Consider the following 53,534-nt stretch of genomic DNA (forward strand, 5'->3'; position numbering starts at 1 on the left):
GACGGGTACCCCGAACGCCTCGGCGAGCACCGGGATGCGGCGCAGGTTGCTGTCGGCGGGCGGCGCCGGGTACGAGGCGGTGCAGGCCAGCAGCACGATCCCACCGGCACCACCGTCGCGGGCGGTGCGGACGGCGGCGTCGATCTCGGCCAGTGTGGCCATCCCGGTGGAGATGACCATCGGCTTGCCGGTGGCCGCGACGAGCCGGATCAGCGGCAGGTCGACCAGCTCCGACGAGGCGATCTTGTACGCGGGCGCGTCCAACTCCTCCAGCAGCTCCACGGCCGAGGCGTCGAAGGGGGAGGAGAAGACGGTCAGGCCGTGCTCGCGCGCCCGGTCGAAGATCGGCCGGTGCCACTCGTACGGGGTGTGTGCCTGCTCGTAGAGCCGGTAGAGGTTCTGCCCGCCCCACAGCTCGTGCCCGCCGGAGATGCGGAACGCCGGGGTGTCGACGTCGATGGTGATCGTGTCGGGTCGGTACGTCTGGAGCTTGAGCGCGTGTGCGCCGGCCGCCGCGACGGCGTCCACGATGGACAGTGCCCGGCCCAGGTCACCGTTGTGGTTGCCGGACATCTCGGCCACCACGAAGGGGCGCTCTCCGGCGCCGACCAGGTGCGGGCCGATCTTCAAGGTGGTCATCGTGATCCGTTCTGGCGAGTCCGCACCAACGGGCGGGGCGACGTGGGGTCCGGAGTGCCGTCGGGCGGGGCCGGGGACGCGGCGGACACCGCGGCGGTCGAGGTCGATGCGGCGGGCGCGGTCGGGGCGGCGGGCGTCGCAGCACGCAACCGGGTGGCCATTCGGTGGGCCCGGCGCAGCGCGGCGTACGCCAGGTAGCTGTCCCGGCCGACGAGGCGGTGCTTGAACCCGACCACCCCGCCGGGCCGGGGATACCCGCGCTCCGGCAGGTACCGGCGGTAGTGCTCGGCGACGCGCCGGAAGAAGTCGCGCCGCAGGTGCGGGTGCAGTCGGTCGTCGTTGCCCACCACCACCAGGAAATGGTTCACCATCAGGTCGAACAGTTCGCTGTGCCAGCGCCCGTCCGGGTACCGCTCGTGCCGCCAGGCGAAGAGGCGATCGTACTGGTCGAAGGCGTCGAAGTGTCGGCCGCTGCGGGTCGAGGTGATGGCGCCCTGCCGCCCCTGGCGGTACAGGTAGCAGACCCGGTCCAGCACCGAGATGCGCTCCGCGCCGATCAGCAGCGGGTGGCTGAACGGGATGTCCTCGTACCAGCCGGGGTGGAAACGCAAGCCCAGCTCGGCCAGGAACTCCCGGCGGACCACCTTGTTCCAGGCGGTGTGCTGCACCCGCAGCAGCCGGGGCCGGTCGGCCAGCCGCAGCACGCCGGGAGTGTCCCGCAGCAACCGGCTGCTGGGGTCCTCCTCCTGGCGACCGCAGTCGTGCACCCGCAGATGGTCGATCATCATCACGTCGGGGCGGTCGGCCCGCAGCCGGTTCAGCACCGCCGGGATCGTGCCCGGCGGCAGCCAGTCGTCGCTGTCGACGAACCACACGTACCGGCCGGTGGCCACGTCCAGCCCGGCGTTACGCGCCGGGCCGAGGCCGACGTTGGTGTCCAGGTGCCGCACGCGTACGCCCGGGCGCTCGGCCGCGTACGCGCGCAGCAGCTCTCCGCACCCGTCCGGCGAGGCGTCGTCCACCGCGACCAGCTCCACCTCGGCGGCCCGGTCGGCCGGGACGTCGCCGCGGATCGAGTCGAGGCACTGTTCCAGGTACGCCTCGACGCCGTAGACGGGTACCACGATGCTCAACAGCGGCGCGTGCGTCGGCGCAATGACCACGCGGCAACCATCGACCGCCCGGGTGGACGGTCCTGGAACCTGACGTGGCCGTCGGTGGTGAAGTGCTTGAACAGCCGGGCTGTGCCGGGTTAACGGTTGAGCATGCGGCGCACCGAGCCGGGGACCGCCTTCTTGATCCGGGTGCGGATCCGCTCCGGCCGAGCCGTCTTCGGCGGTGCCTGCTCGCGGAGTGCGGCCTCCTGGTCGCGCAGCCACTCGATGCGCTTGACCAGCACCTCGGGCGAGGTGGCCAACGCCGGGCGGACGGCCGGCGGGAAGGCGGTCGCCTGCCGGGTGGCGTCGAACGCCGCCGCGCTGTCGGCGTCGTTGAAGGAGTTGCCCAGGTCGTGCTTGTTCAGGAACTGGATCATCGTCTCGTACCGCTGCTTGTGGCCGTTGACCATGCCCGAGTAGTCGGCCTCGTCGTAGAGCTGGGCCGCGTCCACGTCGGCCGGCACGTCACGCATCACGCGGTGCGGGATCTCGAAGTAGCGGGCCAGTTCCAGGGTGCGCGAGTCGTGCGCGAAGAGGAAGCCCGGCGTACCGGCGAGCAGCGAGACGATGGTGCCGTGGATGCGGGTGCCGAAGTTGAAGTCGAACCCGGAGAGGTAGTCGATCCAGGTCCACGGGTCCACGAACATCCGCACCTTGTCCTCGGTGAACAGCGGGTGCGTGGTGTGGATCGGGATCTCGCTGCTCTTGCCACGGTCCTCGGGGGAGTCGCCGAAGAGCAGGGTGCCCAGCGTCTTGAGGTCCTGCGGGATGTAGCGCAGGTTCTCGTAGCGCTGGTGGTGCGTCTTGATGATCTGCGCCATCGACTTGACGTACGGCGAGACGGTCAACGCGATCCGGTCGTACGGCCCGATGAACGTCTTGCGCTTGTCCACCGGCAGGGTGTCGCCGTGCAGGAACATCGACGGGCAACCGATCACGTCGACGTTGGAGAAGCCGATCGTCCGCAGGTAGTCGGCGGTGATCTCACCCCGGACGCCGATGCTCGGTGAGCGGTCGAGGACGGCCCGGCAGAAGCGGCTGACCTGATCGTCGATCGGCCGCAGGTACTCCCGGTCACCGTCGACGTTCGTCTGCACACCGACCCCGAGCACCACGACCGGGATCTTGAGCCGCTCGATCAGCCGGCTCATCGCGTCGAGCCGGTGGGCGTAGCTGCGCCGGAACGCGTTCGCCAGCGGGACCACGAAGACGTCGTACTCCTCGTTGATCCGGTCACTGTCGCGCATGTTGACCGTGAAGCCGTTGGGCGTGATGGTGGCCGCACGGGTGGCCAGCAGCTTGTTCGCGGCGTGACTGAAGACCAGGTTGCCGGCGTTCTCACCGATAAGGTTCCGCTCGAACGTCTCCTCGGGCGAGTTGACGTCGAAGGGACCCTTCCGGGCCCGCATCAGGATCCGCTGGTGCATCGCTGACTCTGCCTCTCGTCGGTGCCGCCCCCCGCCTCGGCATGCCCAGCGCACCACCGGGCCGGATGGCGGGGTGGGTGCTCATCCAAGTCCCGGGAATAGTAGGCCACCGGGGGACCGGTTGACACCTGAGCCACATCCGCCCCATTGCGCCGGCCTCCCCGCCCGGTTCGAGGGGGAGTGCCCGCACCGGTATGGTGCCCGGAATGACCAGCACCACCGTCGTCGATAGGCCGCCCTCCACCACCCGACGCGGTGACGCCAGTCGATTGCCCTCGTTGACCGGACTGCGCTGGATCGCCGCGCTGCTGGTCTTCGGTTTCCACGCCGGCACCATGCGCATCATCGCCGAGCCCGGTCACCAGGCGGTGGTCGGCGAGATCTTCACCTTGGGCCTGTCCGGCGTGCAGTTCTTCTTCATCCTCAGCGGCTTCGTGCTGGTCTGGTCGGCCCGGGTCGGTGACTCCCGCCGCCGGTTCTGGCGTCGCCGGCTCGCCAAGATCTATCCGAACCACCTGGTGATGTGGGCGCTGGCCATGCTCGCGGCGCTCTGGTTCGCCGACCCGATCAACCCGGTGGCCGCGCTGGAGAACCTGTTCCTGCTCCAGGCGTGGGACCCGCGACCGGGCTACTTCTACAGCGTCAACAACGTGAGCTGGTCGCTCTCCTGCGAGCTGTTCTTCTATCTCTGCCTGCCGCTGGCGTTGCCGCTGGTCCGCCGGGCCAGGCCGTGGATGCTGTGGGCCGTGGTGATCGCCATGCCGCTGCTGATCCTGGCGCTCTGGCCCGGTCAGTTGCTGGTGCCGGAGCAGAGCCGGTGGTGGTTCGCCCAGATCTTCCCGCTGGTGCGGTCGCTGGAGTTCTGGATGGGCGTGGCCGCCGCCGAGCTGATGCTGCGCGGTCGCTGGCGCGGGCCCCGGCTGCCGCTGGCCACCGTGATCTTCGTCGCGACCTGGGTGGCGGCCTCGCAGTGGATCCGGGCCGAGCTCTGGGCGGCCCTGCTGTCGGTGGCGTACGTCCTGGTGATCGCGGCGGCGGCGGACGCCGACGTGCACGGCCGCCGGTCGCCGCTGCGCTCCCGGCTGATGGTCTGGCTGGGCGAGGTCTCGTTCGCCTTCTACCTGGTGCACGTCTTCGCGATCATGACGATCCTGCGGCTCACCGGAGACTGGGGCACCGGCCTGCCCGGCTGGTGGGGAGTGCCGGCGGTGATCGGGTTCCTGCTGCTCACCCTGGCGCTGGCCGCGTTGCTGCACCGCTACGTGGAGCAACCGATGATGCGGCGACTCGCCCCGAGCCGCGCCGCTTCCGCCCCGCCACCCGCCGCCGGGGCCGCCGGGCCGCCCACCCAGCCGCCCGCAGAAGCGGGCGCGGAGCCGCCTGCGGGCTCGCCCGTGCAGCCACGTACCGGGTCGCCCGCCGGGCTGCCGAGGCAGCGGGTGGCGGGTGACGAGCCGAGCACCGCCGGTCGGCGCGACCCGCACCGCTGAGTCCATGGTGGATCGTCCTCCTCGGCCGTCCGACCTGCTGTTTCGTGTGTCATCGGCGGCGCGTCGCCGACGCGACACGCCCGTCGCCGATGCGATTCGACGGTGGTGGCGGTAGCGTGACGATGTGCTTCCCGTCGCGTCCGCCCGTCCCCTGTGGTGGCTGGCGCGCTGGGCGACGCGGCTGCTGACCGGGTTCGCGGTCGCCGCCGCGTTCACCCTCGGCGCCTGGGCGATGCCCGCCCAGAGCGGCCCCGCCGGGCACCCCGCCGTCGACCGGGTCGCGTCGTCCGTCCTGCTCGCGCAGTCGCCCCACGCAGGCTGGCAACCCACGTCCTCCGGCACGCTGGTCGCAGTGGCCGCCACCGGGGTCGTCGACCGTGTCGACCCGGTGGGCGTACCCGGACTGCTGCCGGAGGCGCGCCCGGAGGCGCAGCGGCCCGCCGCGACGGCGGTCGCGGGTCCGGCGACATCCGTCCCGACGACGGTCGCACCGGCCGCTCACGGTGCCCGCGCCCCACCCGGCGCCTGACCTGACGCCTCGCTGCGGCCCGCCGACCGGACTCCGCCGCAGCCCGTCCCGCAACGCCCGGGACCTCTGCCCGCGATGCACCCCGTCACCGCCCGCCCGGTCCCGTGGCGCCGCCACCGGACGACCGGATGCCGGCGCGGTCCGCTGTCAGCGCACCACTGCCCACGAGGTACCGCCATGGAGAAGACCGTCCTCTACCAGTTCCTGATCGAGGTGCCCCGAGCCGCCGCTATCTGGTCGGTGCTGCTCCTGCTCGCGCTGGGCATGCTCACCGCCCTGGTCGCCCGGCCCGAACCGGACTCGTCCGGCGCCGACGAGACCACCGGCCCGGCCGACGACCCCGCCGAGGCCGAGGCGGCCGATCTGCGCCGCTACGCCGGTGAGGTGGCCGTGGCCGCCGCCGGGGCCGCGCAGAACGCCGCCCGGCGGCAGGAGGCGTGGCGTACCGCTCAGACCGCTCTCGACCGGGCCTGGGCCGGATTCGACGAGGCGGAGAGCCGGGCCCGGCGGCTCGCCGGGGCCACCGCACTGCCGGCTCCCCGCACCCCGCGCACCGCCAGCGAGTACGCCGCCCGGGAGCGCTGGCTGCACCATGCGGCGATGCAGGCGCACTGGCGCGGTGACCTGTCGGCGCGGCAGCTCACCGACGTGCTGGCGCGTCGGGCCGGCTGGGATCCCCGACTGCACCCGGCCGAACAGGAGGTGGTCCTGGCCCGGATCGTCCGCGACAACCACCGGGCCGCATACCGGGCCGCCGCCGAGCGGGAACGGGCCGCCTGGAGGGAGGCCGAGCTGGCCACCGACGCGGCCCGGGTGCTCTCCGCCGAGGCGTACGCCGCCGCGCAGCGCGTGCGGCCGAACCTGCTCCCGGCGCCCGCCGTCACCGCCGTCGCACGTCCGGCCGCAGCGGTCCTGCGGTGGCGCCCGGCGCGCGTGGGGTGACCCGGCTCGGCGACCGGATAGTCCGGCCGGATTGGGTGAGCCCGGTCACATCCATCGCCGGAACGGACGCCGGGGCGGGATCCGCCCGAGACGTGACGCGATGCCCGGAGACATTGTCTGCGGGTGGTCCACCTGTCACCGCCTGTTGCGTCGATCGCCGTCGGTCCCGTTGCGCGACGTCGCTGACCGAACGCCCGAAAATCATCGACCTGGATCATGTTTACGCAGGTCAGAGCGGGTTGGCAGGGCAATGGCCGGCCAGTAGTGTCGGCCCGTCCGATGCGGTACCCGATCGCAGGAGGCGACGCCGCATCGACCCGCCTAATCGTGGTCTCACGAACCGGGGACCCACCGCACCACTGGGGTGAATCCGCGAGCCTCGGCTCACGGTAGGGCCGTCTTCCCGCCCGAACCCGTCAGCTAACCCGGTCGGCGGTGTCGGAAGGAGCTTTTCCTCTCGTGCATCCCCTCGTCGTACCCCTTGAGTTCCCGCACCTCCACGGCACCGCGGTGCCCGCGCTCGTCGGGCCGTCGGCCACGAGCTGACTGCGACCACCGCCCCGCCCGGTATCCGGGCGTCGCCCCTCGCACGGCCGTCCCCGTACTCGGGTGGTCCTCGACAGGTCCTGTCGAGCTGACCGCCGGAGCGGTTCGCCGTGCCTCCCTGAGCCCCGTGGAGGACTCCGTGAAGCAGACCGTCACGCGCCAGCTACGCCGGCTGGCCACCGAACGCCCCTACCAGGTCGTCGCCGCCTCGGCCGCCGCGCTGGCGCTGGCCACCGGTGCCGGTGCCGTACTCGTCGGCACCGAGGACACCCCGGCCACCGCGCACACCACGACCGCCGTCGCCGAGTTGCGCGGCGACACCGCGGTCTCCCGCGCCGAGGCCCGGGTGGAGCCGACCCCGTCGACCCCGCCGGGCAGCGCGGCCCCGAGCAGCGCCGCGCCGTCGCCGTCGCCCTCGCCGAAGGCCACCTCGGCGGCTCCCTCGCCGGTGGCCACCAGTGCGAAGGCCGCCCCGAAGGCGCCGGCGCGGAAGGTCCTGGACTACGACTTCCAGGCGCAGACCACCGGCTACTACTGCGGCCCGGCCGCGGTACGCAACGCGCTCAGCGCCGCCGGTGTCGACCGTGACCAGGACACCCTGGCCGTCCAGCTCGGCACCACGTACGCCGGCACCAACTCGGCCCAGGACACCACCCGGGTGCTCAACGCCACGGTCAAGGGCGAGCCGTACTCGACCACGATGTTGCCGGGCGGCTCGGCCAGCCCGGCGCAGATGGACCAGCTCCAGGCCGACGTGGTCGAGGCGATCACCGACGGGCGCGGTGTCGTGGTGAACGTGGCCGGCAGCGCCACCGACACCGGCGGCGGCTGGCACTCCTTCCCCGGTGGTCACTACGTCGCCGTGGTGGGCTACGAGGACGACGGTCGACTGGTCAAGATCGCCGACTCGGCCGACGCCTCGTACTACTCGTACTGGATGACCACCATCGATCTCGCCCACTGGGCCGCCACCCGCGGCTACTCCTCCTGAGATGTAAGGAAGGGTCCCCTGCTAACGCCTCGTGCATAGCAGGGGACCCTTCCTTCCCTCCAAGTGGCAGACTTCGCGCATGAGCGAGGAGTCGGGCGACCGGGCGGTGCTGGTGCTGCTGCACGGGATGGGTGGCACCGGCGACGTGTGGCTGCCCTGGGCGCCGCTGTTGCAGGAGCGGTGGCCGGGCCGGTGGTCGGCCCCGGATCTGGCCGGTCACGGCGCCGCGCCGCCGCTGCCGGAGTACTCGTTCACCGCTCTCGCCGACCGGGTCGCGGGGAGTCTCGCCCCCGGTGACCGGATCGTCGTACTCGGACACTCGCTCGGCGGGGTGGTCGGCCTGGCGCTGGCCGCCGCCGACCGGGGCGTGGCGGTCGACGCGGTGGTGGGCCTCGGCATCAAGGCGGTCTGGTCCCCGGCGGAGCTGGCCCGCGCCGCCGACCTGGCCGCCCGGCCGGTCACCTGGTTCGGCACCCGCGAGGAGGCGGCCCGGCGGTACCTGCGGGTGGCCGGCCTGACCGGGTTGCTCGGCCCGGAGCAACCGGCGGTGGACGCCGGGCTGCGGCAGGTGGACGGGCGGTGGCGGCTGGCCATGGACCCGGCCGCCTTCGCCGTCGGCGAACCCGACCTGGCCGCGCTGCTGGCGACGATCGACGTGCCGGTCCTGCTGGCCCGAGGCGAACACGACACGATGGTCACCGACGACCAGCTCCGGGCGTACGGCGTACCCGTGGTCACGTTGCCCGGTCTCGGTCACCACGCCCACGTCGAGGACCCGGCGGCGGTGCTGGCCCTGCTCGACCCCTGGCGCTGAGACCGCTCAGGTGGCGCTGGGCAGCGCGGCGTCGGTCGTGGCCCGGGGTGCCGGGGCGGTCCAGGTCGGGTCCAGCTCCCGCCGGGCGGCGCCCAGGAACGCCTCGGCGTACGACTCGGCCGGGAAGTCGCCCAGGTAGCGCCGACGGGTCGCCCAGCGCGCCTCGGCGAGCGGATCGGTGTCGAGCAGCCGGGTCAGCACGTCGTCCAGGTCGGACATGTCCCGGCGCAGCACGTAGCCGGTGGCGGCGAGGGGGAACCGCTCGACGAACCGGTCACCGTCGACACCGGTGTCGGTGACCACGTAGGGCTTGCCCGAGTACAGCCAGTCGGAGACCACCCCGGAGACGTCGGAGACCAGGGCGTCCGCCCGGTTCACCGACTCGGCCAGGGTGAGCCGCCCGGCGGCGGCGCCGAACACGTGCTGACGGCCGGTGCGGGAGCGGTCGGCGGCGAGCAGTTCGTGCAGCCGGGCCAGGCGTCGGGCCGAGGCCGGATGCTGGTTGGTGTACGGGTGGGCGCGCAGGATCACCGTGGCGCCCCGGTCGAGCAGCCGCCGCAGCAGCGTCTCTGCCATCGGCAGCGAGCAGTAGTCGGCGTCGGCGTGGTGGCCGGTCCAGGTGGGGGTGTAGAGGACGGTGGGGTTCGTCAGCCCCCGCGTCGGCTGGTGGCGTACCTCGATCGCCTCGACCTGCGGGCGGCCCACCACCACGAACTTCTCCGCCGGGATCTCCACCCCGGCGCGGGCGTACCGGTCGATGGCCGCCTCGCCGGCCACGAAGATCCGGTCGAAGATCGCCGACACCGGGTTGGCGCTGGGCGCCTTGTCGCTGTCGCCGTGGTGCAGTTGGACGTGGGTGAGCTGGGTGAACCGGATGCAGTGGCTGTTCTTCGCGCCGTGGTTGACGTAGAACGCCACCCGCAGGCTCGGCACCAGCACCTCGTCCATGGTGCGCAGGGTGGGGCAGTAGACCACCGGGGCGGTGGTGGCCGCCGCGATGGCGGGCAGGAACTCCGGCTCCCGCAGCATCACCACGAACGGCCGACCGATCCGTTCCAGGTACGGCAGCCACATGGTGACCTGGTACTCCGACCCGGGCGGGGCGGAGAAGTGGAGCACGAACTCCGGCTGGTGCCGGCGCAGTGCCCGGGTGACCGCCGACCCGCCGGCCGCCGGCCGGAACCGGCGGCGGGCCAGGTCGAGGGTGACCGCCCCGGCGGCGGCGCCGACCGGCAGGCAGAGCAGCAGGGCGACCACGGCGGGCAGGCCGGCCAGGGCGGCCACGGCCAGCGCGGCGAGCAGCCCCGCCACCGCGTCGTCTCCCCGGGCGGCGACCTGCGGCACCCAGGTGCGTACCGGCAGGTTGGCGGCGCGGATCTCCAGGTTGCCGGCGGTCCGCAGCGGCCCGGTGACCAGCACCAGCCCGAGCAGCACCAGGGCGGTGACCACCAGGATCGGGTCGAAGCCGCCGTCGAGCTGTCGGGCGTAGCCGACCAGGATCCCGGCGGCGAGCAGGGCGGTCTCCGCGACGCTGTCGGCGCCGGGTCGCACCCGGCGCTCCCAGACCGTGGCGGCGAGCGCGGCCACCGCCAGCCCGAGTCCCCAGGTGGTCGCGCCGGTGAGCGCGAGCACCAGGAACGCCAGGACCGCACCGCCGGTGCTCAGGCCCCGGGCGGCCAACTTCGTGACCAGGTCACCACGCATCTCGGCGCTGCCTTCGTGCTCGGCGTCGGCGGGTCAGCCGACGCGGGTGCCGCTGCTGGCGTCGGCCTGGGTGGGTACCGGGGCGGGAGCCGGCGTCTCGCCGGGCGGCCGGCGTACGTCGATCACCTGGCCGGTGAGTTCCGAGATCAGCACGTCCAGCGAGGCCTGGGCGACGGTCTCGGCGGCGAGCAGGGTGTGCTCGGGCTCCGCGCCGAACGCCTTGGTCCGCATCGGGGTGGCCGTCCGCTCCGGGTTGATGATGTTGACCCGTACGCCGAACTCGGCCCACTCGTCGGAGAGCGCCTGGGTCAGGTTGACCAGCGCCGCCTTGGTGGCCGAGTAGAGCGCGTAGTCGGCCCGTCCCCGGGTGTAGGAGCTGGAGGTGTAGAGCAGGAGCTGGCCCTTGGTCTGCTGGAGGTAGGGCAGGGACTGGCGGGCGACGGTCACCGGGCCGACGAAGTTGACCTGGAGCACCCGGTCGATGGTCTCCTGGTCCATCTCGGCCAGCGCGCCCTTCTCCAGGATCCCGGCGGTGACCACGACGTGGTCGATCCGTCCGGTGGCCTCGAAGGCGGTCCGCAGCGCGGCTTCGACGTCCTCCGGCCGCTCCACGTGCGTGCCGGTGCTGGAGCGGCTGAACGGGAAGACCTGGGCGCCGTGGCGGCGGGCCAGCTCGGTCAGGTCGTGGCCGATGCCGTAGCTGCCGCCGAAGATGACGATCGTGCGGCCGGTGACCTCTTCGCTGTACGCCCGGTGGTCGGTCAGCCGGGGCACCTTGGCGGCGGCGAGCTGGAACAGCTTGTCGGCCAGGTGCACGTCGACCGGGTGGGTGACCTTGATGTTCTCGTCCGAGCCGTCGATCACCTTGATGGGCACCTGGGGCAGGTAACGCAGGACCACGCCGCAGTCGTCGGTGGCGGCGAAGTTCGGGTCACCCTCGGCCTGCCGGTACGCCTCCCGGATGGTGCTCGACCGGAACGCCTGCGGCGTCTGGCCCCGGCGCAGCGTGGCGCGGACCGGGATGTCGGTGATGCACTCGTCCTCGTCGACCTGGATGATCGTGTCGGCCGACGGGATGGCCACGTCGACCGCCGCGTACGTCCAGAGGGCGTTCACGCACTCCCGGACGATCCGGCCGCTGAGCAGGGGCCGTACCGCGTCGTGGAAGAGGATGTTGCAGTCCGCCTCGCCGACGGCGTCCAGCGCGATCCGGGTGGTGGCGTTGCGGGTGTCGCCGCCCTCGATCACCTTGGTGACCTTGCGGAAGCCGGCCTTGTCGACGATCCGCTGCGCCTCGTCGACGTGACCGGTGGCCATCAGCACGATGATTTCGTCGATCTCCGGCGCGGCCTCGAAGACGGCCAGGGTGTGCTCGATGATCGGCTTACCGGCGATCTTGAGGAGCTGCTTGGGGATGCCGAGGCCCAGTCGCGTGCCGGTGCCGCCGGCCAGCACCACGGCCACCGTCCGCGAGGGTCGCCACGGTGCCGGGTCGTCCGGCTGGCTGCCCGGGTCGGTGGTCAGGTCCTGCGTCATCGCGGGTCCTCGCTCTCGGGGTACATGGCTCGCGGGGAGTGTCAACGTGGGGGGTGTCGCCGCCGCTGGCGACGGGATGAACCTTAACGCGCGGACCGCGCCACCCCAACGGGCCGACGCGGTCCGCGCGACGTCGTCGAGACGCCGGACGTTCGCCTGGACTCTACTTGCCGTTGGTGAACGCCTCGTACGCCTTCAATACCTCGGCGGTCGGTCCGTCCATCCGAATCAGGCCCGATTCCAGCCAGATTGTCCGTTCGCAGGTGTCCCGGACCGAGGAGAGCTGGTGGCTGACCAGGAACACCGTGCCGGCGCTCTCCCGCAGCTCGCGTACCCGCTTCTCGCTGCGCTTGCGAAACGCCTTGTCGCCGGTGGCCAGCGCCTCGTCGATCAGCAGCACGTCGTGCTGCTTGGCCGCCGCGATGGAGAAGCGCAGCCGGGCCGACATGCCGGAGGAGTACGTCCGCATCGGCAGGGAGGCGAAGTCGCCTCGCTGGTTGATCCCGGAGAACTCGATGATCTCGGGGACCTTGCGTTGCACCTCGGCCGGGTGCATGCCCATGGCCAGGCAGCCGAGCGTGACGTTGCGCTCGCCGGGCAGGTCGTTGAGCAGCGCCGCGTTCACCCCGAGCAGCGACGGCTGCCCCTGGGTGTAGATCGCGCCACGCTCCACCGGCAGCAGGCCGGCGATGGCCCGCAGCAGGGTGGACTTGCCGGAGCCGTTGGTGCCGATCAGCCCGACCGCCTCACCCCGGTACGCGGTGAAGGTGACCCCGCGCACCGCGTGCACCTCGCGCACGTTCGGCGCCGAGGTGCGGCTCACCATCCGCTTGAACGCGGCCACCGGGCTGGTGTTGCCGGCGGCGCCCTTGTGTACCCGATAGACGATGTGCGCGTCGTCCACCACCACGGTCGGGATGCGTTCCTGGATCCGGGGCAGGGTGACCGTCACGTCGTTGGACATCGCCAGGTGATCAACCACGACCGTACTCCTGTTCGCCGCGCCAGAAGAACAAGTAGCCGCCGATGCCCATCACGACCGCCCAGCCGGCCGCGATCAGCCAGGTCAGCAGCAGGGAGTCGTTGAGCAACGGGGCCTGCTCCAGCAGGGCGGTCCGGGCCAACTCGATATAGACCAGCATCGGGTTGAACTGCACGATCCCGACGGCCCAGCCGGGCAGGTTGTTGGAGAAGAGCTCGACGCTGTAGAGCACCCCGGAGCCGTACATCCAGGCCCGCAGCACGAACGGCATGACCTGCTTGAGGTCGCTGGCCTTGGCGCCCAGCCGGGCCATCGCCATGGTCAGCCCGGCGTTGAAGACCGTCTGGAGCAGCACCGCCGGCACCAGCATCAGCCACATCAGGGTGATCGGCTCGCCGGTGACCACCACGATGCCGACCAGCACCAACAGCGAGCCCAGGAGCTGCTGGAACTGGGTGGCGGTGATCGCCAGCGGCAGGCAGGCCCGGGGGAAGTGCAGGGCCCGGATCAGGCCGAGGTTGCCGCTGATCGCCTGGGTGCCCTGCTGCACCGTGGTCTGGGTGAAGTTGAAGATGAACAGACCGGTGGTGAGGTAGGCGATGAAGTTCGGGATGTCCCGGTTCTGCTCCAGCACCACGCCGAAGATCAGGTAGTAGACCGCCGCGTTGCTCAGCGGAGTGAGCACCTGCCAGAGCTGCCCGAGTCGGGCGTTGCTGAACGAGGCGGTCAACTTGGCGTTGGCGTACGCGGCGACGAAGTGCCGGTAACGCCACAGCTCACCGCTGTAGCGGCGGAGTGAGGGCCGCTCTCCGGCCACGCGCAGGCCGTGGCGGGCGGCCACCTGCGCGGGAGTGAGGCCGGAGTCGGGGTCGGCCAGCGTGGTGTTGGCCATGGGGATGGGCGCTCCGATCTGTCGTGCGGCGGATACGTTCGCGACGATGGAATCTAGCGTGGAGCGCCGCCTCGCCGCTGCGTGGACAGTAGTCCGAAAGACGTCGGGACGCAACCGTACCGTCGTTGCGCTACATTGTTGTTCGTGACAGTGGAGAAGAGTCCCAGGTGACGACCGAGAAGAGGCGCGCGCCGGCCGGTGCCGCGGTGCTCCGTGGAGAGATCACCGCGGCCATCCGGCGGGCCCTGATGCACGAACTGGCGGCGGTCGGCTACGGCCGGCTCTCGATCGAGGCGGTGGCCCGGCGGGCGGGGGTCAGCAAGACCGCGATCTATCGCCGGTGGAACTCGAAGCTCGACCTCGTGCTGGACGTGGTCTCGGCCGTCGCCAGCCGGAAGCTGCCGATGCTGGACACCGGCACCCTCGACGGGGACGTGCGCTTGCTGCTGCTGGTCGTGACCGGTGCGTTGGGTCACCCGATGGCGACACAGATCATCCCCGATCTGCTCGCCGAGGCGGCGCGCAACCCGCAGATCGCCGGCACGTTGCAGAGCACCCTGAACGACTACCAGGACCGCATCGGCGAGATCGTCATCGGACGGGCGATCGAGCGGGGGGAGTTGCCCCCCGGTGCGGATCCGCGCGCGGCGGCCGACCTGATCGTCGGGCCGGTCTACTGGCGGCTGGCCATCGCCCGGGTGCCGCTGGAGCCCTCCGAGTTGGCCCGGATGGCGGAGGCGGCCGTGGCCGCACTGCGCGTCGTCTGCGCGAGCCCGCGGGAGGAGGTGCCGTGAGCTGCGCGGACATCCGTCCGCTGAATGAAGCGTGAACGCGGACCGGACGCCACGTGAGTGCCATTCCCGACTCCCGCTCCAAACGGACTAGTATCGCACCCCGAACTCGCGAACAAGTCTTGTGACACGGGAGGACCTTCATGACTGGCCAGCGTCCGGACTTCATACCGCCAGCCCGGCCGATCATCGGCGAGGCCGAGATCGAGGCGGCGGTCAGGGTGCTGCGCAGCGGCATGGTGGTGCAGGGGCCCGAGGTAGCGGCCTTCGAGCAGGAGTTCGGCGAGGTGGTCGCCGGTCGGCACTGTGTCGCCGTCAACTCCGGTACCTCGGCCCTCCAGTTGACCCTGCTGGCGCTCGGCGTCGGCCCGGGCGACGAGGTGATCGTGCCGTCCTTCTCCTTCGCCGCCAGCGCCAACGCGGTCCGGCTGGTCGGTGCCGAGGTGGTCTTCGCCGACATCGAGCGGGACAGCTTCTGCCTCGACCCGGATGCGGTCGCCGCCGCGGTCACCCCGCGGACCGTCGCCGTCATGCCGGTGCACCTGTACGGCCACCCGGCCGCGATGGACAAGATCATGGCGGTGGCCGAGCGGCACGGTCTGGCCGTCGTCGAGGACGCGGCCCAGGCCCACGGTGCCGGCCTGCACGGCACGCCGGTCGGTGCGTTCGGCATCGCCGGTTGCTTCAGCTTCTATCCCACGAAGAACATGCACTCCCTGGAGGGAGGCATGATCAGCACCGCGGACGCCGGGTTCGCCCGCACCCTGCGGCTGCTGCGCAACCAGGGCATGGAGCAGCGGTACGCCAACGAGATCGTCGGCGCCAACATGCGGATGACCGACGTGGCAGCGGCGATCGGCCGGGTGCAGTTGACGCAGTTGGCCGAGTGGACCGCACAGCGCCAGGCGAACGCGAAGTACCTCGACTCGAAGATCACCAACATGATCACCCCGCCGGTGGCGGACGCCGCCCGGCACGTGTACCACCAGTACACCGTCCGCGTCCGAGGCGATCGGGACGCCGCCCAGGAGCGCCTGACCGAGCAGGGCATCGGCAACGCCGTCTACTACCCGACCCCGATCCACCGGCTCAAGCCGTACCTGGGTGCGGACGGCCGGCCCGGCCCGTGGGAACTGCCGGAGACCGACCGGGCCGCGGCCGAGGTCATCTCGCTGCCGGTGCACCCCACGCTGGAGCAGAGCGACCTCGAGCGGATCGCGGACGCCGCCAACCTCGCCGGCGGTGCCCAGTGAGCAAGCGGCAGAGCGACAAGCTGCGGGCCGGTCTGATCGGTCTGGGCGCGATGGGGCGCAATCACGCCCGGGTGCTCTCCGGTCTGGACGGCGTCGATCTGGTCGGCATCGTCGACCCCGTCGGTGACCCGAGCGGGCAGCTCCGGGCGCCGGTGCTGCCCGACCTGGGCGAGCTGCTGGCCCGCGACATCGACTACGCCGTGGTCGCCTGCCCGACCGCGCTGCACGAGCAGATCGGGCTCGAACTCGCCGCGCACGGTGTGTCCGCGTTGATCGAGAAGCCGCTCGCGCAGTCCGTCGAGGCGGCGACCCGGATCGTGGAGGCGTTCGAGAGCCGCGGACTGGTGGCCGGCGTCGGTCACATCGAGCGGTACAACCCCGCCCTGCAGAACCTGCGGACCCGCCTGGAAGCGGGCGAGCTGGGCGAGGTCTACCAGGTGGTGACCCGGCGGCAGGGCCCCTTCCCGCACCGGATCGCCGACGTCGGCGTGGTGATGGACCTGGCCACCCACGACATCGACCTGACCAGCTGGGTGACCGGCCAGGAGTACGTCTCGGTGTCGGCCCGGACGGTCTCCCGCAGCGGCCGGCTGCACGAGGACATGGTGGCGGTCATCGGTACGCTCACCGACGGCACGATGGTCAATCACCTGGTGAACTGGCTCAGCCCGCTCAAGGAACGGTCCACTGTGATCACCGGCGAACGGGGCTGCTTCGTCGCCGACACCCTCACGGCCGACCTCACCTTCTATGCCAACGGCGCCATCGGCACCGAGTGGGAGGCGTTGCGGGCCTTCCGCGGCGTCGCGGAGGGCGACATGATCCGTTACGCCGCTCCGAAGCGGGAACCCCTGCTGGTCGAACACGAGCGCTTCCGGGACGCCGTGGAGGGCAAGCAGAGCGACATCGTCACCCTTCGGCAGGGCCTGCGGACGGTGCAGGTCGCCGCAGGGCTGTTGGAGGCGGCCGACGCGGGCAAGGTCGTCACGGTGGCACCGAACCACGACACCGAGCTTGCCACCACCCGCTAGCTGAGACCGGATCCAGGGGAGAATCGGCACGATGGGTTCCAAGAGCACGAAGCGTTACCGGGGTCGGGTGGTCATGCTCGTCGACAACGGTGTGCACGGCGACTCCCGGGTGCAGAAGGCCGCCCGCTCGGCGGCCGACGCGGGCTGGGAGGTCTTTCTCCTCGGCATTCGCAACACCCACTCCGCATCGGACAACTGGCGGATCGGCGACGCCGAGGTGCGGCTGTTGCGGGTGCCGAAGCCGCTGAACCGCCAGCCCCGGGAGAACACCCGGTCGCTGTGGCGGCCGCTGTCGTACGCGTCGCCGACCAAGGCGGCGTACCGGACCCAGAAGGTGCAGGCCTGGCAGGCCGACCTCTATGAGCGTCGGGTCCGGGCGAAGGCACTCGGCGGCGTGGTTCCTGCCACCGTGGGTAGCGCGGTGCAGTTGCCGTCCCGTGCGATGGCCTCGCTGATGAGCCGCTGGGTGCGGTTGCGCAGCGCGGAGACCCGCCGGATGCGCCAAGCGCAGGCGGATCCGCAGGCGCTGTTAAACCGCCTGCCCATCCGTGGTTGGCAGATGCTCCGGGGCAGCCGCAGCTGGCGTCGTCTGGACCCGGGACTGTGGGACTTCGAACTGGCGTTCCGCAAGGAGATCGACGCCCTCAAGCCCGACATCATCCATGCCAATGACTTCCGCATGCTCGGGGTCGGTTCGCGGGCCATGCTGCGGGCCCGGGCGGCGGGTCGCAGGACCAAGCTGGTCTGGGACGCGCACGAGTTCGTCAGCGGCATCACCGGCCGGGCGGAGAACCCGCGCTGGCTGCCGGCGCAGATCGCCTACACCGCCGAGTACGCCGCCTATCCGGACGCGGTGGTGACCGTCTCCGACACCCTCGCCGAGTTGTTGCAGAAGACCCACGACCTGCCGGCGCGGCCGGCCGTGGTGTTGAACGCGCCGATGGCGCCAGCGGTCGACGCCGACGGTGAGGTGCCGGACCTGCGGGCCCGGTGCGGGGTGGACGAGCGGACGCCACTGCTGGTCTACTCCGGCGCGGTGAACCCGAGCCGGGGCTGCCAGATCATGGTGGAGGCGCTGCCACATCTGCCCGAGGTCCACGTCGCGTTCGTGACCGTCAATCCGAACGGGAGCAACCGGTTCTCCGAGGAGCTGCACGAGCGGGCTGTCGAGCTCGGCGTCGCCGACCGCGTGCACCTGCTGCCGTACGTCCAGCACTGGCAGGTGGTGCCGTTCCTCTCGGCTGCGGACATCGGGGTCATCCCGATTCACCACAAGGTCAACCATGAGCTGGCGTTGATCACCAAGTTCCTGGAGTACTCACACGCCCGGCTGCCGATCGTGGTCAGCGACGTCCGGACGATGGCACAGACCGCCCGCGCCACCGGCCAGGGCGAGGTGTTCGAGGCCGAGAACCTGGCCGACTACGTTCGCGCGGTCCGCGCCGTGCTCGCGGACCCGGGCCGCTACCGGGCCGCGTACGACGAGCCGGGCCTGCTGGAGGGCTGGACCTGGGAGTCCCAGGCACAGTTGCTCGACGAGGTCTACAGCTCGGTGCTGGGCGTGCCGGCCAGGGCGCCACAGGTGGCGGACGACCGGGAGCTGACCCCCGCGGGGCACTGAAGCAGCACCGTCGACGGCCCGGCCGGCCCGCCTCAGGCGGGCCGGCCGGGCCGGTTTTCGCTACCGCGTCGACGCCGCGACCGCGGCCGGAAGAACGCCGCGAGGACCGTTCCGCGTTGTCGGGACGGCCCTCGCGTGGTGCGCCGGTCGGTTCAGCCGGTACCCGTCGGCGGCTCCAGCATCAACCGGTCGAAGTCCTTGTGGGTGACCGACCAGTCCCAGGTGTTCAACACGTGTGAAGCCGCCGCCCGGCCCGCCTCGCGCCAGGTCTCTTCGGACGCGGTGACGTCCAGGATCCGCTCCGCCGCCTCCTGGGGAGTGGACACCACCCAGTCGTTGGGGAACAGGGTGCGGGCGCTGTGCGCTCGACCGGCGAAGAACGGCCAGTCCCGCACGACCGGGACGGCACCGCTGGCCGCGCCCTCGACCAGGCCACAGTGGAAGCTCTCCCGCACCGACGTGCTGAGAATGACCCCGACGTCGGTCAGGGCACCCGGCACGTCCTCGGTCCGTCCGGTCCGTACGACGGCACCGGACGGCTCCAGTTCGGCCAGTTCGGCCGCGAGCGTCGCCGCGTACGTCCGCACCGCCGGGCCGAGCGCGGTCCGCAGCTCGTCACCGACGAGCTTCAGGCGGTACCGTTCGTCGCGGCGACGCAGCTCGCGCAGCACCTCCAACGCCCAGAGCGGATCCTTGGCGACTGCGCTGAGCCCGACCAGGCCGAGCGTGAAGCGGCTCTCCGCCGACTGCTTCGGCAGTACGTACCGGTGAAGGTCCATGGCATTGGCGATGACGTGGGTCCGTGGCCCGTGCGGCGCGCGCAGTTGGGGCACCGCCGCCAGGGCCAGGTCACGCAGGTGCTCGGAGACGAAGATGAGGTCGTCCACCCGTGACCAGTCGGTCAGGTGCGGCCACCAGGTGAACGCTTCGAAGCTGTGCAACCGGACGATCACCCGGGCCGAACCCGGGTCGATCATCGTGAGCATGGCGGCGGGCAGGTTGCACCAGTCGACGAAGACGGTGTCCGCCCACTCGACCTGGGCACCCCACGCCTGCTGGACCTGCTCGACGTGCGTCCGTGTGCCGGCGAGCCGGTGCTGCAGCAGATGCATCCGCCCGTTGCTGAGGACCGGACGGATCGACTCCTCCACCAGGTTCAGTCGGCGGACCTCCACCCCGGGCGTCGCCTCGTAGCGGGAGAGGATCGGACCGACGAAATTGTCGTTGATCCCGGTGAAGAAGAGCATCCGGTGCGGGCGGTCGGCCGGCGGGAACTCGGCCGGCGTCCGGCGGCCGCGCGGTGTCGCCAGCGCCTTACCGGCCTCGCTGTCGTGCAGCGGGGCGAGGAAGCCGTCCGGGTCCGCAGCCAACGGCGAGGTGAGCCCGTCGAAGTGCACGTTCCGGTGGAACATCAGGCTGAAGGCGCGCACCACGTGCTCTGCGGCCTGGCTCGGCTTCCGCTTCTTGAGGAGGGCGTCCGCCGCTTGGAACTGCCCCTCGACCACCGTCATCAGGTGTTCGGGCAACCCGCCCCGGTCGAGTTCCGCCTCGACCATCGGAGCTAGTAGCTGGCTCCTCGTCGCGGCGCTGCGCAACCGACGCTGGGCGGCCAGCGCCAACTGGTTGGCGCTGCTCCGGTGACCGGCCCGGCGCATGCTCCGGTTGACCCGCTGCGCGGCCACTCCGCGTAGGCGCTCCGGTATGCCGGGGGCGGTGACCGCCTGGTGCCAGAGCCAGCGCACCGGGGCGAGCTTCATGGCCCGCTTACCGGTGCTCACCTGGAACACCCGCTTGGCGAGCTCGACGGTCTGATTGCGGGTGGCACTGGTCAGGAGCACCGGGGAGGGACCGACGGTGCTCAGGCGCGGCCGGCGGTACTTCGCGGGGTCGGCCAACCGCTTCCGCACCGCCTGCAGCGTCGGGGTGATGCCGTGGACCGCATCGGCCCGTCGGTGCCGCTGGGCCAGTTGCCAGACCGTGTGCAGGGCCTTCGCGTCCAGGGCGACCAGCACGTCGGCACGCTTCGCGTGCCGACGGACCCACGGGTCGCGCTGGGCCCGCAGCCACGGGCGACGGGCCGGTGCGGTCCGCTTGTAGGCCCGACCGAAACGTCGCCCCAGTTCCTCGACCGTGGGCAGCTGGTGCACCTCGGCCAGCTCGGCGACCGCCGGGATCTTCTCCACCGGATCGAAGGTGGTGGCGAATCGCACGATGGCGCCCAGGGCCTGGAGCTGCTCCACCGCGTCGGTCAGCACCGCCACCCGGCCGGGTACGGCTCCCAGCACTACCAGTACCTCGATCATGACTCACCTTCTTTGGCGAGAACGTGCGCTCCGGCGGGGAGACCGGGCGCGGTGCCGGCCGGCCCGGCGGTGCCCAACACCAACTCGGTGACCTCCCGGACGGCAGGGATGAGCTGCTCCTCACGGGCGTACTGCCGTGCCTCGGCCCGAGCCTTCTCGCGCTCGGCCGCGTCGGCGTTTCGCGCCATCGCGGCGGCCCGCCGGAACGCCTCGGTCAGCTCGACCGGATCGAGGCCGACCGCCCCGGTCCAGAGGGGGTACGTGGACAGCAGCGTGGAGGCGTCGTGCACCGGCTCGTGGGCGGAGACCACCGGAAGCCCGGTGGCCATGTATTCGTAGACCTTGCCGGACGTCATGTACCGGCCGCCGGTCACCATCAGCACCACGGCGTCCCACCGGGAGTACAGGTCGATCACTTCGGCCTTGGGTACCGAGCCGCCGACCAGCACTCCGTCAGCGGCGGCCGCCTTGAGTAGCTCGGCATGGTAGTTGTCGCCCCGGGCCCACCCGGAGCCGATGTGCCCGCGTACCTCGAAACGGGCGTCGGCCAGCGCCGGGTCTGTCGCGCGTGCCGTCCGCCACCCCTCGAGTACCGCCTCCAGCAGTGGCACCGGCAGATTCAGCGCACCGAGGTAGCCGAAGGTCAGCGGCCGGTCGGCCGGGGCGGGAAGCGACTCGACCGGGATGCTCACCGCGTCGTAGCCGTTGCGCACGATCCGCATCTTGTGGGCCAGATCCGGATACCGCTCCCGGTACCACCGGGAGATCGGCTCGTTGACGTTCCAGATGGCCACGGCGTCGGTGAGCAGCTTGGTCTCCCACCGACCGGAGACCGACTCCTTGGTGAACGCCTCCCCGCCGTTGATCACGTCGACGGACCAGCCGTCCCGGAAGTCCACCACGTAGGGGACCCGGTGGGCCTTCCAGAGCTTCCACGTGGCGGCCAGGTTGACGTACGGCACGCAGGTGGTCACCAGCAACTCCGCCGGCCGCTCCCGGTGGATCTGGAGCAGCGCCTTCTCCAGCGCGGGACGCCAGCCACCGAACACCGGCTCGGGGAAGACCTTGAGGTGCTGTTCGCGCAACTGCGCCAGGTAGTCGCGGTGGGCCAGGGCACGCTGCTCGGTGTACGACCGGACGTCCGTTTCCAGGTCCTCCCGGAACAGCGGCAGCTTCACCACCCGGATACGGGGATCGACGCCCTCGGTGAGGGAGTGGTCGAGCCCGTAGTCGAGCTCCCACGCCTCGTCCATGATGGTGACCACGGTCACGTCCCAGCCCTCGGCGGCGAACTGGTTGGCGGTCGCCCGCATCCGGTAGGTGGAACTCTTGGCCGCCGGAGGAAAACCGATCGCGAGGTAGATCATGTGTGGCCGGGAACCGGGCTGGCGTGTCCGGGGGGTTTTCCACGAGTCCCAGAGGGTTCGCCACTTGTTCATCGATTCCGATCCTGGGGGTGTGTGAAGATCCGGCGCTGGCACCGGAACGGCCCCTCTTCGCTACCCGGTCGAGGGGCGGCAGCCGCAGGACATCTGCGGAGCGGGACCATGCCGGGCGGGACCTTTCATCAGCGGTACGCCGTACCTCGTCGGTCGGCCTGACGCGGTGCCTGCTCCGCGACGGCCGTGCACGGCCCGCGGTCAGGTGCTGACCCTACAATAACGCCGGCCCGAGCGTCAGCCGTCCTGGCCGCCGGCCGATCCCCCGAAGGCCGCCCCGGTATCCGTGAGAGGTATCGCCCACCATGACCACTCCCGACACTCGCCACCGCGCGCCCGCCCCCACCGGGAGTGCCGAGGTGACGGAGGACGCGCCCCGCCCGGTGCCGGACGCCGACCCGGCGTCCGGCACCGCTCGTGGGGTCGCCCGACGCTGGCCGGTCGACGTGTGTGTCGCCCTGGTCTTTCTGGCCGGCGCCGGCTGGGTCACCGCCCGCGGGTGGCTCGACCCGTACGGTCGTCTGCTCGGCAGCCGCCCCGACGACCAGGGTTTCAACGAGTGGATGTTGGCGTACGCGGCCCACGCGGTCAGCAACCTGGAGAATCCGTTCTTCACCACGCTGCAGAACGCTCCGGACGGCGTCAACCTGGTGGCCAATGTCGGGTTGCAACTGCCCGGACTGCTACTCAGTCCGGTGACCCTGTTGTTCGGTGCGCCGGTCGCGTACCTGCTGTTCATCACCCTGAACCTGGCCGGCACCGGTTACGCCTGGTACCACGTGCTCTCCCGGCACATGGTGGACTCCCGGGCGGCGGCCTTCCTGGGTGGTCTGTTCTGCGCGTTCGCCCCGGCGCTGGTCTCGCACAGCAACGGCCACCCGCACATGACGGCCCAGTGGCTGGTGCCGTTCATCGTCTGGCGGGTGGTCGCACTGTCCCGGGGCGGGCAGGTGGTCCGCGACGGCCTGGTGTTGGGCGCGCTGGTGATCGCGCAGTTCTTCGTCAGCCTGGAGATCCTCTTCCTCACCGCACTGGGCTGTCTGATGCTGGCCCTGGCCTACCTCGCCGTCCGGCCGCAGGACGCGGTGCGGCGCGGGCGGGCACTGCTGCTGGGCCTGGCGATCACCGCCGGGCTGGTGGCGGTCGCGGCCGCCTACCCGCTGTGGATGTACTTCGCCGGCCCACAGCACCGGACCGGTCATCCCGGCACACCGGACATGTACGCCCTGAAGCTCGGCTCGTTCGTCCGGTACGCCACTGAGTCGGTCGCCGGCGGTCCGACGAGCGCGGTGGGCTGGGCGCCGAACACCACCGAGCAGGCGAGTTTCTACGGCTGGCCCCTGCTGCTGCTCGTCCTCGGTGTGCTCTGCTGGCTGCGCCGTGAGGCCGTCGTGCAGGTACTCGGCATCGTCGGCCTGGTGACGGCCCTGTTCTCGATCGGCACCACCTGGACGGTCGGTACCCGCCGTACCGATGTCCCGGCCCCGTTCGCGCTCGTGCAGCACCTGCCGGTCTTCGACTCCGTGGTGGTGGCCCGGTTCGCCCTGATCACGACCGTGGCGCTCGGGGTGCTCCTGGCGGTCGCCGTCGACCGTTTCGTGTCCCGCCAGGGCCGACCGGTCAACCGACTGGCCCTCGGTGCCGGTGCCGTGGCCGTGGCCGTCGCGCTCGTGCCCATCATGCCGACGCCGCTGCCGGCGCGGGGTCGTGCCCCGGTGCCGGACTTCGTGACCAGCGGCGCCTGGCGTGATCACGTGGCGCCCGGCCGCACCCTGGTGCCCGTGCCGGTCACCCGGATGACGTCGGTCTACTGGGGTTCCGCCGCACTGGCCGGATTCGCGGTGCCGGAGGGCTACTTCCTCGGACCGGTCTCGGCGACCGACGCCACCGGTCGCTGGGGGGTCGAGCCGCAGCCGACGGCGAAACTGATCACTGCGGTGTCCGAAGGAAAGCGGGACACCACGGTCGGCCCGGCCGACATCGACCAGGCGCGGGCCGACGTCCGCCACTGGAAGGCCGACGCGGTGGTGCTGCCCGACCGGGGCGCCCGACGGCACGACGCGCTGAAGACCGTGCTCGACAGCCTCTACGGTCCGGGACAGCGGGTGGATGACGTCTGGCTGTGGGACGTCCGCCCGTTGACCGGGTGACCGTCCGCCCCGGTCATCCGGTCAGGGTGACCGCTTCCAGATCAGCAGTAGGTAGCCGCCGAAATAGGTGGCGAACGCGGTCATCGCCAGCAGCACGGTGACGGCCCGCGCCCACCCGGCGCGGGCCAACGCCACGGCGGCGGGCAGCAGCAGCGGGAAGGCCGGCAGCAGGAAGCGGGCTTTGGAGTGGTAGTAGCCGGCCGCGCCCAACGTGGTGACCAGCAGGAGCCCGCTGTAGAGCAGCAACTGCCAGGGCTGCCGGTCGATCACGCTCAGCACGAAGAACATCAGCGCCAGCAGGAGCACCACGCTCACCACGAACAGTTGCGCCGCGGTCGGGTTCGCCAGCACCTCTCGGCTGCGGCGCACCGTGTCGGCACCGAGGTCGAAGGTGCTGCCCCAGCCGGCGGACTGGATGTGGAACCAGCCGTCCGGTCGTCCGACCTCACTGCCCACCCAGGCCAGGTAGCCCAGCCAGCCGGCAGGGGCGAGCAGTGCGGCGGCCCAGGGACGCCAGCCGTCCCGGCGTCGGACGATCGCCACCAGCGCGGCCAGCCCCACCACCGGGATCAACGAGGAGGCGGTCGGCCGGGTCAGGCCGGCGAAGAGGCAGACCACGCCGGCGGTGAGCCAGTGGCCGCGTAGCAGCGCATAGAGCGTCCAGGCGGCAAGGGCGGTGAACAGGGTCTCGCTGTACGCCATCGACTGGACGATGGCGTGCGGCAGGGCGGCCCAGAGTGCGGCGAGCAGCACGCCGGTGCGCCGGTCGTGCAGGTGCGCGCCGATCGCGAACAGCCCCCAGGCGGCGGCCAGGCCGGCCAACCAGGCCACGATCAGCGCCGCGACTTCGGTACTGAGCGGGGACATCCGGTCCAGGGCGGCGGTGAGCCCGGGGTAGAGGGGGAAGAAGGCCATGTTGCTCTGCGTCTTCTCGTACCCGTCATACCCGTGCTGAGCGAGTGCGAGGTACCAGTGCCCGTCCGATTTCATCAGGGACTCGTCAAGGGGGACGCCGACGTTGCCGCCCCAGAAGTGGACGACCACCACGCCGACCATCCGGATCACCGCATAGGCGGCGAGACCCGGCATGGCGTAGCGGGCGGCGGCACGCAGTCGCCGAAGCCTCCCGGGCCGGCTCGGCCCGCCATCTCCCGGCGGTACTCCCTGGTCGTCCACCACATTCACCCCGGCTGTCCCGTGCGTGCCGACTCGGCATGATGCGGCAGCAGCCCGCGGTGCGGCCAGACTGGCGCGCCACCGACCCGGGACGCCCACCGGCCGTCGAACAGCATGGAGGTTAGCAATCGACACTCGCGCGTCGCGGACGGCCGACGGCGGCGGCCTTTCCGACCTGAATCCTTGTCGTAGACTCGCTCGGGTCCCGCGGACGGCGGCACCGGTTACGACGGAAACGGGCGGGGATGGGATCTGACGGCACGACCGCAGCGGTGGACTTCCGGAGACGCGTCGACAGTGGTTCCCGGCTACTGCCGGGGCCGGCTGGGCTGCTCACGGACACGGCTCTGACCTCGGCGGAGTTGGCCGGATGACCGCGCCCGACGTGACCGTCGTCGTCGCGGTCTACAACACCATGCCGTACCTCACCGAGTGCCTGGACTCGCTCGTCGGGCAGAGCATCGGCCTGGACCGGCTCGAGGTGGTCGCGGTCGACGACGGCTCGACCGACGGCAGCGGTGAGGAGCTCGACCGCTACGCCAAGCGGTACCCGGGCACGGTCACGGTGTTGCACCAGCCGAACTCGGGCGGTCCGGCGGCACCGAGCAACCGCGCGCTGGAGGTCGCCCAGGGGCGGTACGTCTTCTTCATCGGCTCCGACGACCACCTGGGGCCGGAGGCGTTGGAGCGGCTGGTGGACGCCGCCGACCGGTGGGGTTCGGACGTGGTGCTCGGCCGGATGGTCGGCACCAACAACCGCTACGTCCACCAGGCCATCTATGCCAGCACCTCGGAGCAGGTCGACCTCTTCGACAGCGAGCTGCCCTGGTCGCTGTCGAACACCAAGCTGTTCCGGCGGGACCTGATCGAGCGGCACGGCCTGCGGTTCCGCGAGGACATGCGGATGGGCAGCGACCAGCCCTTCACGCTGGAGGCCTGCGTACGCGCCGGGCGGATCTCGGTCCTCGCCGACTACGTCTACTACTACGCGGTCAAACGGGACAACGCGCAGAACATCACCTACGCCAGTCGGTTCGAGGAGCGACTGCGCTGCGCCGAGGAGTTGGTCGAGTTCGTCGCCGGGCTGATCGAGCCCGGGCCCCGGCGTGACGCGATCCTCCTGCGGAACTTCAGCTGGGAGGTGGCCAAGCTGCTCCAGGCCGACTTCCTCGACCTCGAACCGGCTCGACAGGAGCAGGCCCACCAGCGGATCCGCCGGCTCGTCGAGAATTACCTCACCGACGGCATCCGCGAGCGACTCGCTCCCGCCGTCCGGTTGCGCCTGCTGGCCGCCGGGCACGGGGACCTGGAGCGGCTGCTCCAGCTGATCCGCCAGCAGAAGGACGGCGCGCTGCCCGAGGTGACCGTCGTCGGCGACCGCGGCTACGCCCACTACTTCGGTTTCCGCGACCCGGAGCTGGGCTTTCCTGACGAGTGGTACGACGTCACCGAGCGGGCCGCCAAGCAGGCGATCAAGGTCACCGCGACCGAGTTGGCATGGGAACGCGACGAGACCGGCGCGCAGACGCTCGTGCTCACGGCGCACAGCCCCTGGGCGCAGTTGGCGGGGTTCCCGCCGCAGGCGGTCCAGGTGAGCCTCGGCGGGCTGGCGGCCGCCGTCACGCTGCGTCCGGGTGGGCCGGGTACCGTCGTACGGGCGCAATGGCCGCTGCACCAGCTGCTCGGCATCGGGGTTGCGGGCGCGGAGCCGCGCAAGGTCGAGGCCAAGCTCAGCGTGCTGGGTGGGGCGGCCACGACCGCGCTGCGGGCAGAGGGACGCCCTGCCGCGCCACGTCGGGCGGCCCGGCGCGGGTTCCGTCTGTACCTGGTCACGCCGCACACGGATCGCAAGCACCGGGTGATCCTGATGATCACGTCTGTCACGTCGCGCCGGATAGTCGCCCGTTTGACCACCAAGTGGTCGTCGAGAGGAAAGTAGTTCCATGAACATCTGCGTCGTCGCCCTCGGGAAGATCGGCCTGCCATTGGCCGTACAGTTCGCCTCGAAGGGACACCGGGTGATCGGTGCCGACGTCTCCGAGCGGGTCGTCCAGCTGGTCAACGACGGGGCCGTGCCTTTCCCCGGCGAGACGGACCTGGACGTCAAGCTGAAGGAGGCGGTGGCCGCCGGGCTGCTGTCGGCGACCACCGACACCACTGCGGCGGTGGCCGAGTCCGAGGCGGTCGTGGTGGTCGTGCCCCTGTTCGTCGACGCCGAGGGCGTGCCGGACTTCGGCTGGATGGACGACGCGACCCGGGCGATCGCCGCCGGCCTCAAGCCGGGCACCCTGGTCAGCTACGAGACCACCCTGCCGGTCGGCACCACCCGCGACCGGTGGGCCCCGATGCTCCAGGAGGGCTCCGGGCTCACCGCCGGCAAGGACTTCCACCTGGTCTTCAGTCCGGAGCGGGTGCTCACCGGCCGGGTCTTCGCCGACCTGCGCCGCTACCCGAAGCTGGTCGGCGGCGTCGACGAGGCGTCGGGCGAGCACGGCGTGCGCTTCTACGAGGCGGTGCTGGACTTCGACGAGCGGCCCGACCTGGACCGTCCGAACGGCGTCTGGGACCTGGGCTCGGCCGAGGCCTCCGAGCTGGCCAAGCTCGCCGAGACGACCTACCGGGACGTGAACATCGGCCTGGCGAACCAGTTCGCCCGCTTCGCTGACACGGTGGGTGTCGACGTCACCAAGGTGATCGAGGCCTGCAACACGCAGCCGTACAGCCACATCCACTCGCCGGGTATCGCCGTCGGTGGGCACTGCATCCCGGTCTATCCCCGGATGTACCTGTGGAACGACCCGGCGGCCACCGTGGTGCGGTCGGCCCGGGAGGCCAACGTGGCCATGCCGGAGTACGCCGTCGACCTCCTGGCCGCCGCCTACGGTGACCTGACCGGCGTCGGTGTGCTGGTGCTCGGCGCCGCCTACCGGGGCGGGGTCAAGGAGACGGCCTTCTCCGGTGTCTTCCCGACCGTGGAGGCGCTGCGCCGCCGGGGCGCGACGCCGTACGTCACCGACCCGATGTACACCAACGAGGAACTCGTGGCGCACGGCCTGCCGGGCTACGCCGGAGAGCCGGTCGGTGCCGCCGTCGTCCAGGCCGACCACGCCGAGTACCGGACGCTCGCTCCCGCCGACCTGCCCGGCGTGACGGTGCTGGTGGACGGCCGGCGGGTCACCGACCCGGACCGTTGGACGGGTGTGCGCCGAGTGGTCATCGGCGGCTGAACGAAAGGTGACGGGCCCGGCGACCGCGTCGCCGGGCCCGTGCCGTTGTCCGGGTCAGCCGCGCTGCGGCGGGTTGTCCACGTCGCGCGAGACGACCTCGCCGCGCTCGTCGACCCAACCCTTCGGCCGCGCCGGGTTGCCCGCCACGAGTTGGTACGGCGCGACGTCCCGGGTGACCACCGAACCGGCGGCGATCATCGCGTACTCGCCGACCTCGATGCCACAGACCAGCGTGGCGTTCGCACCGATCGAGGCGCCCCGGCGTACCACGGTGGGGGTGATCTTCCAGTCCGGGTTCTGCGCGCGGGGGCGGAAATCGTTGGTGAAGACCGCGCACGGGCCCACGAACACCTCGTCCTCCAGGGTCACCCCCTGGTAGACGGAGACGTTGTTCTGGATCTTCACGAGGTCGCCGACCGTGACACCCGCGTCGACGTACACGTTGCGTCCGATCACGCAGCCGGCACCGACCTGCGCGGACGACCGGACGTGGGCCAGGTGCCACACCTTGGTCCCGTCGCCGACCTGGGCGCCCTGCTCGACGTCAGCGGTCGGGTGCACGAAGACGGTGGAGGCGCTCTCGTCAGTCAACCTTGGATCCCATCGGGTCACGGGGGCATCGAACGTCGCGTAGCATACCCACCTCCGGTCGGACCCTTCGAAAGCCACGGTCGTCCACGTCCGGGCCCCGGCGAGCCAGGTCCTCACGTCGCTCCGACTCGGCATACCCTCGGTGCCGTTCATCCAGCACGATGCCCACTCACGCCGGCCGTCGACGCCGGGCCGGGCAGCCCTGCGCCTACCACGAAGGACCCCTGTCGATGACCGACCAGACCGTCGCCGCCACCGTCCCGACAGCGGTCGACGGACCGACCGCACCGGGCCGCCTGCGGTCGGTCGGGCACCGGGTCGGTGCCGTGACCGCCGTGCTGCCCGCCGTTCTCACCGACGGTGCCGTACTGGCCTTCGCGCTCTGGACGCTGCTGTACCACGCGGCCCTTCCGCTCGGTCTCGCCCCGTCCTCGACGTTCCGGATCTGGTTGGTCTCCTGTGTGGTGGTGGTCCTGCTCGCGCCACCGCTGCGATGGTGGTGGCGTCGGCGCGACGGCCGGGCCGCCCCGGACAGCGGGACGCCGCAGGCGGCCGACACGGATCGGGGAACCGGCACGGAGCCGGGGGGCGAACCGCCCGGCCGGACGCCGGGGGCCCCGCGTCGGTGGACCGTGCCGGTCCTGTTCTTCGGCGTTGTCGCGGCGATCACCGCCGGCCTGGCCGGAACGCCGGCCGGCGACGGTCTGTCCTGGTGGGTGCCGGCCTCGGCCGGGGCGGTGGCCGCCGTCGGCGCGGTGCTGCTGACCCGGCGGACCTGGCGGGTCACCCCGGCGACCCGGCCACCCACGCCGGCACCGACCGCCGCGCAGTCGGCGTACGCGCTGCTGGTCTCCGGTCTGGTCGCGGTGGCCTCGCTGCTCATCGCCCGGAACACCCCCGACGACGTCTACTACGTGGGCCGGTCGGTGTGGGTGGCGCAACGGGACGTCGTCCCGCTCAACGACTTCCTGTTCAGCGAGAACGTGCTCCCGGCGATGGCCTCGCTGCCGCCGACCGCCAGCATCGAGGTCTTCGCCGGTGCGCTCGGTCGGTTCCTCGACATCCACGCCGCCTCGGCGACCTGGTACGTGCTGCTGCCGGTGCTGGCCGTGCTGGCCGTGCTGGCCCTCTGGCGGGTGGTGCAGCAGTGGGCCCCCCGACGTCCGGTGCTCGCGTTCACCGTGGCGATCGCCTTCCTCGGGCTGGTCGCCGGCCCGGACGCCGCCCTGGGCACCTTCCACCTGCCCCGGCTCTACGAGGGCAAGGGCATGTTCGTCTCCGCCGTCGTGCCGCTGATGTGGTATTACCTGACCCGCTGGTTCGACGACCGGTCCCCGCGCATCCTGGTGCTGATCGTCGCGCTGTCGGTCACCGCGATCGGGCTCAGCACCACCGCGGCGATCATCCTGCCGATGCTGGTCGGTGGCGCCGCACTGATGATGACGTTGGTCGGCCGCTGGAAGGCGGCGCTGGTCGCCGGTGTGGCCGCCGTGGCGTACCCGGTCGGCGCGGTGGTCGTGACGCAGCTGGTCCTCGGGCAGGGCACCGCGACCGGGGCGGACGCGATCGTCTACGACGCCGAGTACACCTACCGGCGTACCTTCGAGGTCGGCATCGTCGGCGTGATCGGCGGGCTGGCGCTGTGGTGCGGGCCGCTGCTGGTCCGCCGCCGCACCCCCGCCCTGCTGGCGGCCGGTGGCACCCTGACGCTGAGCGTCCTGCTGGTGCCGGGCGTGCTGGAGTGGCTCGCCGCGCTCACCGGCATCTCGGTGGTCCTCTGGCGGGTGCCGTGGTTGCTCGCCCTGCCCGCGTTGGTCGGGCTGCTCTGCACGGTCTGGCTGCCCACCGGGCTGCGGGCCGTGCGCGCCCTGGTGGGGGTGGCGCTGGCCGGGGTGATGGTGGCCTCGTTCGCCGGGTACGCCACTCCGATGTGGTCGGAGCGTAGCTGGGTGGAGGTGCACGACCGGCCGACCTGGAAGTTGCCGCAGCACCGGCAGAGCATCGTGTTCTGGATCGACGGTCTGGACCGGCCGGACGGCTTCCTGCTCGCGCCCGACACCATCATGCGGACCACGCCGATCGTGACCAGCGAGATGCGGGTCGTCCTGCCGCGCGATTTCTATCTGGTCGAGTACGACCTGACGTCGCAGTTCGCCAAGGATCGGCTGTTGCTGACCCGGTTCGCCAACGGGGCACCGGCCGACGAGCGTCCCACCCCGGAGGAGGTCGCCGGGGCGTTGGAGCGGGTGGACGTCGGCACGATCTGTGTCTATGGCGGAAACCGCTACGCCCGTGAGACCGCTGGCGAACTGGGATACGTCGAGTTCGCCAGCCGTCGGGTGCCGGGCCGGTCCGGCACCGTGGTCTGTCTGCGTCGTGTCTGAGGGTGCGCGCGTTCGGCCTGGTCACGCCGACTGTCCACGGCGGGCGGTCACCGGCGCGGGCAACGGTGGTTTGGGAGAAAGATGCCTGATACCCGACCTTCGTCCCGACGGCACTTCGCGTTAAGGTCGCAGCTACGCTGGCGGCCGTCGACGCGCATCCAGCCGGTCATCGATCTCGTAAGGGAGCACTCTCGTTGTTCGGCATGTTGACTTCGCGCGTGGGAGTCGCCCCGCGTGGCGCCCTGCTGCTGGCGTCCTATCTGGTGCTGCTCGCCGCCGGTGCCTTCGGCTGGGTCGGTCTCTTCGCGGTCGCCGGCCTGGCGGCGGTGCTCGGTGAGTTCGCCGCCGTGCGGTGGTCGCCGGCCACCGTGACGTTGTTGGAGAAGGTCGGCGTCAGCCTGGTCTACCGGCAGTTGGCTCGCGACCTGTCGGTGGTGCTGCTGGTCGCCGCCCACGTGCCGGTGACCGGTGTCGAGCTGACCCTGCTGCTCCTGCTGCCCGCCGTGGTGTGGCTGATCGCGGTCTTCGCCGGGGCCTTCAACCGGATGATCGACCGCCGCACGTCCGATTCGGCGCTGGTGCGCAACATCGATCTGGGTCGCAAGCGGTCCGCCCCCCGCCCGCCGGGATGGGTCGCCGAGGCGGCCGGCGACCGGTTGCCGTGGACGAACGTCCTGCTCGTCCCGGCCGCGGTGGTGGCCGTCGTCGCGAGCGACGTGCTGCCGGTCTTCCTGGCCGGTGCGGTGGCCGTCGGGCTGGCCGGGGTGATCGGCGGCATCGTCGCGTTCACCTGGCTGCGTGGGCGGGGCGCCGGGCAGAGTTCGCCGCTGCCGGCCGTGCAGCAGTGGTTGAACAGCTACCGCCCGGAGGTGGCGCTGTACTTCGCCGGCCCGGCCAAGGACGTCTACCAGGCGAACATGTGGCTGGCGCCGATCGAGGCCGTGGGGCGTCACGCGGTGGTGCTGATGCGCAACCGGGACGCCTTCCTGGAGCTGGCCGACACCCGGCTGCCGGTGGTCTTCGTGCCGGCCGCGCCGGACTTCATGAACCTGGACAAGAGCAGCATCCAGGTGACGCTGTACGCCGCCAACGTCGGGCCGAACATCCACATGTTGCGGGAGCCCGGCATGAAGCACGTCTTCGTCGGGCACGGCGACAGTGACAAGGCGGCCAGCGTCAACCCGTACAGCAAGGTCTACGACGAGGTGTGGGTCGCCGGCCTGGCCGGTCGGGAGCGGTACGCGCGGGCCGGGGTGGGCGTGCTGGACGCCGACATCGTGGAGATCGGCCGCCCGCAGTTGGCCGGCGTGCACACCTTCGGCTCGGAGGCGGCGGACCGCCCGTTCACCGTGCTGTACGCGCCCACCTGGGAGGGGTGGCTCGACGACGACCCGTACCACACCTCGCTGATGCTGATGGGGGAGCGGATCGTGGCCGCGCTGCTGGCCACCCGTCCCGCCGTCCGGCTGATCTACAAGCCGCACCCGCTGACCGGGACCCGGTCCAAGCAGGCCAAGGCGGTGCACCAGCGGATCGTCGAGCGGATCCGGGCGGCCGGCGGCGACGTCGACGCGTCCGGCCTGGACGGGCCGGCACACCGGGTGGTCACCGGTCGGGTGCCCGCGTTGTTCGACTGCTTCAACCAGACCGACCTGCTGATCAGCGACGTCTCCAGCGTGGTGTCGGACTTCGTGCAGAGCCAGCGGCCGTACGTGGTGGCCAACCCGGCCGGGCTGCCCGAGGACGAGTTCCGGCGGACCTTCCCCACCTCGCGGGCGGCGTACCTGCTCGCCGCGGACTGTGGTGAGCTGGAGAAGATCGTCGCGGTGACCAGAGCCGGTGACGACCCGATGACCGAGGCCCGTCGGGACCTGAAGACCTATCTGCTCGGCCCGGCCGAGGCGAACCCGATGGACCGGTTCGCCGAGGAGATCGGGCGGCTCTGCCGCTGACCGACATCACGACCGCCACGCGCCCGGGACGACCTGTCGTCCCGGGCGCGTCGTCGTCCGGCATCGGGCTGAGCACCTCCGGGTCGCGCGTCCGGGCCGTCGTCCGGCATGCGGCGCGGCGTCGTCCCGGCCGGAAACGAGCCGGCAGGCGGCGCGCCGGGACCGGTTTTGTCCGGTACGGGCCCGGCCGGGCGCGCGGACGGGCATGCTCGGAGGCAGGTCGCGGGAGAGGGGACGGGCGTGGAGAGCTACCACGAGGACTGGACCGACAGCCAGCGGGCGCTCTACGACGAGTGCTACCGGGCCGGTGCGGACTGGGCCGGCGACCCCGACACCGCTGCGGAGGACGTCCAGCAGGTGATCAACCTCGGCCAGGCCGACGACGACACGCTCGCCGATGCCGAGATCGACTTCCCGCCCCTGGTCGACGCGGTCACCGAGGCCACGGGTGAGCTGGTCACCACCGTGCCGGCCAGCCACGACGATCCCGCCTTCCGGGGCTTCGTGGACGGCGTACGCGACGCCACCGCCGACGAGGTCTTCGGCCTCTGAACCACCGTCACCCGGCCCTGGGCCTGTCACCCGGGGCGGTTGTCTGCGACCATCTAAGGTCAGTTCCGCCGACCGTGTCCCCACGGTCGGCGCAGTCGACCGGGACCATGCGGGGTCAGCGGAGCAGACCGAACGGGGAGGCCGGGTGCGCATCCTGCTGGTCGAGGACGACCGTCGGGTGGCCGCCGCGTTGTCGTCCGCGCTGACGCGTCGCGGCTACGAGGTGGAGCACGCGGCGACCGTCACCGCCGCCCTCTCCGCCGCGCCGTGCGATCTGGTGCTTCTCGACCTCACGTTGCCCGACGGCGACGGCACCGACCTCTGCCGGGAGCTGCGCCGCCGCAGCAACCAGCTCGGCATCATCGCGGTGACGGCCCGGGGCGAGGAGCGGGACCGGGTGCTCGGTCTGCGGCTCGGTGCCGACGACTACGTGGTCAAGCCCTTCTCGATGGTCGAGTTGCAGGCGCGCATCGAGGCGGTGCTGCGGCGGGCCTCGCACGCGGTGCCGGAGCGCAACCTGATCGAGGCCGGGCGGCTGCGCATCGACGTGGCGGCCCGTACGGTCACCGTGGCCGAACGCCCGGTCGCGTTGACCCGCAAGGAGTTCGACGTGCTGGTCTCGCTGGCCCGGCAGCCCGGCGTCGCGGTGCCCCGCGACCGGATCCTGCTGGACGCCTGGGGGACCACCTTCGCCGACCGGCACACCGTCGAGGTGCACGTCGGGTCGTTGCGGAGCAAGCTCGGCGACGCGCGGTTGGTGGAGACCGTCCGCGGCGTCGGCTACCGGCTGCGGAGCGAGTGAGTGCGCCGCCGGTTGGTGATCAGCTACCTCCTGCTGATGGTGTTGGTGCTGGCGGCGTTGGGCCTGCCGCTGGGGATGACGCTGACCACGCGGGAGACCGAACGGGTCCGGGCGGACCGGACCGCCGACGCCACCCGGTTCGCCTCGCTGGCCGGTCCGGCCCTGCGTAGCGGTGTCTCCGGTCCGTTGGACGCCGAGTTGAGCAGCTACGACGAGCTGTTCGGCATCGGCGCGGCGGTGGTCGACCGGGACCGGCGGGTGGTGGTCGCGTCGGGCAGCTACCGGCCGGGTACGGGCACCCGCGAGGCGCTGGACGTCGCCCTCTCCGGCCAGCAGACCAGTGGACCGGAGTCGGTCTGGCCCTGGCTGTCCGGGCCGATCGTGGTGGCGGTGCCGATCAACGACGGCGGTGAGGTGCTCGGCGCGGTGGTGACCGCGACCCCGTCCGACGGGGTACGCCGGACCGTGGCCACCTGGTGGCTGCTGCTCGCCGCGCTGGGCACGCTGGCGGTGCTGGCCTGCGTGCTCACCGCTTTCGGGCTGGCCGGTTGGGTGCTGCGCCCGGTCACCGAGCTGGACGCGGTCACCCACGAGATCGCCGAGGGGGACCGGGGGGCCAGGGTGCAACACCAGGTGGGCCCGCCGGAGCTGCGCCGCCTGGCGGCGAGCTTCAACCACATGGCCGACGCCGTCTCCGACGTGATGGACCGGCAACGCGCGTTCGTCGCGCACGCCAGCCACCAGCTCCGCAACCCGTTGACCGCGTTGCGGTTGCGAGTCGAGGAGCTGGGACCGAGCCTGACCGACGAGGACGGCCGCGCCGAGCACCGGCTGGCCCTGGAGGAGACCGATCGGCTGGCGCTGCTGCTCGACGCGCTGCTCACCCTGGCTCGCGCCGAGCGGCGGGAGAACCAGCGGGTGACCGTCGACGCGGTGGCGGTGGCCGCGTCCCGGGTCGCCGCCTGGGAGCCGTTGGCCCGGCACCGCAAGGTCGCCCTGCGCCTGGCGGCCGACCCGGCGCCGACGTACGCCCGGACCGTGCCGACCGCCATCGACCAGGCGCTGGACGCGCTGATCGACAACGCGGTGAAGTTCAGTGGCGTGGGCGGCGAGGTGACCGTGTCCGTGGCGACCCGCGAGGGCGGGATCGCCCTGGAGGTACGCGACACCGGCCCGGGCATGACCCCCGACCAGCTCGGCCAGGCCACCGAACGGTTCTGGCGGGCACCGGAGGTGCAGAACGTCGACGGCGCCGGGCTGGGCCTGACCATCGCCGCGGTGCTCGTCGACGCCTCCGACGGCCGGTTGACCATGCACCCGAACTCACCCCGGGGCCTGGTGGCCGCCCTGTGGTTCCCGGCGGCCACCGAGCCGGCCGACCTCGCCGCACCGGACGCGCCGCCCGGTCCGGCCCCCACCGAGCCGGTGCCGCCCGCCTCGGTGGCCGGCGAGGGTCAGGGCTTGCTGGCGCGGTAGTAGTCGGCGGCGCCCGGGTGCAGCGGCAGCGGTGAGGTGGCGATCGCCGAGCGGGGGCTCATCCGACCGGCCGCCGGGTGCGCGCTGGCCAGTTCGGAGCGCCGTTCCATCAGCAGCCGGGTCACCTCGCGCACCAGCGGTTCCGGCAGGTCGGCGCGGACCAGCAGATAGTTGGGGTTGGCCACGGTGGTGACCGCGTCGATGCCGTACACCGAGCGGGGGATGTCCCGCGGCACGTACACCTCCGGGTTGCCCACCCGCAGCGGGGCGGTCCACTCGCCGAGGTCGACGATGCGGGTCGGGGTGTCCTGGGCGAACTGGGCCACGGCCCGCACCGGGAGCCCGCCGGAGAAGAAGAACGCGTCGATCCGCCCCTCACGCAGTGCGGCCACCGAGTCGTCGAGGCCGAGCCGTTCCTGGCGTACCTGGCCGTCGTCGAGGTCGGCGGCGGTGAGCAGTCGCTGCACCGTGATCTCGGTGCCGGAGCCGGGCGCGCCGACCGACACCCGCCGCCCCCGCAGGTCGGTGAGGGTCTGCACCGGGCTGTTCGCGGTGGTGACCAGGTGCAGCAGGTCGTCGTAGACCCGGGCGACCGCCACCACCTGTGGGTGCGGGCCGGGATCGGCGGGCAGCACGTCGGCCTGGGTGAAACCGAGTTCGGCCTCGCGGGCGCCGAGGAGCCGGACGTTCTCCGCCGAGGCGGCGGTGACCATCACCTCGGCGCGGACGTCGGGCAGTTCCCGGTTGAGGATCGCGGCCAGGGACTCGCCGAAGGCGTGGTACACGGCGGTCGGGCTGCCGGTGGCGATCCGGATATGCACTGTCTTGTCCGGAGATTCCCGGCAGGCGCTGAGACCGGGCAGGGCCAGCAACACGGTCAGCGCCAGCGTCGCGCGGGCGCCGCGTCGCCGGGCTCGGGCGGTGTACCGGGTACGGCTCACGGGCAGCACTGTGCGCCGCCGAACCCCTGTGGCGCAAGCCCAGAGGCGGCGGAAGCGCTCTCCGGACGGCCCCGGCGGGTCTGCCGGGGCCGTCCGGGTGGCCCTGACCGGCGGCCGGCGAGCCGATCCAGCCGTCCGGATGGCCACGGATCAGGCGACTGGGCGGTGCGCCGCCTCCTCCCCGGCGTGGCGCAGGATCTGCTCGCGGTCCCGGCCGTGCGCGACACTGACCAGGAAGCAGCCGGTGCCCGGGCGCAGCAGCGCCGGCACGTCCAGCAGGGCCGCGCCGCGCACCAGCACAGCGGCCAACTCCCGGTCGGTGATCCGGACGCCGAGGATGTGCCGGCGTACGTGCCGACCACCGGCCAGCAGCGCGGACCGCCAGGCGGCGGCGGCCAACCGGGTACGCCACAGCCGTCGGGCCGTCGAGGCACCGGGCACCGGCCCCCCGAGCAATTCCCGGCGGCCACGCCGCCACCCGTTCTCCACCATCGCCGCGTACGCCATCCGGTGCTCGCGGGCGACATGGATCTGGTGCAGTTCGTAGCGGCGGCGCAGCCCGCCCACCGCCGTCTCGTGCCGGACCGGGATGTGCAGGCGGTCGAGTAGCTGGCGGGTACGCCGCGCCGCCTCCTCCCGGTTGAACTCGATCGTCGCCGGGATGGCGGGTTGCTGGCCCGCGTACCGGTTGCCGGGAGCCGCCGGAGGCGGCATGCAGCGCAGCAGGCAGGCTGTTTCGAACGCGTCGGCCAGCGTGGTCCAGTCCAACGGCGGCAGGGTCGTCGCCTGGCGATGCCGGTCGAGCAGAATGGGTGCGGCAACCACCGGAGTGCCTCCTTGTGGTGTCGGGTCCTCCTTACGGTGACCTGTGACACCCGCGGGTGGTACCGATCCGGCTCAGCCTTGAGGAAATCTTGCGCCTGGTTACAGTTCGGAAACCACAACGTCGATCTGACGTGGACGGCCCGGCGTTCCGGCCTGCTCGCACACCGTGTACTTGAGGTCCCGCAGCGCCGTGACCAGCGCGTTCGCGCTGCGTGGCCGGGCCCCGGCGAGGAGCAGGTCCCGCACCAGGCGACCCTTGGTGGCCTTGTTGAAATGACTGACCACCGACCGCACCGGCTGCCCGTCCACCTCACGTTCGTGCAGGACGCGTACCGTCACGACGCGCTCGGCCGACGCGCCGCGCGGCGCCCAGGTGGCGGCGTACGCGCCGGACCGCAGGTCGAGCACCACAGCGGTGCCGGCCGCCTCGGTCAACACCGGCCCCAGCACCCGCCGCCAGTACGCCGACAGCGCACCGAGACCGGGCAAGCGGGCACCGATCGCGCAGCGGTACGGCGGGATCCGGTCGGTGAGCCGGACCGCCCCCCACAGGCCGGAACTGACCAGCACCTGCCGGTGCGCCGCCCGCAGGGCGCTGGGCGCAAGCGTGGCCAGGTCGAGGGCCTCGTAGAGCACGCCGGTGTAGATCCTCTCGGCGGGGGCGGTGGCCGCCGCCGTCAGCCGTGCGTTACGCCGCAGCTCGGCGTGCTGGCCGGCGCTGAGCCCGAGCGCGTCCAGTGCCGCCTCCGGTGGCCCGGCGGAGAGCGCCACCAGCGCGTCCAGCACCTCCCGGCGGGCGGGGTTGAGCGCCGGCAGCGAGAGCCGGTCCAGGTCCAGCTTGCGGCCGGTGCCGGCGTCGGCCTTGCCCTCGGAGGGCGGCAGCAGGATGAGCATGGGTGACTCTAACGCCAGGGGCGCAGCGGCTCCGGCGGGTGGTAGACCCGGAAGCCGCCGATCTCGGCGAGCAGGCTGCCGTCCGCACGGTCGCCGAGCAGTTCCCGCAGCCGCCGGTCCGCCGGTGCTCCGGCCGCCAGCACATACCCCGGCCGGGCGGCGCGGGCCAGCCGCCACCAGTACGCCGGATAGCGGTTCTGGCCCGGGTGCAGGTCGCCGTCGAGCACCCCGCAGACCACCTTCTCGGCCGTGTTGAAGATCAGGCGGTTGCAGGTCCAGTACTCGCCGTACACCTCGTGCAGACCGGCCGCGTGGAGCGTGGCGGCGAGTTGTCGCGCGTACCGTTCCTCCCGGCGGCCGGGGTCCGCACCGGCGGTGGCGAACAGGACCGTGACCACCAGCGACGTCGCCGCCAGGGCGGCCAGGACGGCGGCGGCGAACGCCCCGGCCAGCCGTCCCAGCGCGCCGACGGTGCCCCGAACGCCGGCCACTGCCGCCGACCAGAGCGGCCACAGCACCGCCGGCAGCGACAGTTGCAGCACCGACAGGTACCGCGCGTTGCCCAGCGGGTCGCTCGCGGCGAGCGAACTGCGCACGTACGCCAACAGCGTCAACGCCGCGCCGCCGAGCAGCGCGAGGTGCAGCACCGGGCCGACCCGGTCGGCGCGCCCGGCCCCCCGGCGGTACGCGCGCCCGGCGAGCACCGCCGCGACGACCAGCAGCACCGGGTAGAGCAGCCCGAACCACTCCTGCCACCGGGCGCAGCCGGAGAGCGGGCAGAGCCCACCCGCCAGCGACACCCCCTCCAACAGGCCACCGTCCAGCCGCTGCGTCCACGGTGGCGGCGCACCGGTGCCGCCGCTGATGGTGCGCAGCACCGACAGGGAGTCCTGTCCGGGCGGGGCGACCAGGTTGTCGCGGATCATCGGGGCGATCCCGACGGCGAACCCGACGAGCAGCAGCAGCCCGGCTCCACCGAGCAACTCCCGACGCACCGCCCACACCAGCGCCAGCCCGGCCACCGCCAGGTACGGCACGATCAGCCAGTCCGACCAGACGGCCACCCCGGCGAGCAGCCCGAAGAGGCCGACGGCCAGCCGGCGGTGGCGGACCGTGCCCTGGGCCAGCCCGGCGACCAGCAGCAGCATCGCCAGCACCGCGACCTTGACCTCCGGTCGCCCGCCGACGGTCGTCACCTGGTCTCGGATCACCCGCTCGGAGCCGAGCGCCAGCAGCCCGACGACCAGGGTGGCGAACCAGGGCGAACCGATCCGCCGGGTCAACCGGTGGATCAGCCAGAGGAACACCGCGTAGAGCGCGAGCACCGGCAGCCGCAGCAGCGGCCAACTCGGCCCGCCGACCGCGAGCAGGGGGGCGGCCAGGTACGACTGCAACATGCCCATGTAGCGCTGGCCGTACAGGAAGACCGGGTGCTCCCGGCCCTCGGCGATGTGCAGCGCGGCCAACCCGAACGTCGCCTCGTCGCTGTTGGACACCGGCACGGTGTGCAGTACGAGGTACAGGCGGTATCCGACCCCGGCCAGCCCGAGTAGCAGCGCGACGAGCGCCGGACGGTCGAGCCGGAGCCACCCCCGTCCGCGCTGTCGCCCTGATTGCGACCCTGCACGTGGCACGACCATCGCCTCCGTCGTCGTCCCGACCGGAGTTTCGCACGGCCGGACGCCGCTATGGGCCGCTTTGCCGCAGTTCGGGCGGGCTCGCGCGCCCGGCGGCACGGCCCTCGTCCGCGCGGTGGCGCACCGGTCGGCGGTGCGGGTCGTCCGGGGCCGCCGACGGGGTGCCGGGGCGGCTCTCGCGTGGCCGAGGTCGCCGACGTGTGGCAGGGTTGCACCCGTGCCACCCACTCCCGCCGGCCAACTGGCCATACCGACCCTGCACCGGGCCGCACGGATCGAGGACGCGGTGCACGCCGTGGTCGAGCGTCGGCTACGCCGGACGGGCTGGCGGATCAACATCATCGCGTACACCGGTTACGGCGCGCCCGGTTGGGCACGGGTGATGTGCCGGGTGCTGCTCGGGCGACCGGACACCCGTCAGCGGGGCCGGCTGGAGAAGGTCCGGGGCTGGCGCAGCTTCACCACGCTGCCCGCCAAGCACGTCACGGTGACGATCGAGACCGGTGGGGTGACCCACGAGACGCAGGCCGACCGCAGCGGCTTCGTCGACGTCGTGGTCGAGACGGACCTGCCGCCCGGCTGGGGTTCGGTGCGGCTCAGCGTCCCGGACGCCGAGCCGGTCGAGGCCCCGGTCCGCATCCTCGACCCGGAGGTCCGCTTCGGCGTCCTCTCCGACATCGACGACACGGTCATGGTCACCGCGCTGCCCCGGCCGCTGCTCGCCGCCTGGAACACCTTCGTGCTCGACGAGCACGCCCGGATGGCGGTACCCGGCATGGCCGTGCTCTACGAGCGCCTGGTCACCGCGCACCCCGGCGCCCCGGTGTTCTATCTGTCCACCGGCGCGTGGAACGTCGCGCCGACGCTCACCCGCTTCCTGTCCCGGCACCTCTATCCGGCCGGGCCGCTGCTGCTGACCGACTGGGGTCCCACCCACGACCGCTGGTTCCGCAGCGGCCGGGAACACAAGCGCGCCACCCTGGCCCGGCTGGCCAAGGAGTTCCCCGACGTACGCTGGCTGCTCGTCGGCGACGACGGCCAGCACGACCCGGAGATCTACCGCGAGTTCGCCGCCGCCCACCCGGACAACGTGGCGGGCGTGGCGATTCGGCGGCTCTCACCCACGCAGGCGGTGCTGGCCGGTAGCCTCCCCGTCCCGCACGACAGCCCTGCCGAGGGGCCGATCGGGCAGAAGTGGCTCTCCGCCCCCGACGGCGCGGGCCTCTGGACCCTGCTGCGCGGCGCCGGCTTGGTCTGAGCCGGCCCGGCGTGCGGGCCCTCGACGGAGTTCCCGTCCCGCACGCCGTTCCCGAGCCAGCGCGCCGGAGGTCAGCCGCCGGGGGTGAGCGTTACCTCGCCCGTGCAACCGGCCAGGTGCCGGCGGTCTTCGAGCAGGTCGATGACCGCCTCCCGGTTGGCGATGCGGGCCTCCGACAGCGCGTCCGGGTTCTGCCGCTGACCGGCGATGAAGGTCAGGTTGTTGCGGACGGCGGTGTCTAGGCCGTCGCAGTTCTCCGCCGCGCCGCCGTTGAGCGCCGCGTTCGGGTCCGCGTCCGGCACCTCGACCTCGCCGGTGCAGCCGGCCGCCGCGCGTCGCTGTTCGAGCTGGTCGATGACGGCCTGCCGGTTGGCGATCCGGGCCTCCGACAGCGGGTCCGGGAACACCAGTTGGTCGGCGATGAAGGCGAGGTTGTTGCCCACGGCCGTGTCGAGACCCTCGCAGTTCTCGCTCGCCGAACTGGTCCCGGTCGCCGTCGCGAAGGCCACGCCGAGGGTCACCCCGATCGCCACGACCCCCGCGATCTTGCGCTGTCGCGGTGAGGTCCCGCGCCGACTGCTCCGGGTGGTACGCCTGTTGCTCGCCATCGTTTCTCTCCCCCTCGTCGTCAACTGCCCTCGGAGGTACGGGCGCGCGGGCGCCGACGGTTCACCGCTCGGTGATCTACGTGCGAGCCCGGCGGATTGTTACCGACCTGGTGAGCGAGCTGTCACGCAGACATGAGGCGGTGCGGGTCCCGCGCCGCCTGCGCCGTCGGCCCGCCGTCGGCCCGCCGTCCGCCGTCCGCCGTCCGACCGAGGGCCTGCCCCCGCGCGCGGCATGGCTGCACCTGGCAGGGGCGGGGCCCGGCTGTGTGCAGCAGGGTCAGGGCCGGTCCTGTACAAGGTTCGGGCCCTTTCGAGCTGAGAGCGGGAACGGATCGCGGAAGGTCGCCACCAGGCTGCGGCGTGTCGTGCCTGGCGACGCGATAGCGCGAACGGTTCAGCTCGACAGGAGCCGAGGAGGTATCCAGGGCCGAGGCCCGCAGGCCGTGACGGCCACGCCCTCGACGGCGGCTACGCCCCACAACGCCCACGGCCGTGACGGCGGCCACGTCCCTCAACGGCCACGCCCCACAACGCCCACGGCCGTGACGGCGGCCACGTCCCTCAACGGCCACGCCCCTCAACGCCACGCCCGCGACCGCCACGCCCGCGAGGGCGGTCAGGCCGGGCGGAGCCAGAGGGCGCCGAGCGGGGGGACGCGCAGTGCCACCGAGGCGGGCAGCCCGTGCCAGGGGATGTCCTGGGCGTATACGGTGCCGAAGTTGCCGACGCCCGAGCCGCCGTAGTGGTGGGCGTCGGTGTTGAGCACCTCGGCCCAGGCGCCCGCCGCCGGCAGGCCGACCCGGTAGTCGTCCACGGGTCGGGCGGAGAAGTTAACGACGCAGACCAGGGTCGCCCCGTCGGGAGCGATCCGGACGAACGAGACGGTGTTGTTGGCGACGTCGTCACCGGCGAGCCAGCGGAAGCCGGCGGGGGAGGTGTCCTGCGCCCACAGGGCGGGGGTGTCCCGGTAGACCCGGTTGAGGTCGCCGACGAGGCGCTGCACGCCGGCCCGGGCCGGGTCGTGCAGGAGGTACCAGTCGAGGCCGCGCTCCTCGCTCCACTCCCGCTCGTCGGCCAGCTCGCAGCCCATGAAGAGCAGTTGCTTGCCCGGGTGCGCCCACATGTACGCGAGCAGCGCGCGCACGTTGGCCAGGCGCTGCCACTGGTCGCCGGGCATCTTGGCGAGCAGGGAGCCCTTGCCGTGCACCACCTCGTCGTGGCTGATCGGCAGCACGTAGTTCTCGCTCCAGGCGTACGCCAGGGAGAAGGTGAGCTGATGGTGGTGGTGCTGCCGGTAGATCGGGTCCTTCGAGGTGTAGAGCAGGGTGTCGTGCATCCAGCCCATGTTCCACTTGAAGCCGAAGCCCAGCCCGCCGTCGCTGGTCGGGCGGGTCACCCCCGGCCAGGCGGTGGACTCCTCGGCGATCATCACCACCCCCGGGTGGTGCTTGTAGACCGTCGCGTCGGTCTCCTGCATGAAGGCGATGGCCTCCAGGTTCTCCCGGCCGCCGTACTGGTTGGGCACCCACTGCCCGTCGGCGCGGGAGTAGTCGAGATAGAGCATCGAGGCGACCGCGTCCACCCGCAGCCCGTCGACGTGGAACTCCTCCAGCCAGTAGAGCGCGTTGGCCACCAGGAAGTTGCGGACCTCGCGGCGACCGAAGTCGAAGACGTACGTGCCCCAGTCGGGGTGCTCGCCGCGACGCGGGTCGGGGTGCTCGTAGAGCGGGGTGCCGTCGAAGCGGGCCAGCGCCCACTCGTCCTTGGGGAAGTGCGCCGGCACCCAGTCCAGGATCACCCCGACACCGGCGGCGTGCAGCCGGTCCACCAGATACCGGAAGTCGTCCGGGTCGCCGAACCGCGACGTGGGCGCGAAGTAGCCGGTCACCTGGTAGCCCCAGGAGCCGCCGAACGGGTGCTCCATCACCGGCAGGAACTCCACGTGGGTGAAGCCCAGCTCCACCACGTACGCGGTCAACTGCTCGGCCAGTTCCCGGTAGCCGAGGCCCGGCCGCCACGAGCCGAGGTGCACCTCGTAGACGCTCATCGGCTCCTGGTGCGGCTGCTGCCTCGCGCGCCGGGCCAGCCAGTCCGCGTCCGTCCACTCGTAGGTCGAGCGGTGCACCACCGACGCGGTGGCCGGCGGCACCTCCGCGTACGCGGCCAACGGGTCGGCCTTGTCCCGCCAGTACCCGTCCGCGCCGAGCACGCGGTACTTGTATCGGGCGCCGGACGCCACGCCGGGCACGAAGATCTCCCACACGCCGGTGGAGCCCAGCGACCGCATCGGCCAGCCGTCGTCCGGCGCCCAGCCGGTGAAGTCGCCGATCACCCGTACGCCCCGGGCGTTGGGGGCCCAGACGGTGAACGCCACGCCGTCGTCGCGTACCCGGGCGCCGAGCGCCTCCCAGAGCCGCTCGTGTCGGCCCTCGCCGATCAGGTGCAGGTCCAACTCGCCCAGGGTCGGCGGGTGGCGGTACGGGTCGTCGTGCGGCTGCCCGTCCATCTCGACGCGGTAGTCGAGGACCTCGCCGGGGACGGTCGCCTCGAAGACGCCGACGTCGTGCACCCGGGTCATCGGGTACCGCCGGTCCCCGACCAGCAGACACGGATCGGCTGCGCCCCGACGCATCGTGCGGATCACCGTGCGCCCGTTCACCGGGTGGGCCCCGAGCACGGCGTGCGGGTCGTGGGTCTCCCCGGAGATCAGCTGGTCCATCGGGCGTCGTCCTTCGTGGCGGAGTCGGTGCCGCTGCGGGGACGGGCGGCAGTGGTGGGGACGGTGGTGGCGATCGGCGCGGCGGCCGTGGCAGTGCTGGCGGTGCCGGGCGCGGCCGTGGCGGTGCCAGCCGTGTCGGGCGCGGCCGTGGCGGTGCCAGCCGTGTCGGGCGCGGCTTCGTCGGGGCGGCGTAGCACCAGCACGTGCGCGGGTTGCAGGTACGGGTCGAGGCGGACCGCGTTGCGCTGTCCCCAGTCGTAGGTGGCGCCGGTCAGCGCGTCGTGCACGGTGAACCGGTCGTGCCAGTCCAGGCCCAACGCGGGCATGTCCAGCGTGGTGTTGCCCCACTGCACGGTGTGCGAGTCGAACGAGCAGATCACCAGCACCGTGTTGCCCGTCGTCGGGTCGTGCTTGGACCAGCAGAGCAGCGCCGGGTTGTCGATGTCGTGGAAGACGAGGTTGCGCAGCCGGTGCAGGGCCGGGTTCTCCCGGCGGACCCGGTTCAGGGTGGCGATGAAGGGCGCCAGCGACCGCCCCTGCGCGAGCGCGCCGGCCCAGTCGCGGGGGCGCAGCTCGTACTTCTCGTTGTCGATGTACTCCTCCGCGCCGGGGCGCGCGACGTGCTCGAACAGCTCGAACCCGGCGTACATGCCCCAGGAGGGGGAGAGCAGCGCGGCCAGCACCGCCCGGATCTTGAACATCGGCGGTCCGCCGTGCTGCAACGAGGCGTGCAGGATGTCCGGCGTGTTCGGCCAGAAGTTCGGCCGCATGTAGTCGGCCGCCGCCACCAGCTCCTCGCAGTACTCGCGCATCTGCGCCGCCGAGGTCCGCCAGGTGAAGTACGTGTACGACTGGGTGAAGCCGACCTTCGCCAGCCCGTGCATCATCGCCGGTCGGGTGAACGCCTCGGCGAGGAACAACACGTCCGGGTCGACCCGCTTGACCTCGCCGATCAGCCAGTGCCAGAAGTCGACCGGCTTGGTGTGCGGGTTGTCCACCCGGAAGATCTTCACGCCCTCGCCGACCCAGTGCCGCACCACCCGCAGCACCTCGGCGCGGATGCCCTCCGGGTCGTTGTCGAAGTTCACCGGATAGATGTCCTGGTACTTCTTCGGCGGATTCTCCGCGTACGCGATGCTGCCGTCGGCCCGGGTGGTGAACCACTCCGGGTGCGCGGTGACCCAGGGGTGGTCGGGGGCGCACTGCAACGCCAGGTCCATCGCCACCTCCAGGCCGTGTTCGGCGGCGGCGGCGATGAAGTCGCGGAAGTCCTGCGGCGTACCCAGATCGGGGTGGAGGGTGTCGTGCCCGCCCTCGGCGGCGCCGATGGCCCACGGCGAACCCACGTCGTCCGGCCCGGCGACCAGCGTGTTGTTGGGGCCCTTGCGGTTGACCCGGCCGATCGGGTGGATCGGCGGCAGATAGAGCACGTCGAAGCCCATCGCGGCGACCCCCGGCAGCCGCTCGGTGGCGGTGGCGAACGTGCCGGACCGGGCCGGCGCGTCGACGGTGGCCGGGATCGCGCCCTCGGAGCGGGGGAAGAATTCGTACCAGGCGGAGAAGAGGGCCCGCTCCCGGTCCACCCAGATGCGGTACTCCTCGCCGGTGGTGACCAACTCGCGGACCGGGTGCGCCCAGAGCAGGTCGGCCAGGGCCAGCGCCGGAGCCACCCGCTGCGGCAGCGGCAGCGCCGTGTCGCCCAGCGCCCGTACCGCCTCGTCCAGGCCCGCCCGCTCGGCGGCCGGGACCAGCTCGGCGGCGGCCCGCAGCACGCGTACGCCCTCGGCCAGATCGTTGGCCAGCTCAGCCGGCCCCTGGCCCGCGGCGACCTTCTTGGTCACCGCGTTGTGCCAGGTCAGGTAGGGATCGCTGAACGCCTCGACGGTGAAGATCCAGTCACCGACGGCGTCCGGCACGATCGTGGCGTGCCAACGGTCCCGACCCGGCTCGCCCGGTCTCATCCGGGTGAACGGTCGCGCCAGCCCGTCCGGGCCCAGCCAGACCACATCGCAGCCGAGCGCGTCGTGCCCCTCGCGGTACGCGACTGCCGACACCGGCAGCACCTCGCCGACGACCGCTCGGGCCGGGTAGCGACCGCAGGAGACGACGGGGGAGACGTCTTCGATCGGGAACCGTCCGCTCACCGCCTCAACCTACTGTGCGAGATCGGCTCGCGCTCGTTCGACCGCCGTACCGTGCCCCACTTGCCCCGCCGCCGGCCGCGCAGTATTCGGCATCAGACTGGCGGTTGAGTCGCCACGAACGACCCCTTGCCCTGACGGGTGACGATCCAGCCCCGTTCCTCAAGAATGCGCAGGGCGTATCGGACCGGCCAGGCGCTCGACTCGTACTGCTCACGCAGCTCGGCGATGGACGGCAGCTTGTCGCCGGGCTTGAGCGTGCCCGCCCGGACTGCGGTCGACACATCGTTGATGATCTGCTCGTAAAGCGGTGCTTGCGGCATGGGCGCGCCACCTCTCGTCAGCGCCTCGATCTTCGCACTCCGAGTGACGCGCCGTGCATGCTCTGTTGACTGTGACGGCGTCCGGTGTCTCGTCGTCGATCATGGAGTTGTGGCAGCAGGTTTGTGGCGGTACGCGGCCTTTGGGCGAACCACAACTCCATGATCGGCGCGGTGGGTGGGGTGGGGCGGGCGGCGGGGGTGGGGTGCGGTGAGTGAGGTGCCGGTGGGGCGGCGGATCGCGCAGTGGCGGGTCCGGCGGAACATGACGCAGCAGCAGTTCGCCGACCGGATCGGCAAGTCCAAGAGCTGGGTGGACAAGATCGAACGTGGAGAGCGCCGGGTGGAGCGGGTGTCGAACCTGCGGGAGGTGGCCGACGCGCTCCGGATCGACCTGGCGAGCCTGCTGCCGGACCGGGCCGGGCGATCCTCGCCCGCCGCCGCCGGTGTGGAACGGCTCCGGGCCGCCCTGGCCAGGTACCACGTCCCGGCGTCGTCCCGTCCGGTCGACGTGGCGCAGGTGCGGGCCCGGCTGGACCATGCCGAGCAGAGCTACCGGCATGCCCGGTACCCGGCCCTGCTCAGGCTGTTACCCGACCTGCTCGACACGGTCCGGCAGGTGCGCGTCGACCGTCCCGATCCGGTCGGTGACGAGATGCTGGTCAGCGCGTACGGGCTGATTGCTCTGGTGTTGATCAAGCTGGACCAGCGGGAGTCGGCGTGGCTGGCGGCGGACCGGGGGATGGCCGTCGCCCTGGGGACCGGGAACGCGCTGCTGGTCGCCGTCGCGACCGTACCGCTGAGTCAGGCGCTGCGGGCGGTCGGGCGGCGACGGTCCGCGATGGACGCGACGGTCGTGGCCGCGCAGCGGATCGCGCAGCAGACCGGCGACGCGGCGGCGCTGCGCACGACGTTGCTGGTTCAGGCGGGTCTGGCTGCCGGTGGTCGGGGCGACGGCCGCAGCGCACGTGAGCTGATCGACCAGGCTGCGGCGATCGTGCCCGAGCTGCCGGACGGCTACGGTACGGCGGCGGTGGAGGCGGCGCGGGTGGTGATCGCGGCCGACCTCGGGGACGTCGGGGTGGCGGCGGCTCGACACGTTCGGCTGGTCGCGGGGAGCGGGTGGCGGTGGCTGCCGACCGAGCACCGGGCGGCGTACCTGCTCGACGTGGCCCGCGCGCACGCCCGCTGCGGCGACATGCTCCAGGCGGGGCGGGCGTTGTTGGACGCCGAGCGCACCGCCCCCGGGGAGGTACGCGAGCGTCCGTCCGCCCGCGCCCTGGTCGCCGTGGTGGCCCGCGCCGCCACCGCTCCCGCCGCGCTCACCCGCCTCGCCACCAGCCTGCACGTCGGTGGCGACGGTGCGGGGTGAGCTGTGGTGGACGGTGCGGGGTGAGCTGTGTTAGCAGGGGACCCCTGCTATGCACGAGGCGTTAACAAGGTGCCCTTCCTTACACCGAAAGCGAGCGGTACAGCTCCAACGTCTGGCGGGCGATCGCGTCCCACGAGAAGTGCTCCACCGCGCGTCGGCGTCCGGCCCGGCCGAGAGCGGCGGCCCGCTCCGGGTCGGCCAGCAGGGTGTTCAGCCGGTCCGCCAGGTCGGCCTCGAAGCGGGCCGGGTCCAGCGGTCGACCCGAGCCGTCGGTGGCCTGCTCGATCGGGACCAGCAGGCCGGTCTCGCCGTCGGCGACCACCTCGGGGATGCCGCCGGTGGCGGTGGCGACGACGGCGGTCTCGCAGGCCATCGCCTCCAGGTTGACGATGCCCATCGGCTCGTACACGGACGGGCAGACGAAGATGGTGGCGTGGGTGAGCACCTGGATCACCTCGGACTTGGGCAGCATCTCGGCCACCCAGACCACCCCGGAGCGGCCGGACCGCAGCTCGGCGACCAGGCCCTCCACCTCGGCGGCGATCTCCGGCGTGTCCGGTGCGCCGGCCAGCAGCACGAGCTGCGTCTCCGGTGGCAGTTCGCGGGCGGCGCGCAGCAGGTGCGGCAGGCCCTTCTGGTGGGTGATCCGCCCGACGTAGACCACGCTGGGCAGGGCGGGGTCGATGCCGAGTCGGGTCAGCACGTCGGTGCCCGGGTCGGGGGCGTACTGCGCGGTGTCGATGCCGTTGTAGATCACCTTGACCCGGTCCGGGTCCACCGACGGGTACGCGGCCAGCACGTCCCGGCGCATGCCGGCGCTGACCGCCACGACCGCGTCGGCCGACTCGTAGGCGGTGCGCTCGCACCAGGAGGAGAGCGCGTAGCCGCCGCCGAGCTGGTCGGCCTTCCACGGTCGCAGCGGCTCCAGGCTGTGCGCGGTCACCACGTGCGGCACCCCGTACAGCAGCTTCGCGGTGTGTCCGGCGAGGTTGGCGTACCAGGTGTGGCTGTGCACCACGTCCGCGCCGGCACACCCGGCGGCCATCTCCAGGTCCACGCCCATGGTCCGCAGCGCGGCGTTCGTCCCGGCCAGGGCCGGCGGGTCCGCGTACGCCCGGACTCCCGGCTCGGTACGCGGCGCGCCGAAGCAGTGCACCCGGACCTCGGTGATCCGGCGCAGCTCGCGGGCCAGGTACTCGACGTGGACCCCGGCGCCGCCGTACACCTCGGGCGGGTACTCCCGGGTGAGCAGGTCGACGCGAAGGGGGGCGGAGTCGGTCATGCCCGGCACCCTAGTGCAGAAGTGTGCCCGTACGAGTGGTGAAGCGGCACGGGGATGGATAGCGTCTGGTCATGGCTGCCAAGGTGCTCGCGATCGTCCTGGCCGGCGGAGAGGGCAAGCGCCTGATGCCGCTGACCACGGACCGGGCCAAGCCGGCCGTCCCGTTCGGCGGGATGTACCGCATGGTCGACTTCGTCCTCTCCAACCTGGCCAACGCCGGCTATCTCAAGATCGTCGTGCTGACCCAGTACAAGTCCCATTCCCTCGACCGGCACATCACCAAGACCTGGCGGATGTCGACGCTGCTCGGCAACTACGTGACGCCGGTGCCCGCGCAGCAGCGTCGGGGCCCGTGGTGGTTCGCCGGCTCGGCCGACGCGATCTATCAGAGCTTCAACCTGATCTACGACGAGCAGCCCGACTACGTGATCGTCTTCGGTGCCGACCACATCTACCGGATGGACCCCCGGCAGATGGTGGAGGACCACATCGCCTCCGGTGCCGGGGTGACGGTGGCCGGCATCCGGCAGCCGCTGCACACCGCCGACCAGTTCGGCGTCATCGAGGTCGGCGAGGACGGCCGACGGATCCGGGCCTTCCGGGAGAAGCCCACCGACGCGGTCGGACTGCCCGACGCGCCCGACGAGATCTACGCCTCGATGGGCAACTACGTCTTCACCACCAGGGCGCTGATCGAGGCGGTGGAGCGCGACGCCGAGGACAAGACCAGCAAGCACGACATGGGCGGCAGCATCATCCCGATGCTGGTGGAGCGCGGCGAGGCCAACGTCTACGACTTCCGCGACAACGAGGTGCCGGGCAGCACCGACCGGGACCGGGGCTACTGGCGTGACGTGGGGACGCTCGACTCCTTCTACGACGCCCACATGGATCTGATCAACGTCCACCCCGTGTTCAACCTCTACAACTTCGACTGGCCGATCTACACGGAGCAGCCGCCGTACCCGCCGGCCAAGTTCGTCCACCAGTGGGGGGAGCGGGTGGGCCGCGCGGTCGCCTCGATGGTGTCGCCCGGCGCGGTGATCTCCGGCTCGCTGGTGGAGAACTCGATCGTCTCGCCGAAGGCCAAGGTGCACTCCTGGGCGCACGTGGACGGCGCGGTGCTGATGGAGGGCGTCGAGATCGGCCGGCACGCGGTGGTGCGCCGGGCCATCCTCGACAAGAACGTCTACGTGCCCGAGGGCGCGGAGATCGGCGTGGACCTGGAACGGGACCGGGAGCGCTACACGGTCTCCGACAACGGGATCGTGGTCATCGGCAAAGGACAGAAGGTGGAGCCGTGAGCGCGAGGAGTGAGCTTGCGAGCCCCGCAGTCGCGAACGAAAGGCCAGCACCATGAGTGGTCACCCGCGCGCGGGCAAGCCAGCACAGCCCGCCGATCTGGTCGACGTACCGCGGCTGGTGACGGCCTACTACGCCGAGCATCCCGACCCGGCCGACCCGGCGCAGCAGGTCTCCTTCGGCACCTCCGGGCACCGTGGGTCGAGCCTGCGCAACGCGTTCAACTCCGACCACATCCTGGCGGTCACCCAGGCGCTCTGTGACTACCGGCGGGAGCAGGGCGTCGACGGGCCGCTGTTCCTGGGCCGGGACACCCATGCGCTCTCCACCCCGGCGGCCGTGGACGCCCTGGAGGTGCTCGCCGCCAACGAGGTCACCGTGCTGCTGGACAGCCGGGACGGCTACACCCCGACCCCGGCGGTCTCGCACGCCATCCTGACCCACAACCGGGGTCGCACCAGCGGGCTCGCCGACGGCATCGTGATCACCCCGTCGCACAATCCGCCGGACGACGGCGGGTTCAAGTACAACCCGACCCACGGCGGTCCGGCGGACTCCGACGTGACCCGGTGGATCCAGGACCGCGCGAACGCGATCCTCGCCGCCGGGCTCAAGGAGGTGCGGCGCATCCCGTACGCGCGGGCCCGCGCCGTCGACACCACCGGCACGTACGACTTCCTCGGCGCGTACGTGGACGACCTGCCTGCGGTGATCGACCTGGACGCGATCCGCGACGCCGGGGTGCGGATCGGTGCCGACCCGCTCGGCGGGGCCAGTGTCGACTACTGGGGTGAGATCGCCCAGCGGCACGGGTTGGAGTTGACCGTGGTCAACCCGACGGTGGACCCGACGTGGCGGTTCATGACGCTGGACGGCGACGGCAAGATCCGGATGGACTGCTCGTCGCCGAACGCGATGGCCTCGCTGATCGCGATGCGCGCCGACTACCAGGTGGCCACCGGCAACGACGCGGACGCCGACCGGCACGGCATCGTCACGCCGGACGCCGGGCTGATGAACCCGAACCACTACCTGGCGGTGGCGATCGCCCACCTGTTCCGTACCCGGGAGCAGTGGGGTCCGGACGCCGCCGTCGGCAAGACCCTGGTCTCCTCCTCGATGATCGACCGGGTCGCCGCCGACCTCGGGCGTCCGTTGCTGGAGGTGCCGGTCGGCTTCAAGTGGTTCGTGCCCGGACTGCTCGACGGCGCGGTGGGCTTCGGCGGCGAGGAGAGCGCGGGCGCCTCGTTCCTGCGCCGCGACGGCGGAACGTGGACCACCGACAAGGACGGTCTCCTGCTCTGTCTGCTCGCCGCCGAGATCATCGCGACCACCGGCCGGACGCCGAGTGAGCACTGGGCCGAGTTGGCCGACCGGTTCGGCGCGCCCGCGTACGCCCGGATCGACGCGCCGGCCACCCGGGAGCAGAAGGCCGTGCTCGGCAAGCTCTCGCCGGAGCAGGTCCGCGCCACCGAGTTGGCCGGTGAGCCGATCACCGCCACGCTCACCACCGCGCCCGGCAACGGCGCGGCGATCGGTGGGCTCAAGGTGACGACGGCCTCCGGCTGGTTCGCCGCCCGCCCGTCGGGCACCGAGGACGTCTACAAGATCTATGCCGAGTCGTTCCAGGGGCCCGAGCATCTGGCCCGGGTCCAGCAGGAGGCGCAGGAGTTGGTCACCGAGGTGCTGTCCGGCGCCTGAGGGCCCAGCGGGTATGCCGCGTGGCCGCCCCCCGGGGGGGGGGGGGCGCGGCGGGGGGGGGGGGGGGCCGGCCCGCGGGGTGCCCCGCGGGCGTGCGCGGGGCGGCTCCGGCCGGACGCCGCCGCGCGCCGCGCGGT

At 72.0% G+C, this 53,534-nt stretch carries 41 protein-coding genes and 1 riboswitch (1 of these 42 running past the window's edge); of the genes, 21 read left to right on the forward strand and 20 right to left on the reverse strand.

Translation table 11 applies throughout. The features are described from left to right. The 3 genes from pseI to ACIBO1_RS15380 form a co-directional block, all read right to left on the reverse strand. Window positions 1-639: the 5' portion of a pseudaminic acid synthase gene (gene pseI, locus ACIBO1_RS15370; protein WP_396746298.1), read on the reverse strand. The gene continues 411 nt to the left of window position 1, outside the view; only the first 639 of its 1,050 coding nucleotides appear in the window; the start codon lies at window positions 637-639; its stop codon lies off the left edge, out of view. Then, window positions 636-1,802 carry a glycosyltransferase family 2 protein gene (locus ACIBO1_RS15375; RefSeq protein WP_396746301.1) on the reverse strand — a complete coding sequence of 389 codons (1,167 nt, stop codon included), beginning with the start codon at window positions 1,800-1,802 and terminating at the stop codon, window positions 636-638. The genes pseI and ACIBO1_RS15375 overlap by 4 nt, the downstream gene beginning before the upstream one ends. Before the next feature lie 89 nt (window positions 1,803-1,891). After that, window positions 1,892-3,223, reverse strand: a complete 1,332-nt coding sequence (locus ACIBO1_RS15380) for a polysaccharide pyruvyl transferase family protein (RefSeq protein WP_396746304.1) — start codon at window positions 3,221-3,223, stop codon at window positions 1,892-1,894. 206 nt (window positions 3,224-3,429) lie between these two features. Here ACIBO1_RS15380 and ACIBO1_RS15385 point away from each other — a divergent pair, with 206 nt between their 5' ends. The 5 genes from ACIBO1_RS15385 to ACIBO1_RS15405 all read left to right on the forward strand — a co-directional run bounded on the left by ACIBO1_RS15385 (window position 3,430) and on the right by ACIBO1_RS15405 (window position 8,535). Further along, the gene (locus tag ACIBO1_RS15385) at window positions 3,430-4,713 is read left to right on the forward strand and encodes an acyltransferase family protein (protein WP_396746307.1); all 1,284 of its coding nucleotides are present in this window, start codon (window positions 3,430-3,432) and stop codon (window positions 4,711-4,713) included. 124 nt (window positions 4,714-4,837) lie between these two features. Continuing rightward, complete coding sequence (locus ACIBO1_RS15390; protein WP_396746310.1) at window positions 4,838-5,242, forward strand: hypothetical protein; 405 nt, start codon at window positions 4,838-4,840, stop codon at window positions 5,240-5,242. Between the two features lie 177 nt (window positions 5,243-5,419). Beyond that, complete coding sequence (locus ACIBO1_RS15395) at window positions 5,420-6,184, forward strand: hypothetical protein (RefSeq protein WP_396746313.1); 765 nt, start codon at window positions 5,420-5,422, stop codon at window positions 6,182-6,184. A gap of 308 nt (window positions 6,185-6,492) precedes the next feature. Next, window positions 6,493-6,634: riboswitch (cyclic di-AMP (ydaO/yuaA leader) on the forward strand. 223 nt (window positions 6,635-6,857) lie between these two features. Further along, window positions 6,858-7,721 carry a C39 family peptidase gene (locus tag ACIBO1_RS15400; protein WP_396746316.1) on the forward strand — a complete coding sequence of 288 codons (864 nt, stop codon included), beginning with the start codon at window positions 6,858-6,860 and terminating at the stop codon, window positions 7,719-7,721. 79 nt (window positions 7,722-7,800) lie between these two features. Further along, the gene (locus tag ACIBO1_RS15405; protein WP_396746318.1) at window positions 7,801-8,535 is read left to right on the forward strand and encodes an alpha/beta fold hydrolase; all 735 of its coding nucleotides are present in this window, start codon (window positions 7,801-7,803) and stop codon (window positions 8,533-8,535) included. Window positions 8,536-8,541: 6 nt separating this feature from the next. Here the strand turns inward: ACIBO1_RS15405 and ACIBO1_RS15410 are convergent, their stop codons facing one another. From ACIBO1_RS15410 to ACIBO1_RS15425, 4 genes are all read right to left on the reverse strand, one after another. Continuing rightward, on the reverse strand, window positions 8,542-10,239 hold the full coding sequence (locus ACIBO1_RS15410; protein WP_396746321.1) for a CDP-glycerol glycerophosphotransferase family protein: 1,698 nt from the start codon (window positions 10,237-10,239) through the stop codon (window positions 8,542-8,544). 33 nt (window positions 10,240-10,272) lie between these two features. Beyond that, on the reverse strand, window positions 10,273-11,775 hold the full coding sequence (locus tag ACIBO1_RS15415) for a D-ribitol-5-phosphate cytidylyltransferase (RefSeq protein WP_396746324.1): 1,503 nt from the start codon (window positions 11,773-11,775) through the stop codon (window positions 10,273-10,275). Between the two features lie 163 nt (window positions 11,776-11,938). Then, window positions 11,939-12,739, reverse strand: coding sequence for an ABC transporter ATP-binding protein (locus ACIBO1_RS15420; protein WP_117227541.1), 801 nt, complete (start codon window positions 12,737-12,739; stop codon window positions 11,939-11,941). A gap of 10 nt (window positions 12,740-12,749) precedes the next feature. After that, on the reverse strand, window positions 12,750-13,649 hold the full coding sequence (locus ACIBO1_RS15425; RefSeq protein WP_396746327.1) for an ABC transporter permease: 900 nt from the start codon (window positions 13,647-13,649) through the stop codon (window positions 12,750-12,752). A gap of 167 nt (window positions 13,650-13,816) precedes the next feature. On the opposite strand from ACIBO1_RS15425, the gene ACIBO1_RS15430 reads away from it, so the two are divergent. The 4 genes from ACIBO1_RS15430 to ACIBO1_RS15445 all read left to right on the forward strand — a co-directional run bounded on the left by ACIBO1_RS15430 (window position 13,817) and on the right by ACIBO1_RS15445 (window position 18,345). Beyond that, a complete protein-coding gene (locus tag ACIBO1_RS15430) occupies window positions 13,817-14,443 on the forward strand; it encodes a TetR/AcrR family transcriptional regulator (protein WP_396746330.1) in 627 nt (208 codons plus the stop codon). Between the two features lie 140 nt (window positions 14,444-14,583). Next, window positions 14,584-15,693 (forward strand): DegT/DnrJ/EryC1/StrS aminotransferase family protein, encoded by a 1,110-nt coding sequence (locus ACIBO1_RS15435; RefSeq protein WP_117227538.1) that lies wholly within the window; start codon window positions 14,584-14,586, stop codon window positions 15,691-15,693. Beyond that, window positions 15,690-16,724 (forward strand): Gfo/Idh/MocA family protein, encoded by a 1,035-nt coding sequence (locus ACIBO1_RS15440; protein ID WP_396746333.1) that lies wholly within the window; start codon window positions 15,690-15,692, stop codon window positions 16,722-16,724. Before ACIBO1_RS15435 ends, ACIBO1_RS15440 begins: the two co-directional genes overlap by 4 nt. A 31-nt stretch (window positions 16,725-16,755) precedes the next feature. Beyond that, the gene (locus ACIBO1_RS15445) at window positions 16,756-18,345 is read left to right on the forward strand and encodes a glycosyltransferase family 4 protein (RefSeq protein WP_396746336.1); all 1,590 of its coding nucleotides are present in this window, start codon (window positions 16,756-16,758) and stop codon (window positions 18,343-18,345) included. A gap of 152 nt (window positions 18,346-18,497) precedes the next feature. Here ACIBO1_RS15445 and ACIBO1_RS15450 read toward each other — a convergent pair whose 3' ends face one another. Both ACIBO1_RS15450 and ACIBO1_RS15455 read right to left on the reverse strand, forming a co-directional pair. Further along, window positions 18,498-20,648: a glycosyltransferase family 1 protein gene (locus ACIBO1_RS15450; RefSeq protein WP_396746339.1), complete on the reverse strand. Its 2,151-nt coding sequence runs from the start codon at window positions 20,646-20,648 to the stop codon at window positions 18,498-18,500. Continuing rightward, window positions 20,645-22,015, reverse strand: coding sequence for a glycosyl transferase (locus tag ACIBO1_RS15455; RefSeq protein WP_396746342.1), 1,371 nt, complete (start codon window positions 22,013-22,015; stop codon window positions 20,645-20,647). The genes ACIBO1_RS15450 and ACIBO1_RS15455 overlap by 4 nt, the downstream gene beginning before the upstream one ends. A 431-nt stretch (window positions 22,016-22,446) precedes the next feature. Here ACIBO1_RS15455 and ACIBO1_RS15460 point away from each other — a divergent pair, with 431 nt between their 5' ends. After that, on the forward strand, window positions 22,447-24,237 hold the full coding sequence (locus ACIBO1_RS15460) for a hypothetical protein (RefSeq protein ID WP_396746345.1): 1,791 nt from the start codon (window positions 22,447-22,449) through the stop codon (window positions 24,235-24,237). A gap of 21 nt (window positions 24,238-24,258) precedes the next feature. Here ACIBO1_RS15460 and ACIBO1_RS15465 read toward each other — a convergent pair whose 3' ends face one another. Continuing rightward, the gene (locus ACIBO1_RS15465) at window positions 24,259-25,413 is read right to left on the reverse strand and encodes a hypothetical protein (RefSeq protein WP_396746348.1); all 1,155 of its coding nucleotides are present in this window, start codon (window positions 25,411-25,413) and stop codon (window positions 24,259-24,261) included. A gap of 370 nt (window positions 25,414-25,783) precedes the next feature. On the opposite strand from ACIBO1_RS15465, the gene ACIBO1_RS15470 reads away from it, so the two are divergent. Together ACIBO1_RS15470 and ACIBO1_RS15475 are read left to right on the forward strand one after the other, a co-directional pair. After that, window positions 25,784-27,352: a glycosyltransferase family 2 protein gene (locus ACIBO1_RS15470; RefSeq protein WP_396746351.1), complete on the forward strand. Its 1,569-nt coding sequence runs from the start codon at window positions 25,784-25,786 to the stop codon at window positions 27,350-27,352. A 4-nt stretch (window positions 27,353-27,356) separates the two neighbouring features. Continuing rightward, window positions 27,357-28,640: a nucleotide sugar dehydrogenase gene (locus ACIBO1_RS15475; protein ID WP_396746354.1), complete on the forward strand. Its 1,284-nt coding sequence runs from the start codon at window positions 27,357-27,359 to the stop codon at window positions 28,638-28,640. A 54-nt stretch (window positions 28,641-28,694) separates the two neighbouring features. On the opposite strand, the gene ACIBO1_RS15480 is transcribed toward ACIBO1_RS15475, so the two are convergent. Further along, entirely contained in the window at window positions 28,695-29,231 is a 537-nt protein-coding gene (locus ACIBO1_RS15480) for an acyltransferase (protein ID WP_350695284.1), read from the reverse strand. 230 nt (window positions 29,232-29,461) lie between these two features. On the opposite strand from ACIBO1_RS15480, the gene ACIBO1_RS15485 reads away from it, so the two are divergent. The 5 genes from ACIBO1_RS15485 to ACIBO1_RS15505 all read left to right on the forward strand — a co-directional run bounded on the left by ACIBO1_RS15485 (window position 29,462) and on the right by ACIBO1_RS15505 (window position 36,397). Beyond that, entirely contained in the window at window positions 29,462-31,615 is a 2,154-nt protein-coding gene (locus ACIBO1_RS15485) for a DUF6077 domain-containing protein (RefSeq protein ID WP_396746357.1), read from the forward strand. Window positions 31,616-31,809: 194 nt separating this feature from the next. Then, entirely contained in the window at window positions 31,810-33,567 is a 1,758-nt protein-coding gene (locus tag ACIBO1_RS15490; protein WP_396746360.1) for a CDP-glycerol glycerophosphotransferase family protein, read from the forward strand. Between the two features lie 240 nt (window positions 33,568-33,807). Continuing rightward, window positions 33,808-34,119, forward strand: a complete 312-nt coding sequence (locus tag ACIBO1_RS15495; protein ID WP_350695278.1) for a hypothetical protein — start codon at window positions 33,808-33,810, stop codon at window positions 34,117-34,119. Between the two features lie 145 nt (window positions 34,120-34,264). Continuing rightward, window positions 34,265-34,921 (forward strand): response regulator transcription factor, encoded by a 657-nt coding sequence (locus ACIBO1_RS15500; protein WP_396746364.1) that lies wholly within the window; start codon window positions 34,265-34,267, stop codon window positions 34,919-34,921. Then, a complete protein-coding gene (locus ACIBO1_RS15505; protein WP_396746367.1) occupies window positions 34,922-36,397 on the forward strand; it encodes a sensor histidine kinase in 1,476 nt (491 codons plus the stop codon). It begins immediately after the preceding gene. Here the strand turns inward: ACIBO1_RS15505 and ACIBO1_RS15510 are convergent. The 4 genes from ACIBO1_RS15510 to ACIBO1_RS15525 form a co-directional block, all read right to left on the reverse strand. Continuing rightward, window positions 36,376-37,338, reverse strand: coding sequence for a TAXI family TRAP transporter solute-binding subunit (locus ACIBO1_RS15510; RefSeq protein ID WP_396746370.1), 963 nt, complete (start codon window positions 37,336-37,338; stop codon window positions 36,376-36,378). The genes ACIBO1_RS15505 and ACIBO1_RS15510 overlap by 22 nt on opposite strands. Window positions 37,339-37,488: 150 nt before the next feature. Next, entirely contained in the window at window positions 37,489-38,163 is a 675-nt protein-coding gene (locus tag ACIBO1_RS15515) for a hypothetical protein (RefSeq protein ID WP_350695273.1), read from the reverse strand. Between the two features lie 99 nt (window positions 38,164-38,262). Then, a complete protein-coding gene (gene yaaA / locus ACIBO1_RS15520; protein WP_396746373.1) occupies window positions 38,263-39,057 on the reverse strand; it encodes a peroxide stress protein YaaA in 795 nt (264 codons plus the stop codon). Between the two features lie 8 nt (window positions 39,058-39,065). Continuing rightward, window positions 39,066-40,691 (reverse strand): ArnT family glycosyltransferase, encoded by a 1,626-nt coding sequence (locus ACIBO1_RS15525; RefSeq protein ID WP_396746376.1) that lies wholly within the window; start codon window positions 40,689-40,691, stop codon window positions 39,066-39,068. A 220-nt stretch (window positions 40,692-40,911) separates the two neighbouring features. On the opposite strand from ACIBO1_RS15525, the gene ACIBO1_RS15530 reads away from it, so the two are divergent. Next, complete coding sequence (locus ACIBO1_RS15530) at window positions 40,912-41,952, forward strand: App1 family protein (RefSeq protein ID WP_396746379.1); 1,041 nt, start codon at window positions 40,912-40,914, stop codon at window positions 41,950-41,952. Between the two features lie 71 nt (window positions 41,953-42,023). On the opposite strand, the gene ACIBO1_RS15535 is transcribed toward ACIBO1_RS15530, so the two are convergent. The 4 genes from ACIBO1_RS15535 to ACIBO1_RS15550 form a co-directional block, all read right to left on the reverse strand. Continuing rightward, entirely contained in the window at window positions 42,024-42,560 is a 537-nt protein-coding gene (locus ACIBO1_RS15535) for a hypothetical protein (RefSeq protein ID WP_396746382.1), read from the reverse strand. A 616-nt stretch (window positions 42,561-43,176) separates the two neighbouring features. Further along, entirely contained in the window at window positions 43,177-45,279 is a 2,103-nt protein-coding gene (glgB, locus tag ACIBO1_RS15540; protein ID WP_396746385.1) for a 1,4-alpha-glucan branching protein GlgB, read from the reverse strand. Beyond that, complete coding sequence (locus tag ACIBO1_RS15545; RefSeq protein ID WP_396746388.1) at window positions 45,267-47,423, reverse strand: maltotransferase domain-containing protein; 2,157 nt, start codon at window positions 47,421-47,423, stop codon at window positions 45,267-45,269. The genes glgB and ACIBO1_RS15545 overlap by 13 nt, the downstream gene beginning before the upstream one ends. Window positions 47,424-47,515: 92 nt before the next feature. Continuing rightward, window positions 47,516-47,743, reverse strand: a complete 228-nt coding sequence (locus ACIBO1_RS15550; protein ID WP_396746391.1) for a winged helix-turn-helix domain-containing protein — start codon at window positions 47,741-47,743, stop codon at window positions 47,516-47,518. Between the two features lie 208 nt (window positions 47,744-47,951). On the opposite strand from ACIBO1_RS15550, the gene ACIBO1_RS15555 reads away from it, so the two are divergent. Further along, the gene (locus ACIBO1_RS15555) at window positions 47,952-49,112 is read left to right on the forward strand and encodes a helix-turn-helix domain-containing protein (protein WP_396746394.1); all 1,161 of its coding nucleotides are present in this window, start codon (window positions 47,952-47,954) and stop codon (window positions 49,110-49,112) included. 79 nt (window positions 49,113-49,191) lie between these two features. On the opposite strand, the gene glgA is transcribed toward ACIBO1_RS15555, so the two are convergent. Next, on the reverse strand, window positions 49,192-50,394 hold the full coding sequence (gene glgA, locus ACIBO1_RS15560) for a glycogen synthase (protein ID WP_396746397.1): 1,203 nt from the start codon (window positions 50,392-50,394) through the stop codon (window positions 49,192-49,194). A 71-nt stretch (window positions 50,395-50,465) separates the two neighbouring features. On the opposite strand from glgA, the gene glgC reads away from it, so the two are divergent. After that, the gene (gene glgC / locus ACIBO1_RS15565; RefSeq protein WP_396746400.1) at window positions 50,466-51,698 is read left to right on the forward strand and encodes a glucose-1-phosphate adenylyltransferase; all 1,233 of its coding nucleotides are present in this window, start codon (window positions 50,466-50,468) and stop codon (window positions 51,696-51,698) included. 52 nt (window positions 51,699-51,750) lie between these two features. After that, window positions 51,751-53,397: a phosphoglucomutase (alpha-D-glucose-1,6-bisphosphate-dependent) gene (gene pgm / locus ACIBO1_RS15570; protein ID WP_396746403.1), complete on the forward strand. Its 1,647-nt coding sequence runs from the start codon at window positions 51,751-51,753 to the stop codon at window positions 53,395-53,397. Window positions 53,398-53,534: the final 137 nt, after the last annotated feature.

Source organism: Micromonospora sp. NPDC049903 (genome assembly GCF_044460945.1).
Classification (GTDB): domain Bacteria; phylum Actinomycetota; class Actinomycetes; order Mycobacteriales; family Micromonosporaceae; genus Micromonospora.

Bases quoted from the DNA above. Each gene is read 5' to 3' on its own strand.
- ACIBO1_RS15475 (WP_396746354.1), top strand. From the start codon at position 27,357: ATGAACATCTGCGTCGTCGCCCTCGGGAAGATCGGCCTGCCATTGGCC.
- ACIBO1_RS15485 (WP_396746357.1), top strand. From the start codon at position 29,462: ATGACCGACCAGACCGTCGCCGCCACCGTCCCGACAGCGGTCGACGGA.
- glgC (WP_396746400.1), top strand. From the start codon at position 50,466: ATGGCTGCCAAGGTGCTCGCGATCGTCCTGGCCGGCGGAGAGGGCAAG.
- ACIBO1_RS15445 (WP_396746336.1), top strand. From the start codon at position 16,756: ATGGGTTCCAAGAGCACGAAGCGTTACCGGGGTCGGGTGGTCATGCTC.
- ACIBO1_RS15395 (WP_396746313.1), top strand. From the start codon at position 5,420: ATGGAGAAGACCGTCCTCTACCAGTTCCTGATCGAGGTGCCCCGAGCC.
- ACIBO1_RS15420 (WP_117227541.1), bottom strand. From the start codon at position 12,739: ATGTCCAACGACGTGACGGTCACCCTGCCCCGGATCCAGGAACGCATC.
- ACIBO1_RS15535 (WP_396746382.1), bottom strand. From the start codon at position 42,560: ATGGCGAGCAACAGGCGTACCACCCGGAGCAGTCGGCGCGGGACCTCA.
- ACIBO1_RS15415 (WP_396746324.1), bottom strand. From the start codon at position 11,775: ATGACGCAGGACCTGACCACCGACCCGGGCAGCCAGCCGGACGACCCG.
- ACIBO1_RS15450 (WP_396746339.1), bottom strand. From the start codon at position 20,648: ATGATCGAGGTACTGGTAGTGCTGGGAGCCGTACCCGGCCGGGTGGCG.
- pgm (WP_396746403.1), top strand. From the start codon at position 51,751: ATGAGTGGTCACCCGCGCGCGGGCAAGCCAGCACAGCCCGCCGATCTG.
- ACIBO1_RS15385 (WP_396746307.1), top strand. From the start codon at position 3,430: ATGACCAGCACCACCGTCGTCGATAGGCCGCCCTCCACCACCCGACGC.
- glgA (WP_396746397.1), bottom strand. From the start codon at position 50,394: ATGACCGACTCCGCCCCCCTTCGCGTCGACCTGCTCACCCGGGAGTAC.
- ACIBO1_RS15410 (WP_396746321.1), bottom strand. From the start codon at position 10,239: ATGCGTGGTGACCTGGTCACGAAGTTGGCCGCCCGGGGCCTGAGCACC.
- ACIBO1_RS15455 (WP_396746342.1), bottom strand. From the start codon at position 22,015: ATGATCTACCTCGCGATCGGTTTTCCTCCGGCGGCCAAGAGTTCCACC.
- ACIBO1_RS15425 (WP_396746327.1), bottom strand. From the start codon at position 13,649: ATGGCCAACACCACGCTGGCCGACCCCGACTCCGGCCTCACTCCCGCG.
- ACIBO1_RS15550 (WP_396746391.1), bottom strand. From the start codon at position 47,743: ATGCCGCAAGCACCGCTTTACGAGCAGATCATCAACGATGTGTCGACC.
- ACIBO1_RS15470 (WP_396746351.1), top strand. From the start codon at position 25,784: ATGACCGCGCCCGACGTGACCGTCGTCGTCGCGGTCTACAACACCATG.
- glgB (WP_396746385.1), bottom strand. From the start codon at position 45,279: ATGGACCAGCTGATCTCCGGGGAGACCCACGACCCGCACGCCGTGCTC.
- ACIBO1_RS15405 (WP_396746318.1), top strand. From the start codon at position 7,801: ATGAGCGAGGAGTCGGGCGACCGGGCGGTGCTGGTGCTGCTGCACGGG.
- ACIBO1_RS15380 (WP_396746304.1), bottom strand. From the start codon at position 3,223: ATGCACCAGCGGATCCTGATGCGGGCCCGGAAGGGTCCCTTCGACGTC.
- yaaA (WP_396746373.1), bottom strand. From the start codon at position 39,057: ATGCTCATCCTGCTGCCGCCCTCCGAGGGCAAGGCCGACGCCGGCACC.
- ACIBO1_RS15435 (WP_117227538.1), top strand. From the start codon at position 14,584: ATGACTGGCCAGCGTCCGGACTTCATACCGCCAGCCCGGCCGATCATC.